The following is a 57,671-nucleotide window of genomic DNA, read 5'->3' as shown; positions in this document are numbered from 1 at the left end:
CGGGCCGCTTCCACCTTGACGAGGTCGGCGGTCGCCCCCTGCAGGGCGCGCTGGAACTCCAGGGTGCGGACCTGGTACGGCGTGCTTTTCTCGGTGAGGTACGAGAGTTTCCCCCTGATGGAGTTCATGCTCAGAAAGCTTGCGACGGAGACCGCCGCAACGGCTACCACCACGATGGTGGCGTTCAACATCAGCTTTGCCTTGATGGTCATCACAATGCTCCTTGCTCGGGGGCGGCTGTCCCGGACGGGATATTTCCCCGTATTCTGTGGGACTTTTCGGCGTAACGCCCCTTTTCTTAAGAGCAAAGCGCGCCTTCTCTAATGGGGAATTAAGGAGGGGGTGGTGCGGATTCCCCTACGGGGAGTGGGTCAACCGGTGGTGCCGAGGCCGGCGGCGATGGCGTGCACCGTTTCCAGGAGCCGGAAAAGGAGCTCTTCCGACATCTCCCGGTTCTGACGCATCCCCTCCTGGCGCCACTGGCGCAGGAGGGCGATCTGGCGCTCGTGCAGCACGCGCAGGGCGTCCGCGCGGCGGGCGAGCGGGACGTGGACCGCGGGGCGGCGCTCCGCCAGGGGGCCGCCGTAGATCTCTTCCAAGACCCGCACGGTGCGCCGGTATTCGGCATGGATGGCGGAGAGGATCGGCTTTCTGAGACCTTCTTCGTGCACGAGCCCCGCGTACGCCTCCATGATGGCAGGGTCGGCGCTGGCGATGCTGGTGGCGGCGTTGCTGATTATGTAGTGCAGCGCGGTCCAGCTCTGGGTCGAACGGACGAACTGCGCGAAGAGGGGGGCGTCCTCGAGCATCAGCTCCTCGAGTGCCGAGCCGATGCCGTACCAGCCGGAGAGGAAGTAGCGCGCCTGGCTCCAGCTGAAGACCCACGGGATGGCGCGCAGGTCGGCCAAAGTGGTGTGGTCGGTGCGCCGGGCCGGCCGGGAGCCGATGCTGCTCGACTCGATGACGTCGATGGGGGTGGCCTGGCGGAAGAAGGTGACAAATCCCTCGCTGGCGAGGAGTTTTTCGTACTCGCACCGGCTGCGGTGCGCCAGACGGTCCATCACCGGTTCCAGCGGGTGCCCGGCACCCGGTTCGCGGCGCTCGGGGATGCTCACCCCGGCGGTGCCGGCGAGCAGAAGCTCCAGGTGGTAGGCGGCGTTCAACGGGTTCGAGTACTTTTGCGAGATCACCTCTCCCTGTTCGGTCAGGCGCAGGTCACCGCCGGCGGACCCTTCCGGGAGACCGCGCAGGAAGCGGCTCGTCGGCCCCGCCCCGCGGCTGATGGTTCCGCCCCGGCCGTGGAAAAAGCGCAGACGCACGTCTAGGCGCCGCCCCACCTCGAGCATCGCCTCCTGGGCCCGGTACAGCCCCCACAGGCTCGCCATGATGCCGCCGTCCTTGTTGCTGTCGCTGTAGCCTATCATCACCTGCTGCACCGGACGCTCGCCATGGAGCTCTGCGAGGGTGCGCCTGGTGACCGGGTGGCCCAGGAACCGCTCCAGGATGGAGGCGCTTCCCTCCAGGTCGTCGATGGTCTCGAAAAGGGGGACTACCGGGAGGCGGCAGACAAACCCCTGCGCCCCCCGGACGGCGAGCCCCGCCTCGCGCGCGAGCAGGTAGACCACGAGGAGATCGGAGACCCCGCGCGTCATGCTGACGATGAGGGAGCCAAGCCCTGCGCCGCCGAAGGAGGCGAGATGGGCGGCGAGCACGCGGTAGCAGCTGAGGACGCTCTCGGCCTCGCGTCCCGGTTTCGTTCCCGGGAGCAGGAAGGGGCGCGACGAGGCGAGCTCGCGGTCCAAAAAGGCGATGCGCTCCTCCTCGCTCCACCGTGAAAAACCGCTCTCCCCGGTCGCGGCGGTCATGAGCTGCTCCAGCGCGGCGTCGTGGAAGGCGCTGTTTTGCCTTACGTCCAGGGAAGCCAGGTGGAAGCCGAACACCTCGACGCTGCGCAAAACCGGCACCACGTCGGCCGCGGCCAGGCGGGCGGCGCCGCGCGCAACCAGGCTGTCCCGCAAAAGGCGCAGGTCGTCCTCGAGTTCGGCGGCCCGGCAATAGCGGGAGCCCTCGGCGCCGCAGAGGACCTCGCCGTCGCCGGTCACCTCCACCGGGAGCCTTGCCCGCATCATGTTCACCATCTGGCGCCACGGCTCTTCGGGGTTGCGCCTGAGCGCCTCCTCCCCCGGCGCACCGGTCCTTGTTCGCAGCTCCTCAAGGCGCCTGGTGAGCTCCGGGGGAGGCGCGAGGAGGCGGCGCGATATGCTGAGCCGACTGCCAAGCGTGGTGAGCTGCCCGTGCACCAGCATGAGCGCGTTCAACCTGAGCTCCCTCAGGGTCGCCTCGGTCACCTCCGCGGTTACCAGCGGGTGCCCGTCCCGGTCCCCTCCCACCCAGGTGCTGAAGGAGACGCGTGGGAGGCGCTCGGTCAAAAGCGATAGTTCTCCCTTGAGCCCCGCCTCGCGCCAGGCCCGGCAGATCCTGCGGTCGAGGATCGGGACCACCTGCGGGAAGATGTCGCGCAGGTGATAGATGATGGCGGCGAGCTCGTTCAGCACCTTCGGCTTTTCCAGGTGCACCTCGCCGGTGCGCCAGAGCCGCTCAAGCATCGCCACGATCTCCTCCCGGATCTCGTCGCGCTCCGCGGGGGTCCAGACCGTGTTCTCCCTCTTCACGAGGAGCAGGTAGAGTTCGCGCAGGTGCCGGAGCACCGACGCCCGCTTCGCCTCGGTCGGGTGGGCGGTGAGCACCGGTTCCACGCGGATCTCCCCGAGCATGGCCGCGATCTCCTCCTCGGGCACCCCGCTTCGCGAGAGCTTCTCCAGGACCCTCCCCCAAAGCCCCGGCTCGGCTACCAGCCCCTGGCTCGTTTCCAGGGCCCGTCTCGTCTGGACCGAGACGTTTTCCTCCGCCATACCGAGCAACTGGAAGGCGACCGACCACGCCCTCACGAACTTGCAGTCCTCGGAGGGGGCAACCGAGCCGTTCTTGGGAAGGCAGGAGGCGAGCCGGGACTCGCCCAGGCCGTGGAACATCTCCGCGAGACACTCCATAAGGTAGTCGAGGTCGCGCTGCAGTTTGTCCTCTCTGCCGGTTGCGTCCTGGGACGTCATGGCACACCCCCTTTGATCCTCGCTCCCGCAGGCACCATGCCGGTGAGATGCGGACCGTGATGAATGATACCCGAGATTGGCCCCCTGCAAACCCCGGGGCGGCTTGTTCATGTGAGAGCGCGTGTGCTACACTTCTTATTAAGAGGGGGAAAGGAGGCGTACCATGAAAACGTTACTGCTCGTGCTTCTGGCGATCGTAGCGATCATCCTGACCGCTTGGCTCGTGCTGATTCCCGCCGGTGTGGTGGCAGGTTCAATCAAGGCCTTCCGCCATGGTGAGCACGGTCACTGGGGCCACTGGAAAGGGTTGCGGCACCACGGCCCGCACTAGGCAAAGCCAAAGCGCATGATCGCTGGAGATAAAAAAAGGCCCTCGGCTCATTACAAGCCAGGGCCTTTTCCTTTTCGTTTTTCGGAAAGCGCGATAAGTGGTTACGGCACGCTTTTGAAGCCGCCTTTGTAGAAGTCCTCATCGCGCCCGTACGAGTAGGAGAAGTCCAGCTCGTCTAGGCACTGCTTGTTTTCCACCGGGATCTCGATGGTGAAGGGTTCCGTGCCGGCGAAGCGTCCGCTGAAGGTCTTGGTCTCTTTGGCCATGACCTTGCCTTTGGCGTCAATGAGCTTCGCGGTGAGCTGGAGCGAGGTGTAGGGGATGTCCTGACGCACGTTTTGAACCGTGCCGTCGATCCTGACCCCTTTGTCGGTTTCCTGCGCCTTCCATGCGATGGCAACTTCATGGTTGCTGAACTGGTGGGAGGCATAGGCGGGGTTCGCGTCCTGTTTCGAGCGAGTGGACGCACAGGCGGTGATCATGGAAAGCATCGTCACTGTCAAAGCCAATCTTTTCAGCATAAGTCACCTCCGTCTTATTGATGGGGCGCTTCTCAAAGAGCCCTTTGAAACTCTTTGAGTGTAACGCGAATATAACGGTGAGCAACTCTGGTATTTTGGGCGTTGTAGTTATGGTAACTCCCATGTCGCGCGCAACAAAAAGGCGGGGCGCCTTGCGACGCCCCGCCTCTTACTTGATCCGTTTAAGGCTACTTCTTGTGTTCCGCCTCACGGGTCATCGCCGCGGCCTCGGTCCTGATCTCCACCAGGTCCTTCTGCAGCTCGGCCAGGCCGTACCAGGTGACGTAGTCGGGGTTCATGTGGAACGCCCCCTGGAAGGCACGCATGCGGTGCTCCAGGAACATCACGTAGAGGGTCTGCTCGATCGGCGTCCTCGTGTCGTAGAAGGTGAGGAGGTCCGGATAGGCGGGCTGCCCCTTCTGCGGCTTGATGACCCCCTTCTCGTAGAGACCGGCGACGATGGTGATCGCCTCGGCCATCAGCTTGTCGGCTTCCTTGATCATCTGGTCGGCGTTGCCGAGCTGGGTCTTCGCGTAGGTGGCACTGTGGCACTTGCTGCAGATACCGACCATCTTGTCGCGGGACGCCTGCCACTCCTCCTTGGAGAGACGGGCGACCTTACCGGCTTTCACGAGGTCGAGACGCGCGGTCGGTTTGCCGGCCGGGTCGAGCACACCGAGACCTTTCAAGATGGTGACGCGGTAGCCCATCCACTCGGCGTCCTCCTCGGGGAGGCGCAGCGCCAGGAAGCCCCAGGAGGTCATCACGTTGTGGTCGCCGTCGCTCATGTGGCAGGTCTGGCAGGTGGGCGCGCGGCCGGTGTCACCTTCCATCTGGTAGATGGAGCCGTGTTTGGAGTTGGACCACATCTCCCATTGCGGGTGGTCGAAGCCCATGTGGCAGGTACGGCAGGCTTCCGGCTTCTTCGCCTCGGCCTTGCTGAATTTGTGACGGGTATGGCAGGAGTTGCAGGGGGAGCCGTACTGCCCTTCGGCGCGCGATTTCTCGTCGCGGATACCGACCTTGTGGCAGCCGCCGCACCCCTTCATCCCCTGGATGTAGGCGTGGGGCTGGAGCTTGTTGGTCGGCATGGCGTCCATGGCCACCCAGGCGGCGGCATGTTTGCCGGAAGCGTACTGGTCGTGCTGCTTGGTGTGGCACTCCTTGCAGGTCTTCTCGGTCGGCATGCTCACCTTGGCGACGTCGGCGGCGCTCTGGTGCGCCTTGCCGTGACAGCTGGAGCAGTCCACGCTGCCGCTCTTGCCCATTTCCCCTTCCAGGAAATCCTTTACGATGTTGGGCGTCACCTTCTCGTGACAGGTGATGCAGTTGCTCTTCCCGGCGAAGGCCGCCCCGGCGAGCATGAGTACCAGCGCCAGCGCCCCTCCCAGCTTCTTACAGCAATCGATCATGAAATACCTCCCCTTTATGGATAAAAAAACAGGGGACATGTAAACCACATGAAAACGGTCTTTTCCTTGACGCAGGTCAAAAAAGGGCGAACGGGAGGGGGGCTAGCGCGCGGGAAAGGCGAGCCTGAAGGCGATGAGCCACATGGTGCAGCCGACCATGATGTCGAGCATCCGCCAGGCCTGCGGCTTGCGGAAAAAGGGGGCGATGAGGCGTGCGCCGTAGCCGATGCCGTAGAACCAGGTGAGGGAGGCGGCCATGGCCCCGAGAGCGAAGGCGAGACGTGAGAGCCCCGGGTACTGCCCGGCGAGGCTTCCCAAAAGAAGCACCGTGTCCAGGAAGGCGTGCGGGTTCAAAAGGCTGAAGGAGACGGTCATGAGCACCACCTGCCTGAGCGGCACTTCGGAAGCTGTGCCGTCTTCCGACTCCAGCGTGCCGGGCTTGAAGGCGGCGGCGAAGGCGCGCAGGCCGTAGGCGAAGAGAAACAGGACCCCTCCCCAGAGCGTCAGCTTCATGAAAAGCGGGGAGGCGGCAACCACGGTGCTGAAGCCTCCCGCACCGAGCGAGATGAGCAGGGAATCGCAGAGAAAGCAGATGGTGCAGACGGTGAAGACGTACTGCCGCTTGAGCCCCTGGCGCAGCACGAAGGCGTTCTGGCTCCCGATGGCGATGATGAGGCCGGCACCGAGGCCGAAGCCGCTCAGTAGAGGGGAAAGGAGCTGGGTCATGGCGCGGGGAGATCCCTTGTCAGCGTTTGACGACGAAGAGGAGGCCGCGTTCGCAGCGCTCGTCGGGCCTGCTGCTCTTCGTGAAGTGGTAATGGGGGAGGTCCAGTTCCCGCACCCGCTGCGTGATGAGCGCCATGTTCGGGTAGTCGACGGTGTTGTTGGTGTCGTGGAAGAAGAGGATGCCGCCCGGGCGCACCACGCGCAGGTGCTCGTCCACCCAGGTGCCGCTGTTCACGTGGTCGGCGTCCGAAATGAGGAAATCGTAGGCGTTGTCGGGGGAGTTCGCGAGGAAGGTGCGCTCTTCCATCGGGGCGACCACGTTCACCCCGGCCATGCGCAGGTTGCCCGCAACGTCCTCCATGTCGCCGCCGCGCGCGTCACCCCAGTTGTCGACGCAGGTGAGCTTCCCTTTCCCGTTGTAGCGCAGCGCGTGAACGAGGCTCACGGTGAGATAGCCGGTGCCGATGCCGAGTTCGAGCACGTCGTCCGGCTTTTGCGCCAGGAGCGTGCCGATGATGAACATGTTGTGGCTGCGGTCTATGGCGACCTCTCCCGCGCCGGACTCCATCGTGTTGAGCAGTGCGAAGTAATCGTTCAGGGGCTGCATTTGAGTCCTCCGTGGCACCGGGGTTTGACAAGCGATGCCGGCAACTTAGAGCCGACGGCTTCATTTTGCAAGGGAAAAAGCGGCTCGGGAAAAAACGAAGGCCCGGGGGAGACTCCGGGCCTTGCCTTGATGGGGACTATTTGTCGTGGCAGGTGATGCAGAGCGCGCTGTTCTTGTCGCTCTTGATCAGGTGCCCCTTGGCGGGGTTCAAGGGATCATGACAGGTGAGGCACCCCACGGCGCCGTTCACCATGATCATGTTGCGTTCCTGGGGCGAGATCGGTTTGTACCCCTGCTTGCTCACGTAGCTTTGATAGATCATCCCGATGGGGTGCTCCCCGTCGAAGGAGTGCACATGCATCGTCTTGTTGGACGCGTTGTTGCGCAGGTTCACCCGGACGTCCGGCCCTGCCGCGCCGTCGTGGCAGCCGATGCATTCCCTCGACAGCGGGTCGATCTCCGGCGGTGCGTCGGCCGGTGCCGGACCCGCGTTAGCTATGAGAAGCGCCGCCGCTGCTGCGATCAGTGCGCTTTTTCTATTGCTCCATGGCATGTTTGCCCCCTTGTCAGGCCGGTTCATAAAATGCGTGCTGTCCGATCTCTTCGGCGGCACTCCGGCGGGACTTTAGGGGAAGAAGCCTTTTCCGGCCTACCTCGTTCTGGAACCCCATGAGAAGCTCACCAGGGCGAAGGAGCGCTCTCCCGAGGTCTCGACTTCGTCCGCGTCGGCAGTCTCCTCCCGGTCGTCGATCCTGCTGTTCATCTTCGCCTTTTCCACCTTGGCCAAGTACGCCTTTTGCGCCTCGACCGACTTTTGCAGCATCAGGGAGTAAGGGCAGATCCCCTTGGTGGATGCGGTTGCCGCTGGGGTCTCGTCGGCATGGGCTGCCGTGTTGAGCCCCTCCAGTGCAACGGCGGCGATGGTGAGTGCCAGTATGGTGAAAAGCTTTGCTTGAAATCTGGTCAGGGTTCTCATGGCTTCCTCCTGTGCGGTGCGTGTTAACCGCACAGTTACAAGGAGGATGCCATCCTGCCGTAAAAAGATCAGACTAATAACCCTTCTAATTACTGGTGTTTAGCTTGAATCTTGAAAATCCATTTCGTACCGGGTGTTCAGCCTCTGCACAATCGCGACGGAAGGGGTGTTCAGGTTCTGATATCAATCCCGTTCCACGGCGAGCGCCGCGATGAACCACTCGTCCTCCAAATCGAATAGCAGCGTCATCACCTCCGGCTTCTTGGCCACGTGGATCACGTACTGCTTTCCAGAGACGATGGAAGGGGTGGAAAGCCGTATGGCGAGGGACTCCTCGGAAAGGTAGCGCTTGAAGGCGCCGGCGAGGACGTTGGCCACCTCGCCCAGGGCGTCCTCCACCTCCTCGTCGCTGGGTTCATCGATGTCGAGCATCTGGCAGGCCATGCGATGCGCCAGCCGTGTCGAGACGTGCAGGCTCACCAGGCCGTTGTATGCACCGGCAAGGCCGACCAGGCCGCTGATGCAGTCGGCGAAGTTGGAGGCGGGATCGACCGAGAGAGGCAGGTGCAGCAGGTGGTCCATGCCGAGGAGGGTCGAGAAGATCTTTCTCGTTTCCTGGACGAGCGATTTTTCCAGAGCCGGTCCGGCGCAGCCGATTCTTGCAAGCAAATGATCCGAGAACATGTCTTTTTCTCCATCCCAAGTGGAAGTACGGCTGCACCCGTTGTCCCGCACGAAGACAGAAAAGGGCGTGCCCGATGTATCGACAAGGGGTAGAGCAGGGAGCGTGCCATCAGCCGAAGGTGCGGTGGGCCGGGAGTTTGGCGGGGGGGAGCCGGTGAAATGGGTGTCCCGGTTGGGGACGGTGTGGGTACTTCGGGGACACCGATGAACGGCGGATGCGGCGGAAATCAGGGGGAGCCGGAGTCAGGACGTGGTGTGGTCTCCGGCCGAATTTGCTCTAGTCATGTGGACGGTTGTGTGGTGAACAGCGCGGTCGCCCGGGGCGCGCGGCACCATCTTCGCTGTGGCGGCCGGATGCAGCCGCCTACCTCGGCCTTCTGGGACCCGGCGCAAAGCCGCGTCCGAGCGTGGCATCAAGCTCGTCGATCCAACCCGCCTTCGCGCTTGGAAAGGCGTCGGCGTAAGGTACGTACGGCTTGATGTCCAGGACCGGGGTCCCGTCGAGAAGGTCCACGCCGCGCAGGTGCAGTGTCTTCCCTTCGATCCCGACCAGTTTCACCGCCGACAGGCCGATGGAGTTGGGGCGGTGCGGCGACCGTGTGGCGAGGACGCCGCGTTTCGGACCGCCCCGCGGCGGTTTGACGCTGCTGCGCCACCCTTCGCTCAAATGAAAGGCGAAGATGAGCCAGAGCCTTTCGAAACCTTTCAGGTCCTGTATCGCCTTCTCGTCCAGCCATTCCTCGAGTTCAAGTGTGGCCGACGCAGGTTCTCCGGTCTGTGTTCCCGACACCACGGTACCCTGATGCGGCGCATCGATGCGACGTGCATAGGGGGATCTAAGCGTGCCGATGGGGCGGTAGGTGAAATGGGTGTTCTGGATCATGCCCTTCTTCTATCTTGTCCTTCTTTTGTCGGGCGGGGATGTTAGAACACGCCTGATGAAAACGCAACAAAAAGCGCGGGAAATATAGCCGCGCGCGGTGGCTTGACACAAATAAAGAGGCCCCCGGACAACCGGGGGCCTCGAAACTTCGGTCAGGCCTGTGAATCTGTTTCAGGTGAGGTCGAGATCGTCTCTACTGCACCGGAATGGAACCGGTCATCACCGTGTCGGCGATCTGCACGCCGTACTGGTCGACGAGGTACGCGGTGTAGGAAATGTCGTTGATGGTTACCGACACGATGCTGTAACCGGCGGGTACGAGGGCGGGGTCTACCAGGTCAGCATTGGGGACCACGGAAAGGGTGGCGCCCCAGTTGTAGCCGGTGATTTTCCCCTTCGGGTTGAGGCGTCCCTTCTCGATGGTCGGCTCGGTGATGGCGGTCATGCCGGCGCTGCCGTTGAAGGTGTAGGTCTTGGTCGAGGGGGGGGTGGTCACGGTCGAGGTCTCATAGGTGCCGGTCCAGATGGCGCCGTTGGTCGCTTTCGGATTGCCGTTCTTGTCCCAGCAGGCGTCCTTCGTGGTGACGTCGGCGGTCTCCCTGGTGACGAGGGTGCATTTGCCGGGGACGAAAATGGTTACGGTGGAGGTTTCACCCGCTACGGTCTCGGTCTTCTCGGCGACGAAGGAGTAGTCGTAGGTGATGTCTACGACGACGTTTTTCTTGCTCTGGATGGCGCCATGGTTAACCGTTCCGTTAACGGAGGCGGCATCGTTTGTGTAGCCGTACCCGGTTACCTTGAAATCCCCGGTGACATCGGCAAAAGCCGCCACACAGCTCATCGCGAAACACGCTGCCGCCACCATGGCCGTCAATACTGTCTTTTTCATTTCTTTCTCCTTTTCGATGATTGAATTAACTGCCTATCTCATTGCACAAGGTGTCGTTTATGATCGCTAATGCCGGTTGTCGGCAGCGCTGAAGCGCCGTCATCTATGCGGCCATCTCTATCGAGTGCCTGTTGATGACTGCGGCGGCCCCCGTCCATGATGCTCCGGGTTCGATTCTTACCACCTGCGCCTCGCACTGCACACGAACCGGCTGCTGGGTCCCCAGGTACCTCAGCACCATGAAGAATTCGATCTGCTCTCCAAGCGCCACGGGCTGGTCCGTCGTGAAGAAGACGCCATCGGCGCTGTAATCGCGGGTGGTACCGACGCCGTTCTTGAATTCGATGGGTATTTCACCGTAGAAGCGGCTCGATTTTCTGTTGTCGCGACTGTACATGCTCATAGTATGACGACGCAGGTTGTAAGAGTGTGTAGGATGCTGGAGCAAGATGGTGTAAGAATACATTGGTGGAAGGAATTTATTAATATGTGGCAGGGTATATTTTCTCTATAACCTTGGGATTACACGTCTATACTTTTGGGTATACCTGCTGCAGCCCTGCCCCATGCGAGCTTAAGAGAGAGACGCGCTGCGGCATACTTTAGGTGCCCGCTCCTCCACTTGATGGCGAAGGCAGGGCTGTAGGAACTGGGGTGGCTTGTTCTGGAGACGATATGAACAAGACTTAGGGACAGACATCATATATTCGGTAAAGGGCGGATTCGAAATCACCTATGAGTAGGCGGATGCCGGTGTGTTATACCTAATCAGGAACACGAGGTGTTTCGATGAAACGACTTGCCGCATGCTGCTGTCTCTTCCTTAACCTGTTACTGACGGCGCACGTTGCCTGTGCAGCTTCACAGGGTACGTATACCTTCGCCGTTGTTCCCTATTACAGTCCCGAGAAGATCTGGACGCTTTTCACACCGGTGGTGAATTACCTCAGCAAGACCACCGGTGACAAATGGCAGCTCCAGCTCTACCCGAATCACGCCGAATTTCTCAACGACATCTGCAACGGAAAGATCTCTGCTGCCTTCACCGGTCCGGTTCCGCTCGCCCGTGCCTATGAGGCGTGCGGCGCCAGACCCTTGCTGGTCGCCCTCGCTCCAAACGGCAAGCCGGTTTACCACTCCGTCTTCGTCTCGAGCGATCAAGCGATCCGGAACCTGCGCGACCTGAAAGGGAAGCGGGTAGGCTTTTTCAAGGGCTCCACGGCTGCACACGTGGTTCCGGTGAGGATGCTCAAGGATGCCGGGGTCTACATGGCGGACATCTCGCCCGTGTTTCTTGGCAGCCAGGACAAGCTCGTATCCGCGATGCTGACCGGCGACATAGCCGCGGCCGGGATAAAGGAGAGCCTGTACGAGAAGGTCTCCCGTGAAAAGTTGCATGTCCTCTCCCGTTCCGAGGCCCTTCCAAATTTCGCCGTCTGCGCCCTCCCCACTTTCCCTGCAAAGGCCCGAGACCGGCTCGTTTCATCCTTACTGAAACTCAAACCCTTGACCAATGCACGGGACAAGGTGTTTGTCAGCCACTGGGACGACGAAGTGAAGCACGGTTTCGTCACCCCTGACCGGGACTTCCTCGTCGGCGTCTTCCGAATCCGTGACATGTTCAAGGACGCAGGTAATGGCATTCGATAGAAAAAGCCTAGGCTTCAAGCTCATAGCTCCCAGCCTCGTTGTTATCGCCGTTGTCTTCTTCGCTCTGCTTTTCCTCATCAAGTCAATCACCGTCCGGGTCCACGACGACTACGTCCGCTTTACCCTGGCCTCTGCCAACGGCGAAGTGCGCAAGGTCCTCACCACCGCCGCTAACGACCTCACCGCCGCCCTGCTTACCGGAAACGAAGAAGTCACCGAGGCGAAACAGAAAAGCGTAATGGAGACACTGAGGCTGCTCTGGTCTGGAACCAGCCACGGCGGTGTCGTCATCGACTCGAGCGGAGTCGTGCTTTGCACCACGCTCCCCCTCCCGGTTACCCGGGCGGTGGCAGCCCAGGCTGCGGAAGGGTACCGTGCCATAAAGGTCGGTGGCGATGAAGTGGCGGCCTTCGGTCAGCGCTTCCCCATGTGGGGATGGAACGTGGTGACGGTGAGCAAGGCCCGTAACACTTGGCTGCAGGACGGCAAGGTTGCCATGCTGGCGCCGCTGGTAGCCACCGGGTGCCTGGTCATGGTTTTCGGCATATTCCTGGTGCTCAGAAAGAACCTGCAGCGCCCGGTGGAGAGCATGGTTGCGGCGGTAAGTTCATCCAGAAAGGTGGAGCCGACCGGCGTCACGGAATTCGACATCGTCGGGAACGTTGTCAACGACGCCTTCCAGCGCCTTACGGAACAGACGGAGACCTTGCTACAGGAGCTGGCGGAGCGGACGAGGATACAGGAAGAGCTTAGGGGCAAGGACGAACGGATACACAATCTGCTCGACTGCACGGAGGAAGGGATCTTCGGGGTGGACGCGGAGGGCGTCTGCACCTTCTGCAACCGTTCCTGCCTGCAACTGCTCGGCTACCAGCAGGAGGAAGATCTGCTGGGTAAGCGGATCCACGACCTCATCCATCCTCCGGGGGGGGACGGTGACGAGGTCGCCAGCGAGGACTGTCCGGTGTGCAACACGTTTCGAACCGGGGCCGGCGCCCATCTCCCGGCCGAGGTGCTCTGGCGCGCGGACGGGACGGCGCTGGAGACCGAATTGTGGGCGCACCCGGTCGTGGACGACGGGAGGATTTGCGGCGCGGTGGTCACCTTCATCGACGTGACGCAGCGCAAGCTGCTCGAGGACCAACTGATCCAGGCGCAGAAGATGGAGTCGATCGGCAGGCTCGCAGGAGGTATCGCCCACGACTTCAACAACCTCTTGACCCCCATCATGGGGTACTGCGAGCTGCTGCGGCTCGACCTGCCGGAAAACACGCTGGTTCAGGAGCGTTGCGGGAACATGCTGAAAGCCGCCGGAGGGGCGAAGGAACTGGTGCAGCAACTGCTTAGTTTCAGCAGGAAACAGGTCCTCGAGATGAAGGTGATCGACCTGAACCAGGCGGTTGCCGACTTCCGGAGCATCTTGCGTCGCACCATCCGCGAGAGCATCGATCTCAATATGTCGCTTGCGGAAGGACGCTATCCGGTAAGGGCGGACAAAAACCAGATCGAGCAGGTGGTGATGAACCTCGTGGTGAATGCGCAGGACGCGATCAGGGAGCATGGCGTGGTCACCATCGAGACGGCGCCGGTGCTTCTGGATGACGAGTACGCCCGCCTGCACAAGGACGTCATCCCCGGGCGGTACCTCATGCTAGCCGTGGCCGACGACGGTTGCGGCATGGACCAGGAAACGCGGCAGCGCGTCTTCGAGCCTTTCTTCACTACCAAGGGGATCGGCAAGGGGACCGGGCTTGGCCTTGCCACCGTCTACGGCATCGTGCGACAGCACGGCGGCAACATCTGGGTGTACAGCGAACCGAGCAAGGGGACCGTCTTCAAGTGTTACTTCCCGCTCGCGGAGGGGGCGGCGGTTGCCGAGCGCGCCGATGCCGGCGGCAAGGTCGCCCTGGAGGGAGCAAGGCGGACCATCCTTCTCGTCGAGGACAACGAGATGGTGCGCCTGCTTGTGGCCGAGCTTCTGGCGCAGGCGGGGTTCGAGATGCTGATAGCCGGAGATCCGAAGGAAGCGCTGAAACTTTCCGAGGGTCGCCGCGTGGATCTGCTCGTTACCGACGTGGTGCTCCCGCACATGTCCGGCCCGCAGCTGCACAGAAAGCTCCTCCAGCACGATGCCGGACTGAAGGTACTGTACATGTCCGGTTACACGAGCAACGCCATCGTGCACCAGGGAGTGCTGGACGAAGGCACGCACTACATCGCGAAGCCCTTCGCGCTGAACGATTTCGCCCGCAAGGTCGCCGAGGTGCTTGCCGCCTCAAGGTGAGGCCTGTGCGGGGTCGGCAACTTCACTCTCCTCCCGTGCGGTCTCGCGGCCCACGTCCGGGATGCCTGGAGCGCCTGGAGAAGAAAGATGGCGCTGATCCAGAGTAGCTGGTCTGCAAAGTCGCAGAGGTGCCTGTCTCGAGTCGAGGAAAAGGCGTTCTGTCTTAAGGTGAAGCCTCGTTCAGCCGATAGGGAATGATGTGGCCGGCAAACGGCCTGTCGCGTGCGGCGCGGAGGAGCAGCTTGTCGGATGCCTCGCGGCTTCCGGAGGGCTTCATATGCCCGCCCGGTGCGGCACGACTTTGCAGCGAGGTGCGGGATGTTGTTAAAGGATCTTTTCAAGCTGGCGATTCCGCCTGGCGCCACCGTTTTCGACATCGGCGCCTTTCAGGGGGAACTCTCGCTTTTCTTTGCGGCTTTGACGGGACAAGCAGGGCGCGTGTACTCATTCGAGCCTCACCCCGAGCACTTCCTTGCGCTGTCGATGCGCGCCTGCGAAGAGGCCTGCGCCAACGTATTCCCTTATTGCCGGGCCATTTCGGCCATCGCCGGTCATCAGGTGCTTTACCTTGCGCCGGAGGAGACTGCGCAATCCTCCAGTATCCTACCCGAGCTGGGAACCGAGGCCCGGCTCGGAGCGGGAGTGCGCCGCTGCTTGGTGGAGACCGACACGGTGGATGATTTTTCGCGCTCGATCGGCCGAGTTCCCGACTTCATCAAAATCGACACCGAGGGTGCCGAGCGCCTAGTGCTTGAGGGGGCGCGCCGCGTCATCGAGTCGTCCTTTCCTACCATCGTTTTCGAGGGGGTCTTCGGATACGATACAGGACTAGGAGCCTTCTCCTTTGGTGAAGCGGTGCCGTCCCATGTAGCATGGCTCGAATCGATCGGGTATCGCATCTGTGTTGTCGACATCGACTACCTCATCAGTGCCTGGGTCCCGGAAGGATCCCGAGCTTACGCAACGAACTACGGGCTCTTGTCGCTTACCTCCGCAGAGTTCTCTCAGTTACCACTCATCGGCTGCAACCTCGTCGCTTTCCACAGCTCGCGGAGAGACGTGTTTGAGCGGTTGGACGCGGCCGTGTCCGATCGCCTGCTTGACCTCATGACGCGCCTCGGTATCTCGCTTGGTGCCTCTTCCGGCCTTGGCTGATCAATAATCGGTTTGACAAGGCGTTACGGCAGCTGATATAGGTTCCGCATGTATTATCCCTTCTCCAGCATATTACCCCCTCCCGCAGCCATTCTCGCCTAGCAAGGCAGTCTGGCGGCTACCCCTTCAGTTCGCACCCCGCGTTCGCACTACAGTTGCGCCTTTCTGCCTTGATCTCTGAGTGTTCCTTTTTCCTCTGAGCTTCAAGGAGACTTCATATGCAGTCACCGCACACTTCCCGCGCAGCGTCGCGCCGCGGGCTTTTACTGATCATGCTCGCCGCGGTACTTTGGGGTACCGTCGGCATTTCCACCAAGACCATTTATCAAATCACCGCCACCAATCCGCTTTCCATCGGTTTCTTTCGTCTTGCGTTCTCTCTCCCCGTCTTGTTCTCGGTCTGCTGGGCAAGGCTCGGAAGAAAGATGTTCCAGGTTTCCCGCACCGATCTCGGGCTGATGATGCTCGTCGGTTTGCTGACCGCTTTGTACCAGGCATGCTACTTCGGAGCCATCGCCCGTACCGGGGTCGCGGTGGCAACGGTGATAACGCTCTGCACGGCGCCGGTCATGGTCGCCGTCGCTTCCGCCGCGTTGACGAAGAAGGGGCCTTCGAGGATGACGCTTTTGGCCCTGTTAGGCGCCCTTACGGGAACCGGCCTGCTGGTTCTGTCCCAGGAACAGTCAAAGCTTTCCGGAGCGGACGCAAGCGGCATTGCGCTGGCCTTTGTCTCGGCCTTCAGCTACGGGATGATGACCATCGCCTCGCAACGGCTCGCAGCGCGATACGACCCGTTTCAGTCTCTTGCGATCAGTTTCGCCATCGGGGCTGCCATACTGTTCGGTGTCGCACGTTCCCAAGGCATGGTCGTGACCTATCCTCCCCTTGCCTGGACGGTACTTGTCTACCTAGGCGCGGTACCGACGGCACTCGCCTATGTGCTCTTCTTGAAAGGGATGCGTTCCACCTCGGCGACTGCGGCGAGTATCAGCACGCTTCTTGAGCCGCTGGTCGCGACTCTGCTGGCCTGGTTCCTCTTCGGGGAGCGCTTCTCTCCGATGGGATTTCTGGGTGTTGCCCTGTTGATAGCGTCTTTGCTGTTGCTGTATCTGCAGGGGGCGCTGAGGGTGCGAAAAAAAGAGGGCTGCTAACCTGGGGGGCGCTTTTCCGGGCAACGGGCGGAAAGAGCTGAAAACAATGAGGCCCCTGGCTTTCGCCAGGGGCCGAAACAACTGCTCGAGTGTAGCTCGCCTTTATTTGGGTTCTTCCGGGAATTCCGGGGGAACGTGAAGTGCAGTTGCCTACGAAGCGCTGCATGCGCCCTGACGTTCCCCCCTTTGCGAAGGGGGGCAGGGGGGATTTGCCTTTTTTCCCGGCTTAAGGCACGCGCGTTTCCGCTAAATTCCCTGAGGACCTTCTATTTTGCCGTTATGACGAGGGCGGCGCTGGTCACTTCTTCCTTCACCGGCTTGGTCTGGAAACGGTCCGTGCAATAGAGCAGTTTCGCCTTCACGGTGTACTCGCCCGGCGCCAGAGCCGGGTCCCAGTGAAGCGTCCGTTCCTCACCGGCGCGAATGGAAGCCTCGTGCGGTCCCATGACGTCGGTGGTCTGCCCGTCCGTGGTCGGGGCGAACATCCATTCCTTCCGGCTCGTGCTTACTCCCTTTTTATCCGACACCTCAACCTGAAGGTAGACTGCGCGCGACGGTTCGCCGGTCGGCACGGAGTGTCCCGCGCCGATGTTCACGACCGCGAAGTCGAGCGACTGCTTGTTTTCATACGGCTGAACGATGGTGACACTCAGGGAGCTCAGATGACGCTGCCTTGAATGCGAGCCCGTCCAGGTGTGCCGCCCGACGCTGCGGGGGGGGACGTCGAAGTCCTCGGCAGTCTTGCGAAGCGTCCGGGGCATGTGGCAGTCCTGGCACTGGTCTTTTCCAAGGCCCGGCTTGTAGTAATCCTCCTGCCATTCGAGGAAGGTCTGGAACATCTTCCCCGGGACCCGTTTGTCGGGTGACTGGTAGCCGTGGCAGTGGCCGCACATGATGGAACTCTGCAGTGCCGGTTCGACTACCGTTTTATGCGGCGCGCCGCTCGTACTGTGTGACGCACGGACGTTGCCGTCGGGGGTCAGATGGCAGCTTGCACAGGTGAGTCCGCCATTGGTCGCCGCGGCGGTTTTGGGCTTTACTTTGCCGTCCGCACCTTTGTCGGTGATGTTGAAGGCGTCGGGGAAGTGGCAGCTGTCGCAGTGAAAGTCCTTCTTGTCCTGGCCGCGCGACTCGGAAAGTGCGGTCGCATGAGCCGTCGCCGAGGAGCTGACTTTTGCGGGCATGGCGATGTTGCCGTGTTTCGTCTGTGCATGGGCACTACGGTTATCGCTACCGGTGCCGAGGGTGTATTCCCGGTAGATGGCGCTATGGCATGCACCGCACGTTTCAGAGGGAGTTGCCGTCCCGAGCGGAAAGGTAAGGTCTTCCGCAAAAGCGACAGGGCTGACAGAAATGAGCACGGTAAACGAGGACAAAGCCGCCAAGGTTAATTTCAATCGATCAAGCACTGGATTCTCCTTTTCTTCATTTGGAACAAAACATTCTGCAGACTCTTCCCGTTGAACGCATCACTTTATGGCTTCCGCGACTGGGACTCAAGCGGGAGCCATGCCACTCTTCTTGCTACACGGCCGGCCGGTTGATCGCTAGATTAAGCCGGGACTCGCTCCTCGTACAGGTGCAGTTTTAAATCTGTTTGCAGGGGCAGATTGTGGCCTCGGGTGAGGACGTGTTACCAGTTTCGGAAGCCCTAAAATAGAAAATAATTTTAAAGAAATTCATATGCTGACCGACTTGGAGAACTGTTGTCTCGACTGTTGCTATCCGGACTGGATTGTGGAGCTATTTGACAATAGGAGGTTTTTATGAAACCCGGCTTATGGTTCACCGTTGTTCTGGCTGCAGCACTCTCTTTGCTCGCGGGATGCAACGGCAGCAGCAGCGTCGGTGATGCCCAATTTCTTCCCAATATGAACCAGTACATTACGCCGCTCGCTCCATCGGGTTCCCGATTCGAACCGCTGAACCCGGGCTTGGCGGATAAGCCGGAGTGGCTGGCAGGACAAGCGGTGACGGCGGTTAAAAGTCCCGACGGCAAAACCCTTCTGGTGCTGACCAGCGGCTACAATCGCGTCTATACTGCCACCCCGAGTACTCCCTACCCTTGGTACACGCCGGACTCCAACGAGTACGTGTTCATCTACGACATCTCAACCGGTACGCCGGTGAAAAAGCAGGTGGTGCAGATTCCCAACAGCTACAACGGGATCGCCTTCGACCCGTCGGGCAAGGCCTTCTATGTGAGCGGCGGGGTGAGCGACAACGTGCATGTCTTTACCCGGATCGCGGACGGGGCCTGGGGAGAGGTGAACACACCGCTTGCCCTGGGACACAACAATACCGGGAACGGCCTTCCCTGGAACGCAAACTTCGGCAACGGCTCGATAAACCTCCAGATCGGAGTGAAACCTTGCGCCGCCGGGGTGGCCATTTCCGGCGACGGCAAGACACTCGTGGTCGCGAACTACTACAACGACTCCATAACCGTTTTCAGGGGAGGGCTGAACAACTGGGCGCCGGCAGCGGAACTGGATCTGCGTCCGGGCAAAAGCGGCGGGGCAACTGGCGTCCCGGGCGGCGAGTACCCGTTCTGGGTGACAGTGAAGGGGAGCGAGTCGGACGGGACCGCGACGGCCTACGTGTCGAGCATCCGTGACAGGGAAATCGTCGTCGTCAGGTTGAACGGCGCGCCGGCCGTGACGGGGCGGATCAAGGTCGTTGGCCAGCCCAACAAAATGACGCTGAACAAGGACCAGTCACTGCTTTACGTGGTCGAAGACCAGTCGGACACGGTAGACGTGATCCGCACCGCCGACAACGCGATTGTCGGCACCATACCGGTCATCGCACCGGCGTCGGTACTGCCCGCTTCGCTGGCGGACCTCAGGGGCGCAAACCCCAACAGCGTGACCTTGTCGCCTGACGAGAAAAGGCTCTTCGTGACGAACGGCAACCTGAATAGCGTTGCGGTGGTGGACCTGAGCGACACCCGTGCAAGCGGTGAGGTGGTCGGGCTCATTCCCACCGGGTGGTATCCCAACTCGGTCAGTACCAGTGCGGACGGCAATTGGCTGTACGTGATCAACGGGAAATCTGCGACGGGGCCGAATCCTGATTTCCGCTACAGTTACGGACCTCCTTCCCGCCCGAACGGTTTTCTTACGAACCACTACAACCCGCAGTTGACCAAGGCCGGGCTGCAGAGCTTCCCGCTTCCCGCCGCTGCCCAATTGCCGCCTTTGACGGCGCAGGTGATCTCCAACAACCGCTTCTCCTATGCGGATGGCGCGAAGGATCGGGAGGTCATGGGTGTTCTGCAGGCCAACGTGAAGCACGTCATCTTCATCATCAAGGAGAACAGGACCTACGACCAGATCCTGGGCGACCTGGAGGTGGGTAACGGCGATCCCGCACTGGCGGAGTTCGGCGAGCGCTACACGCCGAACCAGCATGCGGTGGCTCGGACCTTCGTAACGCTCGACAACTTCTACGATACTGCCGAGGTGAGTAACGACGGCTGGGCGTGGACCACGTCGGGGCGTGCGCCGGACGTGGTCGAGCGCCAGTATGCCGTCGCATACGCGGGTAGAGGGCTCAGTCTGGATACGGAGGGGACCAACCGAAGCGTGAACGTGGCTTACCCGACCCTTGCCGAACGCAGGGCGGCCAACCCGCTCACCCCGGACGATGACGACCTGCTCCCGGGACAGACCGACGTGGCCGCGCCGGACGGACCCGGCAACGAAGTGAACAAGGGATACCTCTGGGACGCGGCACTGCGCAAGGGACTATCGGTCAGAAACTACGGTTTCTTCCTGGACACGACGCGCTACAACGTTCCCATGGTCGCAGGCGGCATCGCCCTGTTGAAGGACCCTGCCTCCGTCGGCGTCCAAGTGGCGTACCCATCCAGTGCGGCGCTTGCCCCGTGCACCGACATCTACTTCCGCGGCTTCGACAATTCGTTCCCTGACTATTACCGGTTCAAGGAATGGGAGCGGGAATTCGACGCCTACGAGGCGGACGGCAACCTCCCGGCGCTGAGCCTCGTCCGGCTCATGCACGACCACACCGGCAACTTCAACACGGCGATCGACGGGGTGAACACCCCCGAGATACAGCAGGCCGACAACGACTATGCCGTCGGGCTCCTTCTGGAGAAGATCTCGAAAAGCCCGAGGTACAAGGACAACACGCTCATCTTCGTCATCGAGGACGACTCACAGGACGGCGGGGACCACGTCGATTCCCACCGCAGCATCGCGTTTGTGGCGGGTGCCTACGTGAAACGTGGTGCGCTCGTCTCCTCACACTACAACACGGTAAATTTCCTGCGCACCATAGAGGAGGTCCTGGGGCTCCGGCCGATGAACCTGAACGACGCACTTGCCCGGCCGATGACCGACATCTTCACCACGACCCCGGCTCCATGGAGCTTTACCGCCAAGCCCGCCCCGATCCTCTACGGCACCACCTTGCCGCCTTTCGCAGGTCTTACACCGCTTAGCAAGACGGCAAAGGTGCCGAAACCGACGCACGACGCCAAATACTGGGCAAAGGTGACTAAGGGAATGGATTTCTCCTCGGAAGACAAGTTCAACTTCGCCCGGTACAACCGCATCCTCTGGAAGGGGTTGATGGGAGAGCGCCCCTATCCTTCGAAGCCCACGGGAAAAGACCTGCGGCACCACCGCAAGGAACTGCTGTCCCGCTACACCGTGGCGCTCAACTAGCACGGGGTGGGAATGCGCGCCGGTCGCAACGCCGGCCGGAGGTACGGCTTTACAATTCAATCATCCTGGAGGATGGCATGGCAGAAAATGGGGGCAATAGTTCGGCGAGGTACGGCATCAGCAGACGGGACTTCGTGAAATACTCGGCGGGGACCGTCGCGTGCCTGTACCTCGGTACATTAACCGCGGCCTGCGGCAGCTCGACCCGCAACAGCGATTTCCCGGTAGTCGTCTTCTCCGACGTGCACTTCAACCCGCTCTATGACGGAACGCTTTTCCAGGCCCTCGTCGCGGCGGATGCGGGCGGATGGGATGCGGTCTTCAAGACATCGACAATCACATCCCCATCGGCCTGGGGCAAGGATTCCAACCATCCCTTGCTCGAGGTCGCCTTGGAAAGCCTGAAGGCGGCGCTCGGGGCGAGCCCTTACGTGATTTTCACAGGGGACATTCTCGGGCACGGTCTGCCGCAGATGTTTTATTACCATCTGAACGGGACCACGAATCCCCGCGATGCGTCGGACACTGCGGCGATGCAGGCCTTTACCGATAAGGCGGTCACCTTTTTCATGGAAAAGGTGCGCGCGGCCGTCGGAAAACTCCCGGTCTTTTTCGCGCTGGGCAACGGCGACTCCTATACCGGATACGGGCCGGACGCCACCTTTCTTTCCAATACGAAGGAACTCTTCCACACGACGTTTCTTACCGGCATAGGCGACCGTCAGGCATTCGAGCGGACCTTCACATCCGGCGGATATTACTCCGTTGAACCGCCCGGAACGGACCTGATGGTGATCGGGATGAACACCATCATTTTTTCTCCGCTGGTAGCGCCGACTCCCGGCGCGAATGACGGTGCGGTGGCGGAGCAACTGGACTGGCTCGACTCAAGGCTTGCCGCCGCTACGGTTGCGGGCAAAAAAGTATGGCTGCTGATGCACGCTCCTCCCGGCGCCGATCTCGGTACGACGGCGCAGCCTGCCAATCTGGACGCCGACGGCCATATTTCCACCGCCACCATGATGTGGGTGCCTCAGTATCAGACAAGGTTTCTGCAGATACTCGCCAACTACCCCGGAGTGATCTCGCTCACCCTTGCCGGGCATACCCACATGGATGAATATCGGGTGCTCCCCTCTTCGGACACGGTGGAGATAACGCCGGCCATAGCGCCGTATTTCGGGAACAACCCGGCATTCAAGGTCTTCACCATTTCCGGTCGCAGCCTTAAACCGATCGATTACAGTTCGTTCAACTACGACCTTGCCACCGCTTCTTTGACCTTCTCGCGCTATTACACCTTCTCCGGTGCGTACTCTCTGACCGGCGATCTGGACGCTTCTCTGGCAAGACTCACTCCGGCCTTGGTGACTAACAGTGCCGACCAGGCGCTTTACCGGGGGCACTACTACTCGGGCCACAATGCGCCCGCTTCAGTGAGTGATACGCTCATCAACCCGATCACTGATAAAAATTGGCCCATCTACTGGAGCGGCATTGAGCACATGGGACAGCAGGAGCTTATCTCGAGCGTAAATGCCTACTGATCATGCAGGTGAGTGCCCATGCCCGGCACCACGCGCCACGCTCACCCAATGCCATGATCGTGGATAATGGTTCCGGGTAATGGGCACTTCCTCCCGCCATGTTTGACACACGAAGAGAGGCTGTTACATTCTTCACTTGTGGCAATTCGAAAATCCCTCCTCCGAATCTTCCAATAGTAAAGCCTCGTGCAGAGTCATGAAGTGTTGAACCGGTTGTCGTCAAAACCTAGTAATGGAGGTTTCCATGAACGTGCGCGATAAAAACTTGGTTCTCTCGCCCCGGTGGCTGGTGACTGCAGTGGTCACTTTCCTGCTCGGATTTTCCGTGATGGGCTACCTCGCCTACCGCAACGCCTACGAGGGGCCGCCGGTCCCGCGGGAGGTGCGGGTGACGGACGGCACGGTGCTTTACACAGGCGACGACGTCATTGCCGGACAGCAGATCTTCCAGAAGCTGGGGCTCATGCAGTACGGGACCATTTTCGGCCACGGCGCTTACCTCGGCCCGGACTTTACCGCCCAATACCTGCACTTAAGCGGCGAAAAGCAGACGGGGTACTATGCGGGTCAAGGACTTTCCGCCGCGGATGCGGCAGCCAAGGTGAGCACCGAACTCAGGGAAAACAGCTACGTGCCGGAGAGCGGTCAGCTCACCTTTTCCCCCGCCCGGGCACGCGCGCACGCGGAGCTCATCGACTACTACCGCGGCTGGTTCGGACCGCTTGAGACGCAGCAGGGGTTGAAACGGCCATATCTCAGCGACCCTGAGGAGATCAGGAAACTCACCGCCTATTTCTCCTGGGCCGCCTGGACAAGCACCGCACAGCGCCCCGGCACCGAACACTCCTACACCAACAACTGGCCGCCGGATAATCTTGCGGGCAACCGCCCCACCTCGGGGGCACTGCTTTGGAGCGTACTGAGCCTGATCGCCCTGCTCTGCGGCACCGGCGCCACACTCTTCGTCTTTGGTCGCTACGAGTTCCTGGGGTGGCATGCGGCGGACGAATATTCGGCGAAGATGGAGGCACCGGAAAAGGTGCAGCTCACCCCGTCGCAACGCACGGTGGCCTGGTACTTCCTGGTGGTTTCCGGGCTATTCCTCCTGCAGGGGCTTCTGGGCGGGGTGAACGCCCACTACCACGTTGAGCCAGCGGGGTTCTACGGCTGGTCGCTCGGTGACATCCTGCCGTACAACCTTTCCCGCATGTGGCACGTGCAGCTCGCACTCTTCTTCGTGGCCTCGAGCTTTCTAGCGATGGGGATCTTTTTGACCCCCATGATCGCGGGAAAAGAGCCGCCGCATCAGGAGAAACTGGCGCTCGTCCTTCTGGGGGCGCTAGTGGTCGTGGTGGTGGGGAGCCTCACCGGGGAAGCGATGAGCTTGAAAGGAATCCTTTCCACCGGCGGCCCCTGGTTCTACGTGGGATCCCAGGGATGGGAGTACCTCGATCTCGGTCGGTTGTGGCAGATACTGCTGACGGTCGGGATGCTGATCTGGCTGGTGATACTGGTGCGCGGCATGAGGGAGAGGCTGCGTGGGGAACACCCGGGCAACATGCCGTGGCTTTTCGTCTACAGCGCCGTCTCCATTCCCCTTTTCTATGCGGCCGGCATGCTGTACGGCAAGACGACCCACTTCAACCAGATCGAGTTCTGGCGCTTCTGGGTGGTGCACCTGTGGGTGGAGGACTTCCTGGAGCTCTTTACCACCATTATGGTGGCCTACGTCTTCATGCTCATGGGGGTGGTGCGCGTGCGGGTAGCGACCACCATCATCTATCTGGACATCATCCTCTATTCCATAGGCGGGGTGCTCGGCACCATGCATCATCTCTACTTCAGCGGGCAGCCCGAAGTGCACATGGCGTTCGGCGCGTTCTTCTCCGCCATGGAGGTCATACCCCTGCTGCTTTTGACCTACGAGGCGTGGAAGTTCATGGGGCTTGGTGCTCCGGCCGGCAGTTCCATGCTCAGTACCGCGGCTGACATGTTCCCGCACAAGTGGGCCGTGATGTTCCTGATCGCGGTCGGCTTCTGGAACTTCCTGGGCGCGGGTGTCTTCGGCTTCCTGATCAACCTCCCCATCGTGAGCTACTACGAGATCGGCACCCAGTGGACCGCAAACCACGGCCACGGCGCCATGATGGGGGTGTACGGCATGCTCTCCCTCGGCTTTTTCATGTTCGTGGCACGCTACTTCGTTCCACTTGACCGCGCGAGCAACCGCGCCATGGCCATCGCCTTCTGGTGCACCAACCTCGGGCTCGCCTGTATGCTCTTTCTGAACCTATTCCCGGTGGGGCTGCTCCAGTTGAGAAAGATCCTCGCCACCTCCTACTGGGAGGGGCGGCAGCCGGAATTCTTCACCGATCCCATGGTGCGCCTGTTCGAGTGGATGCGCCTGCCGGGTGACACCCTTTTCATCATAGGGATCCTGCCGGTGGTCTATCTTGCCGTGCGCATGTTCATGAATAGGAACCGGCCGCGCGTCCTGTAGTTGTTACTTCGAACCAGAAGCTAAAAGAGAAAAGGCCTTGCCTGTGGTGAGGCCTTTTTTCGTCGCGCTCTGTTGGAAGCCGGTTCTTCGGCCCGGAATGTCTTGGAGGATTAACACCTGTTGCGTATAATCCGCATCATTTGAGTGTTGGCGTTAAAGGAGAAGACTCTTGGCGGAAAGCAAGGTAACGATATGGATCGACGCGGATGCGTGTCCTCGTGTGATAAAGGAAATTGTCTTCAGAGCTTCGGAGCGCCTACAGATGCCGGTCTACCTGGTGGCCAATCAAAGTCTCTCCAAGCATGAAACCAAGCTGGTGAGATCAGTCGTGGTCGGCAAAGGGTTCGACGTTGCCGACGACTATATCGCGGAACACGTGGGTCCCGACGACGTGGTCATCACCGCGGACATACCGTTGGCTGCGAGGGTTGTCGCCAAGGGTGCCGTCGCCATTGATCCACGGGGCGAGCTGCTCACCGAGGAGAACGTAGGCGAGCGTCTCGCCATGAGGGACTTCATGATGGAGTTGAGGGATGGGGGGCTCGTACAGGGAGGACCGGCCCAGTTCAGCCTCACCGATCGTCAGCGTTTCGCCTCATCGCTCGATCGTCTGCTGACCCAGATGCACAAGGGAAAGCGCCCGGTTTGAGTGAGGGGGCGGCATTTGGGACGGATCTCCACTGTAAAGAAAGGCCCTTGGATTTTCCAAGGGCCTTTCTTGTCCACTTTTGTAAGAGGCGGTTCGCGTTGTTGCTCCGTTTTTTTCGAAAACTCTTCGGAGCGATGCGGAAATTCTTTTCCGAAGAGTTTATCTTCAACCGCCTCGAGTTTTGGCTCCTATTTGCTTCGAAATCGTGTCGGGGTGTGGCGAGAACCGCTCCTGCGGAGACTTTCTGCCCCACCTCGAGTCGTGCTGGGAAAACTGTGTATCATCTTGAAAAATTAAGAGCGCGGGATACCCTTTATCATTAGTCTTCCAAAGACTCAGCCACAAAAAAATGGACCGAAAGTGAAGCACACTAATCAGGTCAATGAGTGAGCGAGGCCCAGAGTTAAGCAAACCCTGGCCGCCCTTACACGGGACGGCCAGGGGAAAATACCAAAAAATAACTTCATCCTGAAAGGCCAACCCCTTCGCGAGGAGGGGACGGAAAGCGGCGGATCTTCGTTCGAAGATGGCCGAGCTGCCAAGGGAAATTTCCCCCTAGCACGCTCGGCCTTTTTTTGTGCCGGCACGGAGGGCAATGGACAACGCAGGGGCTGCCGGCATGGCAGCGCGTCAGGATGCCATACAGGAAAGGCGCACTACGAGGCGGATCACCCGAGCCCCCGGGAGAACCAGGCGAAATGACCGAAAACAGAAAAGGAGAAACGGTTATGAAGGCAAAATTACTGCTCCTCGCAATCTCGTATGCGGTGTTGTCGCTGTTACCATGTGCGTCCGCCCAACAAGCCGGGCACGACTCCCGTGCGCTGGCGAGCTTTCGAAACGCGCTCGATCAAGACGGATTCGACGTCCGGACAGGCCAGAGCATGTCCCTCGACATGTGGCAGCAGTACTGTAACGGAGTGACCTCCAGCGCCAAATACAACAACAAGGGCGCGCCGTATCTGACAGCAGCGGTTCCGCATCTTCCTGGCGATACCACGGTGATTCCGTATGCTTTCCAACTCCGTCCCGATGAGGCGATGGTCCTGATCGGCGTAACGCCTCCTCCCGAGACCTACTTCTCCTACCAGCCTTTCCTTACCAATAAGTTTTACGCCCAGCCCGTGCCTGCCGAGCTCCTTACCGCGCCGATCCAGGGATGCGGGGGAGATCCGCACTGTCTGGACGTGGGGTCCAGCCTGGGGGATACCGTGAACGTCGCTACCATCAAGACGCTGGGCCCCGGGCCGTACAACGCGCCGATGGTGCTGATTTTCACTCCCGATAAGGGCACCGATGCGCGCGTTCGCTCGGCGCTTCTGAAGGCCGGCTACCCTGCGTCAATCCTCAATACCATCGTCATCCCCGTCTCGTTGGCGAACCTGGGAATCGGACCAGGGCACGACGTACTCATGCTTCTTGGGCGAAACGCGATGTGGCTGAACGGCGCGGCCGGCGAAGCCGCGGGGCTTGCTTATCTCGCCAGTTTGAACACGGCAAATTCGCCGATATCCGTCTTCCGAGTGACCCCGAAGACATTCTCGGCGGCAGACCTCGATCCATTCCCTGCCCCGGAGCTGCGCGTCCGCGGAACCGGAAAAACGGAAATGAGCCTGATGGGGAAACTTGACGAGATCCGCGAAAGCGTGATCGGCAAATACACCGAAATGGGTTACGTCGTGGCCGCCGAATACACGTCGGCGCCGGGCAGCTACGACGGTTACGATTTCATCCAGCAGATGAAGCGCGCCTTTCTCGATTGCCGCGACACGATCTACGTCGGTGCCGGCGCCGAATCGTTTCCCGACCGCTACGATATCAGGTTGACCGACGACGAATTCATGGTCGTGTACGGTGTCAACCACACCGCCACCGGCAAAGCCTCGTACATGAACCTGAATGCCTATGCGAAGCCGTCGCAGCTGGCGATAGGCAGCGTCTTCGATACCGACTTTGTGCACAGCGCTGATGCGTATCTTGACGCAGGCGATCCGGCAGCTTCTTCGATGTTCGCCTACAAGGTCTCATGGCAGTGCGGCGGCGAGGATTTCTGCCTGCAAATGTCTAGCGGCGATTGCTCGAGATTACAGCTCGACGGTCCCGAGCACGCGGCCGACCGGGCAAACACGCCGTTGGCCTTCGGCACCCGTTCCTATCTCGAGCCGGGGACGAGCATCGGCCCGGCCTTCACCGAAGTCGTCTATCACCGGATGATCAAGTTTTCGCGGCCGTGAATTTCGCCGCTTCAACACCCGCAGCGCAGCATCGGCGGGTCCACGATACAGACACGGTAGCACTTGGGGCTGGAGATCAGCCGCGCTTCTCAAGGGCAGGGGCGTCCCAAAATGGCTGCGGGCGCCTCTGCGGCAAAGGAGGATACCGATGAGCGCATCGAAATTGTTTTGGCTATGTATTTTCACGCTGCTCATTACCGTCTCCGGCAGCCAAGGCGCTGCGACGGACCCGCTCAGCAAGGCGAACCGGTTGCCGGCATCCCTTGAGATGACGGTGCAGGGTTTCCAGGGCGCGGTCTTGCAGGAGGGGTATGAGGTGGCGCGGGGGTACTGGAGGCTGTGGGGAGCCGATGACTGCAAGTTGCCGCTGCAGTCGGTCGGCTTCTGCTACGGCAATAATCCGACCGCTCCGTACGTGCTCGCGGTCGTCCCCCCGTGGAAGGACGAATTCGTCGACCGGAGCCTGCAGCATGCGCTCGTTCAAGGGCAAAGGGGTATGGCCGCAAACTACCGGCTGGGTGAAAGGGAAGCTTTGGTGATTATTGCCCAGATGCCCCCGCCGGCTCGCTACTTCGGCATGGGGACGAACGTCTTTACCCGGCAGACCGAGCTCAACAAGAGTGACCCGGTCTATGCGAAGCTGGATACACCCTCAACACTGGATCTGCTGTACATCATCTTCGGTGCGTCGCCAGATCCCACCCGCATGATGATGATCGCGAGCTTCGGCGACACCATCAACAACGTCATGATCGACAACCAGAGTGCCGGGGTCTGGGGAGAGCCCCGTTATTTCGTGATCACGGCCGATGAGCAGATGGCCACGGCGATGACCGGGGCGCTCGAGAAAGCGGGGGTCGACAAGAGCTTGGTTTTCACGGAGCCGGCAGGCTTCGTTGACCCGGACAACGCGGCCAAACCGCAATTGCTTCGTTTGGGATATGGCCCGGAGGCGGACGATTTCATCACGTACATTCGCTATTCGATGCCGAACGACACTGTTCTGGGTGAGAAGTGGCGCGAAGAGCTGCCACTGACGATACTCCGGGTCCGGGCCCCGAACGGCGGCCAGGCTCAGAAGCCTTACAAGATTCAGCAATACGAGACGAAGAGCTGGAACTTCGACGAGTCGGCCTTGCAGGGCGATCTCAATAGCCTCGTGGCGGCGGTCAAGAGCTACTGGCGCCAGGACGGCGCCGGTCAGCGGCCGGACGCGCCGGCAGCCCAGTTCAAGAGCCTTACCGGCTGGGTCGACCTCGTCGGCCAGCACTGTTTGGGGTATGACGGTCCTCCCCCCACGGACCCGGCGGAAAACATCACGCTGCCGCGCGGTCCGATGAACTGCCTGGGCGACAACATGGATGACGAGCCCCAGATCAGCGCCGGAACCTACCGGCTCGATGAGGGGCAGGTGATCGCAGTGGTCGGGACGCTGGGCACCAAAACCGGCAATGCCACCTACACGAGCCTTGCGGTCAACTGGTTCCCGCAGCTCGTCGGCGTCCTGAACAGTGACGACCCGGTTCTCGAAGAGAGTGCGGAGAGGTTTAAGGGCGCACTGTCAGATCCGCAGCTGTACAAAAAATTCTACGTGTACTATTACGCGCGGGACTGCAGCGGACTCTATCCTTTCTGTGAGGAAGTCCCGAGGCAGCTCGTTCCTGCCGGGGACACCATCAAAATCTTGCAGCGGAACTACATGACCCCCGGTTCAACGCGCGGACCGGACCCGTTGAAGGTTCTCGCCCCGTTTTCCATCCAGTTCGATGGCACAAAGGGGATGCGTCCGGCGCTTTGAGGGGCGCTCAGAAAAACAGGAGAACCGACATGAAGGCGAAAATAATGCTGTTCACAATACTGCTTACAGGATTGGTGGCTGCAAATCCCGCCTTTGCTCAGGGAGATGGGAAACTCCATGTGACGGACAAAAGAGTCGTCGTGTTCCAGAAGCAATTGGAGCAGCAAGGATTTAAAGTGACCCACTGGGAAGATGCCTTCGGACCCGTTAACCTCGCTTGTTGGGTATGCAACGGACTCACCGACACGGCGTTCGGCAACAATGCCGCGGCGCCGTACCAGGTGATAAGCGAGCCGTATGAGGGGGTGCGGGTAGGGCGGGAAATGCAGCTTGAGCCTTATGATGCGGTGATATTTATCGGAAAGACGCCTCCGCCCGTTGCTTACTTCAGCTATACGGGCTTTGTGTACAGTCGTTACAACGGAGATGGCAAAGATAGAAAGCAAATTTTCTCAAGTATCGGCGATACCATAAACCACTCCCGAATCAACACGATTGATAAGAAACATCCTTTCGACAAGGACGTAATCATCGTCATGACCGCGGACCAGGGCACCAACGCGAGCGTTCTGAATGCGGCGATGCGAGCGGGGTTTCCGCAATCGATCATGAACACCATGGTGGTTCCCTCGTCCGTCGTGAAGTTGGGTAAGGATGAAAAGGCCGACACTCTCATTTTCGTCGAAAGGATGTATCTGCCTGCCAACCAGGACGACCTCAACAACTACATGGATACCTCAAGCCAGTGGGCCAGCGTGTTGTACGTGACCTATCCGGAGAAGCCCGCAAAGCTGGACCCTTACCCCACACCGCAAATGCTGGTGCGGGGGACAGGGAAAACGGAAACCGATCTTATGCCTGCCCTTGACCGTCTGGAGTCGGAAATCGTTACGGCTAACCCCGGTTATCAGGCGGAGAAACTCCAAAGCGGTATTTGGCTGCTTGAATGGCTGGACGGTTTCCAAAGAGGGACGAACCTCATAGGCGAGTGCAGGGACACCGTGTACTTGAAAACGGCCGACTTCAAGCTTGGCAGTAACCCTGAAGATTTCCTGGTGGTATTCGGGGTGAATCATGAAGCTACCGGAAAGGCGACCTACTCCAATTTCACCCTGTACCATGCAGCCATGGAATTGGGCCTTGCAGGGAAAAACAGCCGAGAAATCATCGGAACTGTTGATCGTTACGACCTCGGCAAATATCAGGCGATGTCCAAACAACTCTATGCCTTCAAAGTGGCACGCGATTGTGGTGGTCTTCCTGCGACGGACTGCTTGGAGGTCAAGCAGATTCCGGTAGGAAACTGCCCGTTTGGGGATTGTTGCCCAAGGGGTAGCCTGGATGATGATCTGTTCCTGGGTTTTCGTGCCTATGTCGAACCTGAGACGGGTGTCGGGCCGTACTGGTTCGAAATTTTGTGGGACCGTGCGATCCACTTCAAGAAATAGCCAAGGACATTGGTCCATGCAGATCCCCTCGGCCGGTCAGCCGATGTTTTCGCCGCCGGGTGCCGCACTCTTGATCGGCCGAGGGGAGATGACCACGGAGGAATAGCGAGATGAAAAGAAAGGGTGCTAAGAAACATCTCATGGCATTGGGATTGTTGTGCTGCCTGTTCCTCATGATGCCCACCGTGGCGTTTTCTTGGAACCAGGCGACCCATGCCTACATTGTCGACCAGCTGGGTAGCCACGCGGGGCATGACGACCTGAAAGAGATGTGGGGGAGCGTCGCGCCGGACATGTACAACTTCGTGTTCGACCCGGACTTGTGCCCCGGTTGGATAGGGGATCAGACCCAGGGAACTTACGCCGACACCTTCCTGAAGGTCTGGGACGCAGCGGAGACAAACACCGAAGAGGCCCTTGCTTTCGGGTTCGTCAGTCACAACCAGCAATGGGGGGGCGATCACGTCGCCCATACCTCCTGCCAGACATGCGGGGAGAACGACGGGTACATCATCGTGAAGGCGAGGCTACTGCTGAACGCTCCGGTAAACCCGGCCGACCCGGAGCAGACGTTCGGCGAGGCATTCGCCGGTCTCGGCATGGACCCCGACATGGCGCTCCTGACCGCCCACGTGATCGTGGAAGAAGCGATAGACATAAGGATCGAGAAGGAAATGGCCCCTCTGCTCGGCCGGCGCTTGGCCGCAGCGGCCCGGAGCGACACGAAGGGGTTCCAGCCCCTGTTCGTGAAGGCCTTTGTAGCGGATTATGCGGCGTACTGCTTCGGCGGCGACTCCTTGGCCGCAGCTGCTGCGTTGACCGCTGCCGAGAAAGGGCACCGAAAGGACATGATCTTCCTGGGACAGGCCATCTCCCAGCCCGAACCCGTTGCGGTGCAACTGCTCGCCGTGCAGCTTACCGGGGTGCTCTCCGAGCTCGGGTTCTCCGCCCCCGTCGACATCCTCAAAGCGGCGATGTTCAGCGCCATGGGGATCTGCGACGACTACAAGGCAGAGATCGAGGCTGCCGTCCTGTACGTGGGCAAGAGCCTGAAGGATCACGGGATTACCCTATCTTTACCCCAAGGGGGGCGACAGAAGAAATAAGGAGTCGGGAAGAGGCGGGCCTTAAACCAGGGACACCCATGAGGTGGATGAAAAGCATAGGAAGCCTGGTACGCGGCTAAAGGGGAGATCGAAATGAAAACAATCAGAGGCGGCAAAATGGAGAAGCAGGCACTTAACATGCGCTCCTTGAAGATCATGTTGGCAAGGACTGCCGTTATTCTCCTTGGACTCGGTGCATTTTCATCCGGACCTGCAATGGCCGAAATCTTGTTCATGGAGGAGCAATTAACCTCAGACCCTGCATCCCAGGAGAATCCTGATATCTCCGGTGACCTCATAGTGTATCAGGACAATAGAAACGGCAATTGGGACATCTACCTGATGAAATACGGTTATCCGGAAAATCGCATAACCACGAATACGGGTAATCAAACCAGTCCGAGAATTTCCGGCAATAAAATCGTTTACCAGGATGACAGGAACGGCAACTGGGACATCTACCTGTATGACCTGACAACAAAAACGGAGACCCAGATAACCACGAGTGCGGCTAGTCAGGAATTTCCTGCAATAGACGGTACCAAAATAGTGTGGCAGGACAATAGGAACGGCAACTGGGACATCTACCTCTATGATCTCGTGGCGAACACTGAAACACGGGTGACAACATCAGGGGCGAATACATCTCCGGCGATCTCCGGCAACCGCATAGCCTACATCAAGGATGGCAACGTGTACTATGTTGACCTCGCCGGTGGAAGCGAAACCAAGATATGGCAATACTCCTGCGATCCCGATCTTGGATGTCAAAAGGGGAGTCGAAATCCGCAGCTTCCAGCAATCAGCGGCAGTCATATCGTCTGGGATGTGTTGAATAGTTATCGGTGGTCTCCTCCTAACGACTTCATGTGGGGCAATGACCGTGATGTTTACATGAAAGATGTGGCAACCGGTGCCACCTGGAATACGACAGCCCCAGTGTACTGGACCGACCATGTGCCTCATCAATCGCCGCATATCTCCGAGCTCTACAGCGGGGTTTATTACATCGTTTATCAAGGGTGGACATATGACACTTACCACTGGAACATTTACCTCTACAACACGCTCTATCCCGCTGAGTTCAGAGTGACAAATGTTGTCGGAGATCAACAGTTTCCAAGAAGTTCCGGCGGGCGCATCGTTTACATGGACTCCAGGAACGGCAACTGGGACATTTACATGACAACGGTCGGCTACGGTGCAGGTAATCCGCCGCCGCCCACACCTGCTGCTGCAATACAACAGATTCAGATTATCCAGAGCATCGTCGCGGATCCGGTCCGGGTGGCGACAAGCGACATGGATGGGGCCAACACCAAGGTAGAGGAGAACAGGAGAAAAGCCCTCCTGAACAAGTTTGATGCGGTCATCGCAAGCATCAAGGCGGCGGAAGAGTCCACGAAGCCGGCGCGCAGGACGGCTGAATATCAAAGCGCCTTGGATCAACTCAACTCGATACTGGACAAAACAGACGGATGCGCTCTCAGAGGCACACCCGACACGCAAGGATCGGGTTTTACACCGGACTGGATCATTACCTGTCCATCGCAGGCGCTGATAGACCCGCTGATCGGTAACTCGATAGCAACTCTGGAAGCGCTCATCAAGTAGGTAGGGTCTTCGAGCGCGGCAGCGGATGTCAAAAGACGGACCTGAAAACGGAGGTCGGAAAGGAGGAACCATCATGAAAGTCGGAGGGTACATCCTTCTGCTATGGACCGCTGTCCTTGGTGTCTCCACAACGGCAGCCGCCGGGGAATTCACCCCCGGCAAGTCATACCTGGCGCCGGGGAGAGCGCCCGCGCTCACGACCTACGCGCTGGACGCGAGCGCTTCGGGCGCGATCCGGACCATCAACAACATCGTCAACCTCACGGTGGTGTCGAGGGACGCGAACGACCTGAAGGCGGAGTACCGGGCCGGATTCATCCAGGGGAAGTTGCAGGGGGCGATGATCGTGTCGGCCCGGGACAACTGCTGGGACAACGCCTACCTGATCAACCCTGACCACACGTTTCCGACGCAGCACGGTCCCGCGCAGGCGGAATTGGACAAGGCTGGCGATCTATTGAACGCCAACTACGCCGCCTTCTTGCGGTACCTCGAAGACCCGGCGACCGAGGCGGAGACGGCCCACCGGCTGAAGAGGCTTCTCTTCCGGATGCTCGGCATTTACCACGGCGCCACTGTCGAGGAGCCGGCCGGCCTCGACTTTTCCGGCAACTGGCTCCCCGACGGCAACTACTTTCAGGCGTCGGAGCTTCTCCTAGGCTATGAGACCGCCGGCCCCACCTTCATGGACGTCTACTTCGTGAACGCCTTCTGCGACCTGATGGACGTGATCTCTTTCCTCGATCTCCCCCCAGGTGGGACGAGAACGGGCGCTTTCCCCGACCGATGTTCCGCCTTCCTGAAACGCGCGGGGGGCGAGACCATCCTCACCCACAACACCTGGTCGGGGTTCCTTTCCCAGTCGATGGCGCAGACCCTCGTCGTCAACAACGACATGATCACCTTCAACGCGGCGACCCCCGGCCTGATCGGCTCGACCACCGATTTCGGCTATAACAACAAGGGGCTCATGTTCAACGAGACAACCCATCGGATGTCCCACAGCCAGGTCAAGCCCTTGGGGCTCTGGATCTTCTGGCGGGCGGCCCTTGCGGAGCAGTTTTCGGATTCCATCACCGCGTTCTTCGACGCCATCTCCCTCGACAACACCGGCAGCTACCTGAACGGTTACATGCTGGCGGACGCCAACACCGGCGCGACCGGGCTGGTGGAGATGTCCTACCGCTGCTTCGTGTACTACCGCTCGACCGGCGGCCCCTACGAGGTCACGAGCCGCTCGACGGACGGCGGCGCTTGCTCGACCGATTACGACGCGGAGATGGTCACCCCCGACTACCTGATGGGGATCAACTACCCCGCCTCGCTGCAGGTGCGGGAGGATCTCCAATCCACCGACAATCGCCCCGAGCGGCGTTTGCAGTTCAACAAATGGTTGCCCGGGGTGACGAATCTGCAGACGGCACGAAACGTCATCACCTATACCGATCCGAACAACCCCCTCTCCGTTTTCGGGCGCTGGGATCTGGGGTATGGGGTGACCGACTATCCCAAGCAGATTCCTGACGGGGCGCTCGACGCCAAGGTGGGATCGACGGAAATGGTGCGTTCTTTTATGGCGTTGGCCGGCGTCCTCGATGCTTCAGCCACGAGCACCGGTTTTTGGATGCTCTACGGTACCCCCCACGTGCAGGGGAAGCCGTTCATCTGGAGCGAATCGCCGTGGGCCTGGCAACCCTTGCGTGATGTGCCCGACAGCCTGGACGGTAAGTTCACGCTGATGCCGCTTTATCTGAAGTGAGGTGCCCGGGATGCTGTGCAGATGATCGAGAAAAGGGACAGGATGGTTGGCCCGGCATTGGCCGGAAAAGGAGGCAGCTATGAAAATCACCTTGACGCGCTGTTGCTCTTTCCTGGTTCTTCTGATGATGATTGTCAGCGGATTTTCTGCAGCTTACGCGCAGGATGTGCTGAGAAACGGAAGCGAAAAACAAAATACACCCGTTGCAACCGCTTCGGAAAAACGTCCCATCAAAACCATCGGCATCATAGGAGGAGTCAGTTGGGCGTCATCGATAGAATACTATCGCATCATGAACGAACAGGTCCGCGACCGCTTGGGTGGGGTGAGTTCCGCGCAGTTACTGATGTACTCCATCGAGTTCGGTGAATTTTCCAAGCAGGAAAAACTAGCCGATAAAGGCGACTGGACCCTGATGACGAAAACCATCGTCGATGCCGCTCAGAGGCTGAAACGAGGCGGCGCGGATTTCATCGTCATCGCCTCCAACACGCTTAACTCGCTTGCGGGCACCGTCGAACAGCAAGTCGGACTGCCCGTGCTCCATATCGCCGACGCAACGGGGAAAGCGGTCGCCAAAAAAGGGGTGCGTACCGTCGCCCTACTCGGCACAACGTACACGATGGAACAGCCCTTTTATCGAGATCGTCTCGCGAAGTACGGGATCAAGGTCGTCATACCCAGCAAGAAAGAGCGGGATTACATCAACGCCGTGATTTTTGACGAGCTGTGCGCCAATAAGGTGCAACGGGAATCCAGGGAGGGATTCAAGAAAATCATCGATCGCCTCCGGAAGGAAGAAGGTGCGGAAGGGGTCGTTTTAGGCTGCACGGAGATTCCGTTGCTCATCAAACAGGAGGATGTCTCCATACCGGTTTTCGACACGACGCAAATACATTCGGAGGCCGCGGTCGAATATTCGCTGAATGGTGAATAGCAGATCGTCAGATGTCGCAGGAAAACGCTGTGAAATCAACGCAGAACTCCGAAAAAGAGGAGAGAAAACACATCCAGTGACCAAAGGAAGGAGTAACGGGTATGAAAGGGAAAATATTCTTATCCTTGATTGTGGCAGCTTTGTTGCTGCCGGCGCCCTGTGCATTGTCGAAAGAGGCACCGGAGCGCGCCCTGGTTACCTTCGAAGAAACGCTCAAACAAAATGGCTTTGCGGTGACCCCCGGCGTTGCGACGGTCTTTAACCCGCTGGGGGAATTTTGCGCCGGCAACCTCCCGGACGCCATTTTGGCGAACTCCGGTCTCTATCTCATACCAAGCGTCCCGAAAGAGGCAGCGAAACCGGGCGAGGGGCCGGTGCTGACGCAAAAATTCAAAATCAGGCCTGACGAAGCGATTGTGCTGGTCGGAAAGACCCCGCCACCGGCAAAATACTTCGCCTTCTACGCGCATATCTACAGCAGGTTCTACCCCGACAAGGATGGCGGACTGAAAAAAACGGACATCTTCGGCACCGTGGGAGACGCTGTCAATAACGCCACCATCAAAACCGCCGGACCTACCCCTTTCAACACTCCTTTTGTGCTGATTCTGACCCCGGACCAGGGTACCGATGCCGCCATTCGTGCGGCGCTCAGGCGCGCCGGCTACCCGGAGGCGATCTTCAATACCCTCGTGCTCCCCGCCTCGATGCTGAAGCTCGGGCACGGCGACACCGCCGATGACTTCCAGATCACGCTGCGCACGGCGAGGTTTGAAGATCCGGCGGCCGGCAAGCGTTACATCGAGGGCTCGCCGGTGAACCTCCATCTCTTCCGGGTGACGCCAGGCGCGTCGGCAACCGCCAAACCCTTCCCGATGCCCCCGCTGCGTGTCCGCGGAACGGGAGAAAGCGAGATGTACCTGATGAACAAGCTGGCGGAGCTCCGCGCGGGCGTCATCGCCGCCAATCCCGGCATGTATGCAACCGAGTTTCTCTCCGCGGTAGCCTGCTACGAGGATTATGACAACCTGCAACGCAAAACATGGGCGGATGGCGGCACCCGGGATGGATTTGTTCTGGATGCTGGTTGGATGATGCCGCAATCCAATCTCAATGACGTTCTCACGCTGGCCGACGACGAGTATCTCGTGATTTATGGCGCCAATCACGTAGCCACCCGGAAAACGACGTACATGAACGTCAATTTTTACGCGACCGGATACATGGAAGGTGACGGCCCGCATCAGAAATGGAATGCGTTTTTAGGCGGATTTTTCGACGACGATCTGCCGGTAGGCTCGGCCGACAGCTACCTCCCCGCCGGGGATCCCGATGCGCATCTGATGTACGTGTACAAGGCATCGCGCAACTGCGGCAACGAAGCCGGTTGCGTGCCGTTGTCCGCCCCCTGTGCGCGCGTGAAACTCGATGAAAACACGATCCTGGGGGTGTACTTCCGCATGTACCTTGAACCTGCGACCAAGGTGGGAGCCGCCACGCAGGAGATGCTTTACGACCGCATCATCAAGTTTTCGCCGCGTCCGTAAAGCGACTGAGCATTCACAACGGACCGGAGCCGGGCCGGTTTCGCCTTCCGGCCGGCAAGGGAGGAAACGATGAAAGTATCTACCTGGATCGCTATGTTGGGCTGCTTCATAGCCCTCGCGTTTCTGATGCATCCCGGTGACGCACGCGCCGCGGAGTTCAATGCTCGAGGATGTGGGTGGCCGCTCGTATTCTCGCCCGAAGGCTCCGGCAACGTGCAGGGCCCCGACGGTGCTGCCCGTTACTGGATCATGCCCTTCGACACGCGGTACGAAAAGATGACCATCAAGGGCACCTATCCCAAAATCCGTTATTTTGCCATCACTGCTTACGAGACTCTCGGTTACGACGCTGAACACAACACCAACCAGGGATTTCATCTCGTAGAGCAGCATCTGTACGATGCCCAGATCGCCCCCGATCCGGGCAGCAGCAACCCGTTCGTCCCGCCGGGCGGTCGCAGCGGCACCTATACGGTCGTGATCTCGCGCTCCGACTCCAGCTCGGCGAATACCATCAAGGTTTCCTCGGACCTTGTTTGGGTGGTCCTGCGCATGTACGTACCGAACGCAGATCCGTCCTTAACCGGCAAAGCCCTGATGGGCGGGGTGCCCCTTCCCACCATAACGCTGACGGACGGAACCGGGGCCGGCAAGCAGCTGGACACCTGCCCGACAGTCAACAAGTGGGGCGAGATCAGTGCCCTGGCCCAACTGCTCTTCCCGCTGAACTTCGACCCGAAGGTCATTGAAGGCACGCCGGCCACCGATCGGCTCTGGTTTGCTTCACCGGCCAACCCGCCGTCGATCCTGTGGCCCAATCCGGACGGCAAATACATGATGATGTGGCCGGGGGACGATTACCAACCGGGGCGGATCATCGTCATACGCGGCAAGGCACCTGGGGTTCCCGACACGTTCAATGGTGCACCGATCTGGGAGCCGTCACGGGGCTTCCGGAGCGTCGACATGCGCTACTGGGCCCTGTGCGAGCAGGACTTCGCCGTGCCGCTTTCGCTCATTGGTTGCGCAACCGATCTGACGACACGTCTCGAAGGGGGCTATTACACGATCGTCATATCGGACGATCGGCAGCGCCCCGATTGGTTGAGTCCCAACATAAACTGGCTGCCGTATGGTGACGAGCGGTATCCCAAGTTCCTGGTTTTGCGCCACACGCTGGTATCGGACTATTTCCCCTATGCGGTCAAGGAGGCATGGGCTAACTGCGCGTTCGATTTGGATTTCAAGAGCCTTCCTGATCGAAGCGTTCTGGATGAAAAGGGGCCATGCTCCCAGGACGCGATGGGCGATTACTACCCGGTCGCTGTCTGGTGCGATAAAGCGACCTTTATGCACGGCGGCTGGCAAGCCTGCATGAAGGAGCGATAACGGCGAGTCTCGCAGGAGGTGGAACAATGAAAAGGATTGAACGTGCAGTGCTCAAACCGCTCGCGTTCCTGGCGATGGCTGGTTTCATTTGCGCCGACGCCTACGCTCAGAACGTACCGCAACGCAACGAGCCTCAGGCCTTTGTCGTGTGTACCGGATGGCACGCCCTCTGTACGGCATCCCCCGACTGCATAATGAACGGCGACAAGGCTTACTGCGACTGCATGAGGGTGAACGAACCCCATATCGTTGAAACATCGAATATCCAAGATGTCGCGGTGAAACACCTGACACTCGCACAATGCACCACGAGGCATCGTTGCGATACAGACGAGGCCCCTGTCTGCAAAGCCATCAGGGACGGACTGTACGAGGTGGACAACGTTAGATATGACTGGGTCTCTACTTTTTCCTATCGCGGGTGGTGCGATATTTTGAAGGTGAAGCCGGTCGGTTGCGATCAAAGCGTGCCCGGCTACAGCGGGGATTTGAATTGGGCTGTTTGCGACGGCGCGCCCTGCACGGAAATCCAGGGTCCGTCCGACCCGCAGAGGCCGTTGAGCTGCAGGTGCCAGGTGGAGGATACGGCGTTTCTGGGGACCACCGGCAGCTGTACCGGTAACAATGGAGGGATCATGTCAAGCTCTCCGATCGGGTCGTGGGACTTCGAAAACAACCAGTACCGGATACCTTTGCCAGGCTATCAGTACGTGCAGGGCGCATGTGCGCCGTTGAAATCCGATGCGTATTGAGGGAACGAAACCGCGAGTAGGAGAGAGAACGATGAAACACGGATGGCCTTAGCCCGCAGCCCCTCTATTACATCTTGTTCTTGACATATAGTGTCATCAAGATGTATTCAATGGAAAATTTTTCATGTAATGGATGCCAGGAGGAACTTTTGCGCAGCTGTCTTCTTTTTATGGTCACATGGTTGGTGCTTTGCACCACGGGGTGCTCCGTATTCAGGTCCGAAACGCAGACGTTGAACATCACGTGCAATGAAAAGGGTACGGTCCTCAGGGTAAACGGGAACAGGCACGACTGTCCCGCCACCATCGAGGTGCTGCGCAACAAGACCATCGAGGTCGAGGCGGAGAAAAAAGGGTTTGAAACCTACACACGGCTGATCGACCACCATTTGAACGCCACCGGCAAGCTGGACGTCGTGGGCGCAGCCGTGTTCCTGGTCCCCGCGATCGGCATCATGGGGGCAGGCGCCTGGGACCTGGATCAGACGGAACTTCACGTCCAGCTTTTTCCGGAGCACAGCGAGCATCGATAAATATCGGGTAAGATACGGTCAGCTGGATCGGCCTGCGGCGATGCACGGAGTGCCATGTGCCATTGAGATGGCACAAGGTGCCGGTGAATGGCGGCGGCGTGATGGTACGGAAGTGCGATCTGCAATCAGGATGAGCGGCAACGAAAAAGGCCCTTGGATTTCTCCAAGGGCCTTTTCAATTAATGGTCGGCATGCGGGTGGGAGGTCGCGGGTCGGGTGTTGACATTTCGTCGCCGGGACCTACTGTTTGGGCAGCGCCATGGTCTGGTTCGGTGCAGTTCGGTGCAGTTCGGTGCCATCACTACCCGATCAAAGGAGGTAAACAATGAGGACGTGGACGAAGATCCTGCTGGTCGCCGCTATGGGCTTGTCGGCTGGGTGTGGAGATTCTACCCTGTCCGAGTCACAGCCTACTCAAACTGCCGTTCAGAAGGAAGCACAAACAACGACGGTCTACCGAGTAGACCTGGATGCGCGGCCCGGTGGCGACGGGAAATCCTGGGATACCGCATTCGACTCCCTTCAGGCCGCTTTCGCGCAGAACCTGTCGCCAGATTCGGAATACGAGGTGTGGATCAGGCACGGCACCTACCACCTCCCGGCAGAGCTCCATGTCAGCGGCTCGCCGCGCATCTACGGCGGTTTCGACGGCAATGAGGTGGAACTGTCGCAAAGGGACTGGGAAAAGCACAAGACGGTCATTGACGGCGACAACCTGTTCCGGGGAATCGTGAAAGAACAATCAGCCGGCAGGCTGATCGTCGACGGAGTGGCATTAACTCGCTGTCTGGATGGCGCAATCGTCACGACTTCCATCTCCGGAAGACTCAACGTGAGCAACTGCAAGCTTACCGACAACAGGGGCGGAGCGGTATCGATACATGAGGGGTTTTTTCTGATCAAGAATTGTGAATTCACGGGGAACGTCTCCTCCAAGGACGGCGCCGCCATCAGAGGCACCAGCACAAGGGGAAGCATCGAGGGGTGCTCATTCACCGGAAATATCTCCGCAGGGTCCGGAGGTGCCGTAAACTGCTTCTATCTCGACCGAGTCCTCGACTGCGCCTTTATCGGTAACAGCGCCGATCTCGATGGCGGCGCGATCTGTATGGACAGGGGGATCAACCAGGGATTCATCAACTGTCTCTTCACCGAGAATGAGGCGCAGCACGGCGGCGCGGTATATTGCGCCGAGATGTACCCGTCGGGCTTCTTCACCAATTGCACCTTCGTCCACAACCGGGCCAGGGTCGGCGGTGGGGCCGTACACTGCAACTCCCTCGCTGAGGAGAGCGGGGTGACCCTTCGAATTGCAAACTGCATCATCTGGGGGAACCTTCCGGATCAGATAGGAGCGCTGCGCTCCGATAGCGTCGAGGTCACATATTCCGACATCATGGGGGGCTTTGCCGGCGCCGGCAACATCGACGCCGATCCGATGTTCAAGGGGGGTGACAAGTTTTTTCTACGGCAGCACTCTCCCTGCATCAATGCAGGGACCCTCAATGCAACCGATCTTCCAGCCACTGATTTTGAAGGGAACCCGAGAGTCGTCGACGGGATTCCGGATATGGGGTACGTCGAAGCCGAGCTGAATCCGGCTGCCTCTCACCCCACGAAATGAGGCACTGAGTAAAGGAATCTTTTCCGTGGACCGGAAAAGATCGGAGAGATGAAGAAAAAAGGCCCTTGGCTGATGCCAAGGGCCTTTTCTAAATGATGGTCGGAATGAGAGGATTCGAACCTCCGACCCCCTGCTCCCGAATAATCAAATATAGCCTTTTCAGGACGTTTCGATTAGTTTCAATTCATGCCATTAGCAGGGTCTATCTGGTTGACTAATATAGGTTTTTTGGCTATAAACTGTGCAGGGGCGTTCGCTTTTTTTCAACGCATTTCACCCCCTAGAGGTTGCACGAGAGGTTGCACGAGAGGTTGCACGGCGGCCATGCAACCTCTCCCGGAGACAAAAATGGATTTCACGGACAGGTATGTTGCGAGTCTGAAACCGAGGTCGAAGCAGTATGTGGAAAGGGAGCGTCGGGGCTTCGCGATCAGGGTGCTGCCAACGGGCCAAAAGACCTTTCTCTTCATCTACACCTTTGATGGCCAGAGGCGGCAACTGAACCTGGGGACCTATCCTGCGCAAACGCTCGCCGAGGCGCGCGCGGCCCACGCCGCGGCGTACGCCATGCTGCACGACCCAGGCAACCCACGCGATCCGCTGGGCGAGAGAGCCCAAAGGCTGGACAGGGAGAGACAGGAGCGGGACGAGATCAGAAAGCGCCCGACCATAGCGCGGCTGGTCGAGGAGTATGTTGAGAATTTCGCCAAGGAGAAAAAGAAGACCTGGGCGGAGGATAAGAGAATCCTCGAAAAGGACGTGCTGCCGGTGTGGGGAGACCGTAAGGCAAGGGATATCGAGCGTCGGGATGTCCTGCTTCTCGTCGAAGGTATGAAGAGGCGCGGCCCCGCCATCACTCTCAATACCTTCAAAATCATCCGCCGCATGTTCAGGTACGCCGTGAAGCAGGAGATAGTCGGCCAGTCACCCTGCATCGGTTTTGAGAAGGATGATGAGTTGCCGGTTGTCGCCAGCCGCGAGCGTAACCTCGATGCCGAAGAGATCCGGATCTTCTGGGAGGGCGTGAACAACGCTTCCATGAGCGACGCAACGCGCCGTGCCTTGAAACTCATTTTGGTGACCTGCCAGCGTCCAGGCGAGGTGGTGGCGATGCACCGCTCCCAGATCAAGGGGCGCTGGTGGGAGTTCATGCCGAAAAGCACCAAGGTGACCCGCGAGAGGCCGAGGCCTCAGAGGGTCTATCTCACCGACCTGGCCCTCAGATTGATCGGCAACGAGGATGGGTATATCTTCCCCTCGCCGACGACCGGAGGCCACATCACCGAAAGGTCGCTGGCCTACGCCATACGGCGCAACATCAAGGGGTACACCCGGCGCAAGCCATCTTCAAACCCCAAGGCTGGGGACGTCCCCAAAATGGTGAAGGTGAAGGAGGAACGCAAGATCGACATGGACCACTTCACCCCCCATGACTTGCGCCGTACCGGCGCCACGATGATCGCACGTATCGGATACCCAGATGAGACTGTCGATGCAGTACTGGCCCATCTCAAAAAGGGCATCATCAAGGTGTACAACCGATACGCCTATGACCACGAGAAACAGGCAGCCTTAGAGTCCTGGGAGCGAGAGCTGTTGGCCATCGTTACAGGGGCGGCCATTGATGGTGCTTATCTGGCAACAGCAAGCAAAGTCATCAGGCTACGCAGGAACCTGGATGCATAGCCCCGTTCCGGTGTCTCGCAGTTGTTGCAAAAAGTGCAACAACTGCCACCAGCTAAAAAGCATGGTAAGCAGTCCGAGACCTCACGCCGGAAGGTGATTTCCTTCAGGCGTCCTCATGACTGACCATCGGGTGGGAGGATTTTACTTGCTTATGGAGGGAAATGTGATACATACTACTGCCAACAAAACCCCCCAAGCCTATCCGGCAGCTCGCTGCCGTGAAGCTCAAACCGGGGGGTTACTTTTTTTCAGGGGGGCGCCATGAGTACCCCTTTTAAAAAACCCGCCACCACCTACGGTGAGCAGGTCGCCCTGCTAAGGCAGCGCGGCATGATCATCAATGACCCCGCATCAGCCGAATTCTACCTCCAGCACATCAACTACTACCGCCTGAGTGCCTATTGGCTCCCTTTCGAGGCGGACCACGCCACTCACAGGTTCAAGGCCGAAACCGATTTCGGCCGGGTCCTGAACCATTACATTTTCGACCGTGAGTTGCGGCTCCTCGTGCTGGATGCCATCGAACGCATCGAGGTCTCGGTGCGGAGCCAATGGGCATATCAACTGGCGCACCGGCACGGTCCCCACGCGCATCTGGACCGGTCTCTCGCCTTCAAACAAGCTCACTGGAAAAGCAACCTGGACAAACTGACCAATGAAGTGGACCGCTCTGAAGAAACTTTCATCCGCCACCTGCTTTCCACCTACAGTGAGCCGCTGCCGCCGGTATGGGCGGTCTGCGAGGTGATGTCGATAGGCCTTTTGTCCCGGTGGTACAACAGCCTTAAACCGATGCCGACGAGACGCGCGATCGCATCGGTGTACGGACTTGATGAAAAGGTTCTGCAGTCGTGGCTTCACCACCTGTCCCTGGTCCGGAATCTGTCCGCGCACCATGCGCGGCTGTGGAACAGGGACTTTTCCATCATCCCTCTGCCCCCGAAAGGGAAACCGCCCCGGCTTGGCGCCGAGTTTCTTCATGGCTCCAGGAAGATTTACAACACCCTCCTGATAATCCTGCACTTCATGGACATCGTGGCGCCTCACCACCATTGGCGCAGCAGACTCAAGGCGCTTATCGTTCAGCATCACATCGAGACTCGAATGATGGATTTCCCATTGGGGTGGGAGGAGCGCTTTCCTTGGCGGGAAAAGCCTTGAGCTTCCTTCATCTGCAGCGTTTTCATGGTGTCGGACCGAGATTTTTCGCGATTTCAGACTAACTTCTATGTATCGGGCAATATTTTGCGAAATTCTGCCGTATTATTTGAAAATTTTTATTGATCGGCGTCTGTTTATTGGAAAATCAGGGTGAAATTGCGACGTGGTCGAAATTCGTATTGAGAAAATCGTCGTTCAGAGCAGGGCAGGATAGGTGAAGGTGGCCACCCGGCAAGCCGGTTGCCCCCCTTAACCGTCCCCTTATTCGCGCTGCGCGCTCAACGGGTATCCTGCTCTGCGAGGCCAGACGGCTGCCGATACGAAAAGTGCGCCATCAGTTCCTGTGTTTCCCGAATAAGAAGCTGCCATCAAAGACCTGGGCGCCGTCACCGGTCTTTCTGTTGCAGCCGACCTGCGGAGTGTGGAATTGGGGTGCCGGATTCGCTACGTCCTTGTAAATAGGCGAGTTGAAGAAATGGCAGCACGCATCAACGGAGATCTCGGCCGATTGGGAGGCCACTTGAAGCTTCGGCTGCACGACGACCGGCGCACGGCGCAGTACGGCAAGTCACTGATCCGTGTCCTCCTTTCAAAAATACAAACGACCATGGACCAGATGCACGAGGTAATGCAGACCTTGAAGCGGTGAGTCCGGTATTTTAGCGGCTAAAGAAGGCGTCTCTGTAAAAGGCCAACATGATTCGCCAGAAGTGCTTACCCCGGTTGGTCCATCACTTCCTTTGTTATGGTTAGAGCTCCCCCATCCATAGTTTCCTATTGCCAAGCCGCTGTCCGCCCCCTGTGGGGCGAATTTGGAAGCCGGATTCACGTTTTCGAAACTGTCGAGAGTGAGGGCGGGCTTTCCGGTGGCGACGGAGAGTTCCCGGGCAGCCTTCCCTGTGTAGGAGCGGTTGACGGAGAGATGCTCCCTCCCCTCGGGGCGTAGCACCTCCTCGTTGAAGCACTCGACGATCTCGAGTGTAGAGGTCTTGGCGGTTCCCGGGTCCTGATGGTGAGGGCGACGCCGCTTTAACAAAGATCGTCGACATTCCAACGCCAACAGTAGGAGTAATTTCTTATTGTTATTCATTAACCTTGCATGGTATGGTGCGCCTACCAGGGGTAAGGTATGAAATCGCGCCTGAACCTCAAGCCGGGCCAGAGGGGAACCAAACATCTGGTGGAAAGGTACGGGAAAGCGCTGCTCTATGTTCAATATCGCTACGACGCGGAGCGCGGCGAGGCTGAAGACGGTGGAGATCGTCGTGGAGGAAAAGCCTTGGCGTCCCCGATTTACGCTTGTATTGTTTCACACAAAGGATACCAGAGATGCTCGCTACCACACATACTACTCCTATAGAAATTTTTTTCAGTTATTCACATAGAGACGAAAGAATGCGCAGTCGGCTAGAGGCACACCTGAGTTCACTTAAGCGGGAACGCCTTATTTTGGGGTGGCACGACCGGAAAATTAAGCCAGGTACTGAGTGGAAAGGCCAGATTGATTCTCATTTGGATTCTTCTAGGATAATTTTACTCCTCATAAGCGCAGACTTCCTAGCCTCGGATTACTGCTACGACGTCGAAATGGATCGCGCAATGGCTCGGCACGATGCAGGAGAAGCCCGTGTAATTCCAATTATTCTAAGGCCGTGCGACTGGCCATGGTCTCGATTCGGCAAGCTTCAAGCTCTTCCTAGGGACGGTAAGCCGGTGTCCGACTGGTCTACACATGACCAAGCATTCAACGAAGTTGCTCGTGGCATACGCAGGGTAGTAGAGGAGCTAGCAAAGGCATCAGAAAGTGCCGCACCTTCATTATTAAAGAGTGAAACGATTCTCAATCCTGTGACCGCGACTGGCGACAATGTTGTTACAGAACAAATTCAAATACCTGTAAGAATCAAGGAAAAGTTACAACGAATGCGTATGCTTAATGCTATTTTCAAAACAGACGAAGATGCAGAGGAAGATTTATTTGCCGAGTACAGAGATATGCTTGAAGAAATGGTGGAAGTATTTTTGCCCTTGGTGAATTTGTTGGTTAAGGGCTGGGCTTTTGACAGTGAATTTGAACATTGAGGATATTGAAGACATTCACCGCTACTCTAGCCTAACCGGCGAACCTACGGCAGTTTTCGATAATGGAAACATATGGATCGACACTGAGCACGGCGGTGGCGGCTTAAAACCAACTAAAGATACTGAAGAGGTTGACGCAACATGAGGTTTCCAACCAGGAAATATGACCGGCCAAGCCGTCAACTCCGGCCCCGTTAGGCATATTGGAGCAATCGATGAATACTCAACTCTCAGCATCTCGGAAGATACTCGTCTGGCTGTTCATAGTTGTTGTGGTGATCGGGCTCGCATTAACTCTCTTCCTTGTATTTGGGCAGGGGAACAAGGTAAGGGAGATAGCCTTCCCTTGGCTTTCTGTCAAGCTCGATCCTCCGGCCATCTCGCCCGACTCAACCAAGTCCGTGTCTACCCAGGTGCCGGGTCTACCCGCAGACCCATCGCGTTCTGCGAAGACCGTTGATACCCAGCAGTTCAGCGTTCCATCGGAAGCCTTAGTATTTTATGTCATTCTTCAGGAGCGCGGCAAGGAGGAGAACGATCACTCGTCAAGGACCATCGCTGTTGCCAAACGGGATATATTTCTTCAAGAACTCCCCAGATATATAGAACAGGCACGAAAGGAAAATAAGATGCTAGTAGTGACGGCGGCCACTTTTGGTGAGCCACAGTGGGTCCATGCAAAAATCAAGTGTCGAGACACGTTTCTCAATCCTGCCCGGTATCGAGATCCTGGATCACCAATCACCCACACCGGCGTTGAAATTCCTCTTGACTGACATGTGCCTAACCCTTCGTTGGCCCTTAACATGATTGGATACCATTAAAATGAAAATCAATTTGTATTTCGAAGAGAGGCCAGATTCAGGAGAAATTGGGGCCATGGTAGCCCATTGGGTTACCGCAATTGCTGATAGGTTGAACGTGAACACCGACCGAATAACCATCATAGGTGTAGCTACCAAAGAAAACTACGTTGCGGCGGTAGGTCATTTATTCCCTGGCAAGGGTTTTACCTCAAACCATGCCCATGTCGGTGTCGGAATGTCACATACAAGTTTTGATGGTTCGGAGCCCCAGCATAGCATCTTATTTCATTCATACGTCTTTAATATGGTACTTGGAGGAATAGATGATTCGGGCAGCGAAAATTTTGAGGACTGGTCCCCTGACTTTCAACTTGGACCATTCATCATTGCACATGAATTAGGACATTGTCGTGATAATGAACTGCACCATTGGCCCTCAGTAGAACCCTTAAGCTTCCCAAACGGTTTTGATCTTGGAGTGGTCCACGACTACTATTCAAACATTTTAATATCCGAGATCGGAGCTTGCCTGCACGCAGATCGGTATTACAGCAAAGACTTTCTGCGTCACATCTTCGAAAGCGATTCCAGTGCCTTTCAGAGTCATAAAACCAATTTCGAAACAGAAAAATCTCAGGGTGGAGACGACCAAGCTTATCGTGTTGCCTGCATCGGTTCAGCGTTGATATGGCTGTACATTATTCAGTACTCAAAAATCGCAGTTGGCAAGAACGGGACATTGTTTGAATCAGAAAAAATTGACCGCCCGCTTGCCGGGCTAGCTGGCCTGGAACTGCTGCATCCCCGTATTGAACAGGCGGTGACTTCTTTTTGCAGGGCATTCCCTGAAGGGAGTGAAACCTTTAGAGAAGAAATCCACGCAATCTGGGAAAGGGCGTGTGAGAAGCTAGATCTTATGTTTACGAAGGATGCAGAAGGATGGTGCTGTTCTTGGAAGTAACGCCCACCCAAACTGTTGGACCTGCCCAAAACCCCGGCAGGTAAACAACTGGCCCGTTGTGCAGAAGCAGGAAGAGGAGGGGATAGAAAATGAAAATAGTAGTACCAGCACCTTATGTGCCGCCTGAAACGCCATTCGCGAACGACAAACTTAAACGTGAACCGTTTGCCAACGCGTTAACCAATCTCGTACAAAATCTTGATGATCCGGCTGTCATCACGATAGATGCACCATGGGGAGAAGGAAAAACAACCTTTGCTAAGATGTGGCGTGCATCTCTTAAGAGTAAGAATTGCAGGTGTATTTATATAGATGCTTTTGCGAATGATTATCTCGACGACCCATTCGTAGTTCTGGTTGGGGAAATAGCAACTTACATCCAAGAAACATATTCGGCTGAGCATCCCATTTTCTCATCAATTGAGTCCGTGTTGAAAAAGGCCTCCCGTGCTGGAGTGAAGTTGTTAAGCTTTGGTACGAAGATTGGACTCAAGGCGGCGACGCTTGGCATTCTAAAGGATAATGATTTCAAAGATATGGAGGAGATTAAGGAAGCCGTAACGAACGATTCTTTTGATTTCGCCAACAACTTATTTGAGAAAAAACTTCGGGATCATAAAGCTGACGCAGCTACTGTCGAAGATTTCAAAAATACTTTATCGGATTTTGCAAAACAAATAAAAGAAGATACTTCTTACCCGTTGGTTTTAATAATTGATGAACTGGATCGGTGCCGCCCTACTTACGCTGTTGACTTCATAGAAAAAATTAAACATATCTTCTCCGTTGAGAATGTTATCTTCACACTGATTCTGAATAAGAACCAGCTTGCTGCGGCAGTGTCATCCATTTATGGAGAGAAGTTAGAGGCAACTCAATACTTGCAAAAATTCTTCACGATCGAGACTTCGCTTTCAAAAAATGAGGATGATGTTAATGATGATTATAGGGCCTTTTGTAACCACGTTTACAATGCGTTAGGAATTGATGCTGGCAATGATGTGAGTTCACTACAGTCGACGATGATCGGCCTTTCTGAGCTATTCAGCTTGTCCTTTAGGGATATTGAAAAATGTTATTCACACATTGCACTATATTATGGGGCTAAGTCTTTAACCTTCAACATGGCACCGTTGGTTTCATTTCTGGTTATCGTGAAGGTTAGATACCCACAATATTATGGTAATTTTAGGTCAGGGAGTTCCCTGGAGGTGATAGAGGCTGCAGAGGTGTATCAAAAGCTGGTAACCAACATAAAAGTGCTAGAGAAGCATCACATTCAAAAGTTAATTCCTATGTTGCATTTCTGTACATTAACACAGGAAAAGTATAAGGCGATTGATCCTGAGGATCGAGATATAACTAGTTACGAACAATTCTTATGGCACATTAACCTGGAACGTGAAGATGTTATTCCACTTATCTCAAGACGTTTAGATCTGTTTAATATCGTTCAACAAGCCTAACGCAAACATGCCGCTCCGCCGCTGGTGGGTACCTTGAGCCGTAGCGATCATATCGCGATTGCCTCCTTGTCGATCCGTCCCCTGTGCTCTTCCGGTATTTCCGTATCAAGAACGACATCAACCGGAACCTTGATGAGCTTTTTCACCCTAGCCGCGATTTTCACCAACTCCATCAATCCCGTTTCCCCCTTTATCGGCGACACCAGAAGATCTAGGTCGCTCTTGCTGGTATCCTCCCCGCGTGCGGTCGAGCCGAAAATCCTGACGTTGGTAACGTGATGCGCCAGGGCGATGGCCTTGATCTCCTCCCGGTAAATGGCTAGCTGTTCGCTCGGTCGGGGTCGGGGGCGGCGCTTTTGCCTTATGGGAGGCAACACCAACCTCTGCCGGTTCAACTCACTCTCACCCGTGGCGTTGAGTGCGGCCTGCCGGATCAGGTGACGGACGAAAGACGACAACGTCATCTCGGTTCCTGTCCGGTGGCTGTACTCTGCGGCAAGCTGCTCGGCCAGTTCCTTCTCTTCCGGATCTAGGACGATGCTCAGACGTGCGGTTTTCATTTTGTCCCTCTCTATGGCTTTTCTCGCATTACCCTTCTGCAGGCCGGTCTTTTCCTTCCGAGGCAATGATATGCCTTATGGGATGGGATTTTCAACGTCCCGATATTGAATCCCGCCGGAATCGAGACCTTCTTCTGGACAAGATCCAGGGGGGGAGGACTGCAGGGCAGGTTGGGGGGGGTAACGGGTTCAGCGTATCACCCCGGGAGACCGAAGGCTGGGCTAGGGGGTGGGACGCTGGATGCCATCTCGTCCGGATTGACGAAAGGTGATTTAAAAAAATATGCTGCAGGCAAAAAAAATAATTTGGAGAGAGGGGTGGGGGCAGAGGTTGCACGAGAGGTTGCACGGCGAAAAAGGCAAAATAAAAGGAGTTACGAAAATCTCGTAACTCCTTGTTATTATTGGTCGGAATGAGAGGATTCGAACCTCCGACCCCCTGCTCCCGAAGCAGGTGCGCTACCAGGCTGCGCTACATTCCGATTGTGAAACTCTGACGGGTCAATCAGGAGGAGAGATATAACAGCTTTCCCGCCTCTATGTCAAGCACTTTGAAAGGGGCAGAAGTGATAATGCACTTTTTTCTATCTCTGACTCTGCCAATCCCTTGGAACCGCGTCGTTGTTACTTCACTTTCACCCGGTATTGCAGGGTGAAGCTCCCGCCGGATCTGATGTTGCCGGTCATCGGGATGCGCCAGCCGGTGACGTTGCCGTCGTACCCGAGCGGTGCGCCGCCTGAGCCGGTCGCCGGGACGTAGGTCCAGCTCGCGCCCTTGTCGCTCGAATATTGAGGTGCCCCGAGGGAGACCCCGGACGCGGGGGCACTGTCGGTGAAGCCGAATGGGGTGCCGCCGCCCAGGTAGAGTGAGGTGTAGGGACCGAGGTCATCGGTCAGGACGACGTTGCTCCCGGGGCCGGCACCGCTGTTGACCAGTTGAATGGTGTAGATGACATCCTCTCCGGAATTGACGGTGGCGAGGTTGGCGGTCTTGAGGATGGAGATGAGCGGCATCATCGAAAGGCTCACCGCGGCCGAGGCACTGGTTCCGGTGAGGGAGACTGGACCGGTGGCGAGAGGTGCGGCGGTGGTGTTGGTCACCGTTCCCGTACCGGATGCCGTTACGTTCATGGTGACTTGGCAGCTGGCCCCGGGTGCGAGCGATGCCGCGGAGAAACGGACCCCGGCGTTGTTCGCGGCGATCTGGCCGCCGGAGGTGTTGGTTACGCTGCCGCAGCCGGCGGGGATGAAGCTTGTGCTCGTGTCGCGCAGCACCATTCCTGCGGGGAAGCTGTCGGTGACGCTGACGCCGGTCAGGGGGGCTGCGTTGGCTGCCGGGTTGGTCAGAACGAGCGTGAGGCCGACCGGTGCCCCGGGGGAGACATTGGCGGAGCCGAAGGATTTCGCCGTCGCCGGAGGGGTGAAGACGTTGAGCGTGGCGCTGGTGCTGCTCGTGTCGAGCCCGCCCCCTTGGCCGCTGAACCTCGTGCTGTTGTTCAAGTAGGAGGCCGCCGCATCTCCCCGGACCGTCGCGCTGAAACTGCAGGTCGAGGTGCCCTGGGTCATCGATCCGGAGGCGAGGGCGACGGACGAGGCGGTGTAGGAGGGCGTACCGCTGCAACCGGTGCCGGATATGCCGGTGACACCGGTTACCGTCAGCCCTGCGGGGAAGGCATCCGTGAAGGCAAGGGTGGATTGGGCCGGTTTCGAGGTCGGCTCGTTCACGACGTTGAAGGTCAGCGTGCTGCTGCCGCCTATCGCGATGTTGCCGCTCGTATAACTTTTCGTGAGGGTCGGGCGCGGCGTGTTGGTGAAGGTGCAGGTAAGTTCATCCCCGGCCTTCGGCGCGAAGGTGTAGCTGGCGGCGAACAGCTGGTTCGGAAGGTTTGCTGCGGGGGTGGCACCCGTGCCGGTGTACGCGTTGCTGCAGGTGAGGGTCGCCGCGTATTTTGAAGCTGCGGTGGTTCCCGCCGACTTCACGTCGTTCAGGGTGAGTGCGGTATCCGGGGAAGAGTTGAATACGGTGCTGACGCTGCTCAGGGTGCCTGAGGTGGTGGCCGAGGCGGTGCCGGAAAGGGTGCCGCCGCCGGTTGCGCTTACCGTGAACTGGTCCCCGGTGCTGATGCGACCGGCAACGCTTTTCACCAAGGTGATGCGCGGACGCTTCGTGTTGGTGACGGTGCAGGCCGCGCCACTGTTCGTGGTATTGAGCGTGGCGCTGATGCTACGGTCCGCCGGGCTCGTGCTGAGGGCCGGGCTCCCGGCGACCGGTGCGCAGCTGATCGCGGCGGTGTTGTCCCAGTCGTTGCCGGCGGCGGTCTCGGTGATGGTGAGGGTCTGGTCGGTCGTAAGGGCGCTGATGAACACGCGCGCCGTCTCGTTGTCCCGCAGGGTGAAGCTGACGCTGTTGCTTGCGGTAGCGATGGTCGCCGGAGTGTAGGTACCTCCCGTGGCGGAGGTTCCCGACAGGGTGGCTCCGGTGAGAACGACCACTTTCGAGCCTGCCGGGCCCGTGGCGGTGAAGGTGAAGGGTTGGGTGCTGCCGTCGGGCAGGGTCTGCTTGGTCACGTCGACAAAAGCGCCGCTATAAACCGAGACGTTACCTGCTACGGTGGCGATCCCGGCGTTGCACTTGGAAGGGGAACCATTGCTGACGTCGCCGGGGCCTGTGCAGACGTTGCCGGGGTTTTGCCAGTAGGTGACGACGTATGGGATCTTCAGGGCGCCGGTGCTGTCACCGGTGCAGAGGACCTTTATCTCGTCGACGGTCGTGATGAAGTTCGCCCCACCCTTGAAGTCGCCGCAGCCGTCCCCGTCCAGGTTGAGCCACGGGCTCGGGCTGGTCGGGAAGGTGGCTACGGAACAGATGTTGCCCGGAGTCGTGTCGCGGGGATCGTTCCCCTGCTGTCCGACGAAGAAGCCGATATCGTAGCGGTCGGTGTTGGTGCCGGAGAGTCCGAGTTCCACCTTGAAGCGGAAGTCGCTCCCCAGGGTGCAGAAAGGCGGGGTGTTGGCCTGTGCCGTGAACACGGGGGCTATGGTGAATTCCCCGGCCGTGCAGTTAAGGCCGCCGGTGCGGTAGCCGACGCAGGTCTGGTCCTGCCACGCACTGGTGGTGAGAGCCTGGCCGAGGGAGGGCGCGGCCATGACGCAGAAAAGAGCGGCAAGGGAGGCGCGACGCCATGATCGGAACCCGGGACGGTTTTTATGTTTGTTGAAACCTTTGGGCATCTACTTCTCCTACAAGTGAAGCCGCGAGGGAGACCCTCACCCGGTCTGCGGCCGCCCTCGCGCGCTTCCGCGCCACAGCGCTTGTGTGCGGGGCAAAAGGACCAGGGGTTAGCGACTTTCTGCTGGTGTTACTCGCCGCGGTTCAGCGCGGCCAGCCCTTCCTTCACGCTGTTCTGGTCGAACTTGAAGCGGAACTGGACGAAGGGGCCCTGTGCGGTGTAGTTCGCGGCCGAGAAATCGGCATCGCGGAAACCGAGCAGGTTGTAGCCCAGGCTGAGCCAGGCATTCTGCATGACGTTACAGCCGACCGAGGCGCCCAGGCTGTAATTCGCCTGGTGTGCCTGCCAACTGTGCAGCACCGAGCTGCGTAGCCCGATGTCCCAGGTGTCGCTCAGGTCGTGGCGTCCCTCGATGCCGATGAGATCGGTGTAGCCGCTGAAATCGTCATCGTCCAGCTGTTCCAAAACGTACTTAGCGCCGTACTGCAGCGAAAGCTGGTTGCGCTTGTCCGGGCGGAAGTTGGCGTTCAGGTTGTTGATTATCCTTTTGCCCTGGGTCGAGCTCCCGCTGCTCTTGGTGTCCTTGAAGGTCAGGTCGAGGCGGTCGAGCACGATCCAGCGGGTGACCGGCGGCCGGTACGCCATCCCCAGTCGCAGGTCGGCATCGGTGGTACGGGAGCCGTCGATGCCTCTGGTCTGCAGCACCTGCAGCCTTCCGGTCCAACCCCAGTAGAGCCCCTGCTCGTTGGTAAGTCCGGAGATGAGTCCCCATTTGTCTTCGCTCTCTCCGTCGCGGTACTCGATCCGGTTGGACCACAGGAGTCTCTTCTCCTGGTAGGTGGCGCCGAGCGATACGGCGCTGAAGTCCTCGCCGCCCGAGGCGGAGGGGACCTTCGCGTCGAACTGGTAGCCGGTACTCCTGCGGATAGTCTGGTTGCGGTCGAGGCCGCCGTCGACGGACCAGAAGCTGTTTACCTGCCATTTCTGGGCGAGTCCTACGGTCGCGAAGGTTCTCTGGTCGTTCTCCTTGCGGTCGCTGCCGACCGAGCTCGAGAGGGTTCCGCCGGTCCAGGGGGTGGATTTCATCCCGACCCTGGTGGTGTTGGTGTCCGCGGCATCGCCGCTGGTGAGTTCCTGCTGGGCGAAGAGCAGCAGCGACGGTATGACCTGGAAGTCGGCGCCTAACACGGTGCGGGTCGGGTAGTCGGCGTTGTTGTTCTTGCTGAGCAGTGCCTGCTCATGCTCGGCACGCAGGGTCAGGCGCTGGTTCAAGGTCTTCCAGCTTCCCCCCACGGTACCAAGCACCGAGGTGTCGTTGTTGCCGCCTGCCAGGGTGTCGTTGGCGTAGCGCAATCCGGCTTTCCCGGTGAACTCCTTATCGGCGTAACCTGCCTGCGCCTCGACAAAATCCCTGACGCTGTCGCCGACCAGGTTGTACTGGCGGTAGAACTGGCTTTCCAGGGTGAACCTCTCGCTCAGCCGGTAGCTCCCCTCGGCGCCGAACTTGCGGGTGCCGGACTCGGTCCCCTTCTGCTGTCCCAGGCCGAACCCTTCCTGCTGTTCGCGGTAGTACGCCTTTCCCTCGAGCTTCTGGTCGAGGTGGGTGATCTCGGCCAGGTAAGCGTTGCCGCTGTCCTTCTCCAGCGGGGTGTCGCGCCTGGATGTGGCGATCTCGGCGCGCGCCTTGGTACCCGGCCCGACGTTCATGCTGGCGTCGGCGCCGTAGAGCGTGCTGTCCCCGCTTATGTGCCCCTCGCGGATGTAGCTCCCCCCGATGCGCAGGTTGCCGTCCATGAGCTTCACGCCGGCCCGCCCGCCGTAGGTGAGTGCCTCGCCGCCGGCATCGCTCACCTCGTAGTCGACGACGATGTAGACCGGATTCAACTGATCGTCCTTGCTGAAGACCGGGCTCTTGAAGAAGATGGTTCCCGCTTCGTAATCGATGCTGTAATCGATGAAGCGGCTAAGCGTGCGGCTTTCGATCACGCGTTCGCTGTGGAAGCGGTCGCGGGACTCGATGGTGATCTGTTCGGAGTTGATCACCAAGCCTTTGCGGCTCAGGCGATAAAGGCCGGAGGTGCCATCGCCGCGCAACTCGTCCTTGACGAAGGACTGGCCGGTCTCGCTGCCGAAGGCGGTCACCTCGAATTCCTTGGAGCGGTATTCGGTCTTCACGCCGTTCAGCCTGCGGCTGTAGCGGGAAAGTTCGGTGACCGAGAGGCCGGTGTCGAAGTCGCCAAAGACTGCGCTGAACTGGTCGCGCTCCACCTTCAGGAACAGTTTCCTCTGGCTGGAGGCGTCGTAAGCCTGGGCCGTCGCGTCACCGTAGAGCGTGTAGAAGGCGTTCGGGTCGATGTTCTGGAACAGCGAGTTCCCGTTCGGGCCGGTGCTCTTCTTGGCGCTGTCGTAGGACATGGTGAGGAGCCACTCCCCCTTGACGCTTCCCTTGGCGTAGAAGGCGAGGCGCTCGTCGTCGTAGAGGTGCTCGTCTGCCCCTGCATCCTTGAGGTTCTGCATATGGCCGGTCACGGTGTTGTAGCCGACGGTTCCTTCGGCGAGGCCGACCAGGATCCAGTCGCGCATCTTAGGCTTCACGTAGGTCTCTACATCCAGGGTCGCCTTGTTGTAGGAGAGCTGGGTGCGATACGCGCCGCTTGCGGTAACCGGCTGGAACTTGATCCACCCTTGGGCATCCACCGAGGCGAGGCCGCTGCCTGCGCTGACCGCGATGGTGCCGGGCTCGATGTAGGGGCGCAGCTCCCCCCCCTTCAGTGCGAGCTGGGCGTTTGCCGGGACCGGCTTGCCGTCCTGGTCCATGAGCTCGATGCGCACCATGACCGGGGTCCTGCCGTCAGCGACGTTACCGTCCGCCGAGACGAGGCGCAGAGCGGCAATCTCGCCTGTCCTGATCACTTTCACGCTCTGGTCGAAGCGAACAGTGCCGAAGGTGTCCGTCCCCTTGAGCCGGAGGATGTGCTCCCCCTTGTCACCAAAGTCCAAGCCGATGAAGGTGTAGAGGCTCTTGTCGCTCTCCCTGTCTTTCAGCTTGAAGCCGATTTTCTCTGCGGGGATGGTCTGGCCGTCCAGGATGAGCACAGGGGTGAGGGCCGAGTTGAGCACGACCTGAACCGCGTTGATCTGGGAGGCGAGCACGGTGCCGTCGGCGAGGGACAGGATCCCTTCCTTGTCGGTTACGTGCAGGTCGTTCG

Annotated in this window: 44 protein-coding genes, 1 tRNA gene and 1 riboswitch (2 of these 46 only partly in view); of the genes, 28 read left to right on the top strand and 17 right to left on the bottom strand. The window is 58.7% G+C overall.

What is annotated here, in order from left to right; translation table 11 throughout:
• Together E8L22_RS04265 and E8L22_RS04260 are read right to left on the bottom strand one after the other, a co-directional pair.
• Nucleotides 1-212: the start of a methyl-accepting chemotaxis protein gene (locus E8L22_RS04265; protein WP_136523998.1), read on the bottom strand. Its footprint begins 2,209 nt before the window's first position; only the first 212 of its 2,421 coding nucleotides appear in the window; its start codon is at nucleotides 210-212; its stop codon lies off the left edge, out of view.
• 159 nt (nucleotides 213-371) lie between these two features.
• Nucleotides 372-3,110 carry a phosphoenolpyruvate carboxylase gene (locus E8L22_RS04260; protein ID WP_136523997.1) on the bottom strand — a complete coding sequence of 913 codons (2,739 nt, stop codon included), beginning with the start codon at nucleotides 3,108-3,110 and terminating at the stop codon, nucleotides 372-374.
• Between the two features lie 163 nt (nucleotides 3,111-3,273).
• Here E8L22_RS04260 and E8L22_RS21475 point away from each other — a divergent pair, with 163 nt between their 5' ends.
• Nucleotides 3,274-3,441 (top strand): hypothetical protein, encoded by a 168-nt coding sequence (locus E8L22_RS21475; RefSeq protein ID WP_198419378.1) that lies wholly within the window; start codon nucleotides 3,274-3,276, stop codon nucleotides 3,439-3,441.
• 101 nt (nucleotides 3,442-3,542) lie between these two features.
• On the opposite strand, the gene E8L22_RS04255 is transcribed toward E8L22_RS21475, so the two are convergent.
• From E8L22_RS04255 to E8L22_RS04210, 10 genes are all read right to left on the bottom strand, one after another.
• Complete coding sequence (locus E8L22_RS04255) at nucleotides 3,543-3,962, bottom strand: hypothetical protein (RefSeq protein WP_136523996.1); 420 nt, start codon at nucleotides 3,960-3,962, stop codon at nucleotides 3,543-3,545.
• A gap of 188 nt (nucleotides 3,963-4,150) precedes the next feature.
• Nucleotides 4,151-5,374 (bottom strand): multiheme c-type cytochrome, encoded by a 1,224-nt coding sequence (locus E8L22_RS04250; protein ID WP_136523995.1) that lies wholly within the window; start codon nucleotides 5,372-5,374, stop codon nucleotides 4,151-4,153.
• Between the two features lie 102 nt (nucleotides 5,375-5,476).
• Complete coding sequence (locus tag E8L22_RS04245) at nucleotides 5,477-6,100, bottom strand: LysE/ArgO family amino acid transporter (protein WP_136523994.1); 624 nt, start codon at nucleotides 6,098-6,100, stop codon at nucleotides 5,477-5,479.
• A 19-nt stretch (nucleotides 6,101-6,119) separates the two neighbouring features.
• Nucleotides 6,120-6,707, bottom strand: a complete 588-nt coding sequence (locus tag E8L22_RS04240; RefSeq protein ID WP_136523993.1) for a class I SAM-dependent methyltransferase — start codon at nucleotides 6,705-6,707, stop codon at nucleotides 6,120-6,122.
• A 136-nt stretch (nucleotides 6,708-6,843) separates the two neighbouring features.
• Nucleotides 6,844-7,260, bottom strand: coding sequence for a cytochrome c3 family protein (locus E8L22_RS04235; protein WP_162604775.1), 417 nt, complete (start codon nucleotides 7,258-7,260; stop codon nucleotides 6,844-6,846).
• Nucleotides 7,261-7,356: 96 nt separating this feature from the next.
• Nucleotides 7,357-7,683, bottom strand: coding sequence for a hypothetical protein (locus E8L22_RS04230; protein WP_136523991.1), 327 nt, complete (start codon nucleotides 7,681-7,683; stop codon nucleotides 7,357-7,359).
• Nucleotides 7,684-7,866: 183 nt separating this feature from the next.
• On the bottom strand, nucleotides 7,867-8,367 hold the full coding sequence (locus E8L22_RS04225; RefSeq protein ID WP_136523990.1) for a chemotaxis protein CheX: 501 nt from the start codon (nucleotides 8,365-8,367) through the stop codon (nucleotides 7,867-7,869).
• 364 nt (nucleotides 8,368-8,731) lie between these two features.
• The gene (gene tsaA, locus E8L22_RS04220; RefSeq protein WP_136523989.1) at nucleotides 8,732-9,250 is read right to left on the bottom strand and encodes a tRNA (N6-threonylcarbamoyladenosine(37)-N6)-methyltransferase TrmO; all 519 of its coding nucleotides are present in this window, start codon (nucleotides 9,248-9,250) and stop codon (nucleotides 8,732-8,734) included.
• A gap of 193 nt (nucleotides 9,251-9,443) precedes the next feature.
• Nucleotides 9,444-10,139, bottom strand: coding sequence for a hypothetical protein (locus E8L22_RS04215; RefSeq protein ID WP_136523988.1), 696 nt, complete (start codon nucleotides 10,137-10,139; stop codon nucleotides 9,444-9,446).
• Nucleotides 10,140-10,242: 103 nt separating this feature from the next.
• The gene (locus E8L22_RS04210) at nucleotides 10,243-10,542 is read right to left on the bottom strand and encodes a PilZ domain-containing protein (protein ID WP_162604774.1); all 300 of its coding nucleotides are present in this window, start codon (nucleotides 10,540-10,542) and stop codon (nucleotides 10,243-10,245) included.
• Between the two features lie 386 nt (nucleotides 10,543-10,928).
• Between E8L22_RS04210 and E8L22_RS04205 the strand changes: the two genes are divergently transcribed.
• The 4 genes from E8L22_RS04205 to E8L22_RS04190 all read left to right on the top strand — a co-directional run bounded on the left by E8L22_RS04205 (nucleotide 10,929) and on the right by E8L22_RS04190 (nucleotide 16,379).
• Nucleotides 10,929-11,789 carry a PhnD/SsuA/transferrin family substrate-binding protein gene (locus E8L22_RS04205; RefSeq protein ID WP_136523986.1) on the top strand — a complete coding sequence of 287 codons (861 nt, stop codon included), beginning with the start codon at nucleotides 10,929-10,931 and terminating at the stop codon, nucleotides 11,787-11,789.
• Nucleotides 11,776-14,073: an ATP-binding protein gene (locus E8L22_RS04200; protein WP_136523985.1), complete on the top strand. Its 2,298-nt coding sequence runs from the start codon at nucleotides 11,776-11,778 to the stop codon at nucleotides 14,071-14,073. The genes E8L22_RS04205 and E8L22_RS04200 overlap by 14 nt, the downstream gene beginning before the upstream one ends.
• A gap of 318 nt (nucleotides 14,074-14,391) precedes the next feature.
• A complete protein-coding gene (locus E8L22_RS04195; protein ID WP_162604773.1) occupies nucleotides 14,392-15,228 on the top strand; it encodes an FkbM family methyltransferase in 837 nt (278 codons plus the stop codon).
• A 218-nt stretch (nucleotides 15,229-15,446) separates the two neighbouring features.
• Complete coding sequence (locus E8L22_RS04190) at nucleotides 15,447-16,379, top strand: DMT family transporter (protein ID WP_136523983.1); 933 nt, start codon at nucleotides 15,447-15,449, stop codon at nucleotides 16,377-16,379.
• A 266-nt stretch (nucleotides 16,380-16,645) separates the two neighbouring features.
• On the opposite strand, the gene E8L22_RS04185 is transcribed toward E8L22_RS04190, so the two are convergent.
• Entirely contained in the window at nucleotides 16,646-17,563 is a 918-nt protein-coding gene (locus E8L22_RS04185; RefSeq protein ID WP_136523982.1) for a hypothetical protein, read from the bottom strand.
• Nucleotides 17,564-18,145: 582 nt separating this feature from the next.
• Here E8L22_RS04185 and E8L22_RS04180 point away from each other — a divergent pair.
• From E8L22_RS04180 to E8L22_RS04070, 23 genes are all read left to right on the top strand, one after another.
• Nucleotides 18,146-21,073 carry a beta-propeller fold lactonase family protein gene (locus E8L22_RS04180; RefSeq protein WP_136523981.1) on the top strand — a complete coding sequence of 976 codons (2,928 nt, stop codon included), beginning with the start codon at nucleotides 18,146-18,148 and terminating at the stop codon, nucleotides 21,071-21,073.
• Between the two features lie 77 nt (nucleotides 21,074-21,150).
• The gene (locus E8L22_RS04175; protein ID WP_136523980.1) at nucleotides 21,151-22,620 is read left to right on the top strand and encodes a metallophosphoesterase; all 1,470 of its coding nucleotides are present in this window, start codon (nucleotides 21,151-21,153) and stop codon (nucleotides 22,618-22,620) included.
• A gap of 244 nt (nucleotides 22,621-22,864) precedes the next feature.
• Nucleotides 22,865-25,120, top strand: coding sequence for a nitric-oxide reductase large subunit (locus E8L22_RS04170; protein WP_136523979.1), 2,256 nt, complete (start codon nucleotides 22,865-22,867; stop codon nucleotides 25,118-25,120).
• A 169-nt stretch (nucleotides 25,121-25,289) separates the two neighbouring features.
• Entirely contained in the window at nucleotides 25,290-25,769 is a 480-nt protein-coding gene (locus tag E8L22_RS04165; protein WP_136523978.1) for a YaiI/YqxD family protein, read from the top strand.
• Between the two features lie 465 nt (nucleotides 25,770-26,234).
• Nucleotides 26,235-26,312, top strand: a riboswitch (cyclic di-GMP riboswitch).
• 155 nt (nucleotides 26,313-26,467) lie between these two features.
• Nucleotides 26,468-28,003 carry a hypothetical protein gene (locus E8L22_RS04160; RefSeq protein WP_136523977.1) on the top strand — a complete coding sequence of 512 codons (1,536 nt, stop codon included), beginning with the start codon at nucleotides 26,468-26,470 and terminating at the stop codon, nucleotides 28,001-28,003.
• A gap of 148 nt (nucleotides 28,004-28,151) precedes the next feature.
• Nucleotides 28,152-29,801, top strand: coding sequence for a hypothetical protein (locus E8L22_RS04155; RefSeq protein ID WP_136523976.1), 1,650 nt, complete (start codon nucleotides 28,152-28,154; stop codon nucleotides 29,799-29,801).
• Nucleotides 29,802-29,830: 29 nt separating this feature from the next.
• On the top strand, nucleotides 29,831-31,249 hold the full coding sequence (locus E8L22_RS04150; protein ID WP_136523975.1) for a hypothetical protein: 1,419 nt from the start codon (nucleotides 29,831-29,833) through the stop codon (nucleotides 31,247-31,249).
• Nucleotides 31,250-31,359: 110 nt separating this feature from the next.
• A complete protein-coding gene (locus E8L22_RS04145; protein ID WP_136523974.1) occupies nucleotides 31,360-32,355 on the top strand; it encodes a hypothetical protein in 996 nt (331 codons plus the stop codon).
• 93 nt (nucleotides 32,356-32,448) lie between these two features.
• The gene (locus E8L22_RS04140; RefSeq protein WP_136523973.1) at nucleotides 32,449-33,969 is read left to right on the top strand and encodes a PD40 domain-containing protein; all 1,521 of its coding nucleotides are present in this window, start codon (nucleotides 32,449-32,451) and stop codon (nucleotides 33,967-33,969) included.
• Between the two features lie 73 nt (nucleotides 33,970-34,042).
• Nucleotides 34,043-35,728 (top strand): phospholipase B family protein, encoded by a 1,686-nt coding sequence (locus E8L22_RS04135; protein WP_162604772.1) that lies wholly within the window; start codon nucleotides 34,043-34,045, stop codon nucleotides 35,726-35,728.
• Between the two features lie 79 nt (nucleotides 35,729-35,807).
• Complete coding sequence (locus E8L22_RS04130; protein ID WP_136523971.1) at nucleotides 35,808-36,665, top strand: aspartate/glutamate racemase family protein; 858 nt, start codon at nucleotides 35,808-35,810, stop codon at nucleotides 36,663-36,665.
• A 101-nt stretch (nucleotides 36,666-36,766) separates the two neighbouring features.
• On the top strand, nucleotides 36,767-38,212 hold the full coding sequence (locus tag E8L22_RS04125; protein ID WP_136523970.1) for a hypothetical protein: 1,446 nt from the start codon (nucleotides 36,767-36,769) through the stop codon (nucleotides 38,210-38,212).
• 69 nt (nucleotides 38,213-38,281) lie between these two features.
• Nucleotides 38,282-39,601, top strand: a complete 1,320-nt coding sequence (locus E8L22_RS04120) for a hypothetical protein (RefSeq protein ID WP_136523969.1) — start codon at nucleotides 38,282-38,284, stop codon at nucleotides 39,599-39,601.
• A gap of 26 nt (nucleotides 39,602-39,627) precedes the next feature.
• Nucleotides 39,628-40,353 (top strand): hypothetical protein, encoded by a 726-nt coding sequence (locus E8L22_RS04115; RefSeq protein ID WP_136523968.1) that lies wholly within the window; start codon nucleotides 39,628-39,630, stop codon nucleotides 40,351-40,353.
• Nucleotides 40,354-40,586: 233 nt separating this feature from the next.
• Complete coding sequence (locus E8L22_RS04110; RefSeq protein ID WP_136515432.1) at nucleotides 40,587-40,886, top strand: hypothetical protein; 300 nt, start codon at nucleotides 40,587-40,589, stop codon at nucleotides 40,884-40,886.
• 325 nt (nucleotides 40,887-41,211) lie between these two features.
• A complete protein-coding gene (locus E8L22_RS04105) occupies nucleotides 41,212-42,510 on the top strand; it encodes a right-handed parallel beta-helix repeat-containing protein (RefSeq protein ID WP_136523967.1) in 1,299 nt (432 codons plus the stop codon).
• A 348-nt stretch (nucleotides 42,511-42,858) separates the two neighbouring features.
• Complete coding sequence (locus tag E8L22_RS04100; RefSeq protein ID WP_162604771.1) at nucleotides 42,859-44,196, top strand: tyrosine-type recombinase/integrase; 1,338 nt, start codon at nucleotides 42,859-42,861, stop codon at nucleotides 44,194-44,196.
• 261 nt (nucleotides 44,197-44,457) lie between these two features.
• Nucleotides 44,458-45,357 carry an Abi family protein gene (locus tag E8L22_RS04095; RefSeq protein WP_136523965.1) on the top strand — a complete coding sequence of 300 codons (900 nt, stop codon included), beginning with the start codon at nucleotides 44,458-44,460 and terminating at the stop codon, nucleotides 45,355-45,357.
• Between the two features lie 520 nt (nucleotides 45,358-45,877).
• On the top strand, nucleotides 45,878-46,006 hold the full coding sequence (locus tag E8L22_RS21850) for a hypothetical protein (protein WP_281282914.1): 129 nt from the start codon (nucleotides 45,878-45,880) through the stop codon (nucleotides 46,004-46,006).
• Nucleotides 46,007-46,686: 680 nt separating this feature from the next.
• Entirely contained in the window at nucleotides 46,687-47,439 is a 753-nt protein-coding gene (locus E8L22_RS04085) for a toll/interleukin-1 receptor domain-containing protein (protein WP_136523964.1), read from the top strand.
• A 215-nt stretch (nucleotides 47,440-47,654) separates the two neighbouring features.
• Entirely contained in the window at nucleotides 47,655-48,215 is a 561-nt protein-coding gene (locus E8L22_RS04080) for a hypothetical protein (RefSeq protein WP_136523963.1), read from the top strand.
• Nucleotides 48,216-48,264: 49 nt separating this feature from the next.
• Nucleotides 48,265-49,206, top strand: a complete 942-nt coding sequence (locus tag E8L22_RS04075) for a hypothetical protein (RefSeq protein WP_136523962.1) — start codon at nucleotides 48,265-48,267, stop codon at nucleotides 49,204-49,206.
• Between the two features lie 89 nt (nucleotides 49,207-49,295).
• Nucleotides 49,296-50,672 carry a KAP family P-loop NTPase fold protein gene (locus E8L22_RS04070; RefSeq protein ID WP_136523961.1) on the top strand — a complete coding sequence of 459 codons (1,377 nt, stop codon included), beginning with the start codon at nucleotides 49,296-49,298 and terminating at the stop codon, nucleotides 50,670-50,672.
• A 47-nt stretch (nucleotides 50,673-50,719) separates the two neighbouring features.
• Here E8L22_RS04070 and E8L22_RS04065 read toward each other — a convergent pair whose 3' ends face one another.
• From E8L22_RS04065 to E8L22_RS04050, 4 genes are all read right to left on the bottom strand, one after another.
• On the bottom strand, nucleotides 50,720-51,232 hold the full coding sequence (locus E8L22_RS04065; protein ID WP_136523960.1) for a nucleotidyltransferase domain-containing protein: 513 nt from the start codon (nucleotides 51,230-51,232) through the stop codon (nucleotides 50,720-50,722).
• Nucleotides 51,233-51,637: 405 nt separating this feature from the next.
• Nucleotides 51,638-51,714, bottom strand: a tRNA-Pro gene (locus E8L22_RS04060).
• Between the two features lie 142 nt (nucleotides 51,715-51,856).
• Complete coding sequence (locus E8L22_RS04055; RefSeq protein WP_136523959.1) at nucleotides 51,857-54,463, bottom strand: beta strand repeat-containing protein; 2,607 nt, start codon at nucleotides 54,461-54,463, stop codon at nucleotides 51,857-51,859.
• Between the two features lie 128 nt (nucleotides 54,464-54,591).
• Nucleotides 54,592-57,671, bottom strand: the final stretch of a protein-coding gene (locus E8L22_RS04050; protein ID WP_136523958.1) for an OmpA family protein. Its footprint extends 3,682 nt past the window's final position; the window shows 3,080 of its 6,762 coding nt (coding positions 3,683-6,762); the start codon falls outside the window, past its right edge; the stop codon is at nucleotides 54,592-54,594.

It is taken from the genome of Geomonas ferrireducens (assembly GCF_004917065.1).
GTDB lineage: Bacteria > Desulfobacterota > Desulfuromonadia > Geobacterales > Geobacteraceae > Geomonas > Geomonas ferrireducens.
This window is presented reverse-complemented; position numbering and strand designations above follow the sequence as displayed.

Excerpts from the sequence above, each read along its gene's own strand:
- E8L22_RS04260 (WP_136523997.1), bottom strand. The coding sequence starts at position 3,110 with ATGACGTCCCAGGACGCAACCGGCAGAGAGGACAAACTGCAGCGCGAC.
- E8L22_RS21475 (WP_198419378.1), top strand. The coding sequence starts at position 3,274 with ATGAAAACGTTACTGCTCGTGCTTCTGGCGATCGTAGCGATCATCCTG.
- E8L22_RS04255 (WP_136523996.1), bottom strand. The coding sequence starts at position 3,962 with ATGCTGAAAAGATTGGCTTTGACAGTGACGATGCTTTCCATGATCACC.
- E8L22_RS04250 (WP_136523995.1), bottom strand. The coding sequence starts at position 5,374 with ATGATCGATTGCTGTAAGAAGCTGGGAGGGGCGCTGGCGCTGGTACTC.
- E8L22_RS04245 (WP_136523994.1), bottom strand. The coding sequence starts at position 6,100 with ATGACCCAGCTCCTTTCCCCTCTACTGAGCGGCTTCGGCCTCGGTGCC.
- E8L22_RS04240 (WP_136523993.1), bottom strand. The coding sequence starts at position 6,707 with ATGCAGCCCCTGAACGATTACTTCGCACTGCTCAACACGATGGAGTCC.
- E8L22_RS04235 (WP_162604775.1), bottom strand. The coding sequence starts at position 7,260 with ATGCCATGGAGCAATAGAAAAAGCGCACTGATCGCAGCAGCGGCGGCG.
- E8L22_RS04230 (WP_136523991.1), bottom strand. The coding sequence starts at position 7,683 with ATGAGAACCCTGACCAGATTTCAAGCAAAGCTTTTCACCATACTGGCA.
- E8L22_RS04225 (WP_136523990.1), bottom strand. The coding sequence starts at position 8,367 with ATGTTCTCGGATCATTTGCTTGCAAGAATCGGCTGCGCCGGACCGGCT.
- tsaA (WP_136523989.1), bottom strand. The coding sequence starts at position 9,250 with ATGATCCAGAACACCCATTTCACCTACCGCCCCATCGGCACGCTTAGA.
- E8L22_RS04215 (WP_136523988.1), bottom strand. The coding sequence starts at position 10,139 with ATGAAAAAGACAGTATTGACGGCCATGGTGGCGGCAGCGTGTTTCGCG.
- E8L22_RS04210 (WP_162604774.1), bottom strand. The coding sequence starts at position 10,542 with ATGAGCATGTACAGTCGCGACAACAGAAAATCGAGCCGCTTCTACGGT.
- E8L22_RS04205 (WP_136523986.1), top strand. The coding sequence starts at position 10,929 with ATGAAACGACTTGCCGCATGCTGCTGTCTCTTCCTTAACCTGTTACTG.
- E8L22_RS04200 (WP_136523985.1), top strand. The coding sequence starts at position 11,776 with ATGGCATTCGATAGAAAAAGCCTAGGCTTCAAGCTCATAGCTCCCAGC.
- E8L22_RS04195 (WP_162604773.1), top strand. The coding sequence starts at position 14,392 with ATGTTGTTAAAGGATCTTTTCAAGCTGGCGATTCCGCCTGGCGCCACC.
- E8L22_RS04190 (WP_136523983.1), top strand. The coding sequence starts at position 15,447 with ATGCAGTCACCGCACACTTCCCGCGCAGCGTCGCGCCGCGGGCTTTTA.
- E8L22_RS04185 (WP_136523982.1), bottom strand. The coding sequence starts at position 17,563 with ATGCCCGCAAAAGTCAGCTCCTCGGCGACGGCTCATGCGACCGCACTT.
- E8L22_RS04180 (WP_136523981.1), top strand. The coding sequence starts at position 18,146 with ATGAAACCCGGCTTATGGTTCACCGTTGTTCTGGCTGCAGCACTCTCT.
- E8L22_RS04175 (WP_136523980.1), top strand. The coding sequence starts at position 21,151 with ATGGCAGAAAATGGGGGCAATAGTTCGGCGAGGTACGGCATCAGCAGA.
- E8L22_RS04170 (WP_136523979.1), top strand. The coding sequence starts at position 22,865 with ATGAACGTGCGCGATAAAAACTTGGTTCTCTCGCCCCGGTGGCTGGTG.
- E8L22_RS04160 (WP_136523977.1), top strand. The coding sequence starts at position 26,468 with ATGACCGAAAACAGAAAAGGAGAAACGGTTATGAAGGCAAAATTACTG.
- E8L22_RS04155 (WP_136523976.1), top strand. The coding sequence starts at position 28,152 with ATGAGCGCATCGAAATTGTTTTGGCTATGTATTTTCACGCTGCTCATT.
- E8L22_RS04150 (WP_136523975.1), top strand. The coding sequence starts at position 29,831 with ATGAAGGCGAAAATAATGCTGTTCACAATACTGCTTACAGGATTGGTG.
- E8L22_RS04145 (WP_136523974.1), top strand. The coding sequence starts at position 31,360 with ATGAAAAGAAAGGGTGCTAAGAAACATCTCATGGCATTGGGATTGTTG.
- E8L22_RS04140 (WP_136523973.1), top strand. The coding sequence starts at position 32,449 with ATGAAAACAATCAGAGGCGGCAAAATGGAGAAGCAGGCACTTAACATG.
- E8L22_RS04135 (WP_162604772.1), top strand. The coding sequence starts at position 34,043 with ATGAAAGTCGGAGGGTACATCCTTCTGCTATGGACCGCTGTCCTTGGT.
- E8L22_RS04130 (WP_136523971.1), top strand. The coding sequence starts at position 35,808 with ATGAAAATCACCTTGACGCGCTGTTGCTCTTTCCTGGTTCTTCTGATG.
- E8L22_RS04125 (WP_136523970.1), top strand. The coding sequence starts at position 36,767 with ATGAAAGGGAAAATATTCTTATCCTTGATTGTGGCAGCTTTGTTGCTG.
- E8L22_RS04120 (WP_136523969.1), top strand. The coding sequence starts at position 38,282 with ATGAAAGTATCTACCTGGATCGCTATGTTGGGCTGCTTCATAGCCCTC.
- E8L22_RS04115 (WP_136523968.1), top strand. The coding sequence starts at position 39,628 with ATGAAAAGGATTGAACGTGCAGTGCTCAAACCGCTCGCGTTCCTGGCG.
- E8L22_RS04105 (WP_136523967.1), top strand. The coding sequence starts at position 41,212 with ATGAGGACGTGGACGAAGATCCTGCTGGTCGCCGCTATGGGCTTGTCG.
- E8L22_RS04100 (WP_162604771.1), top strand. The coding sequence starts at position 42,859 with ATGGATTTCACGGACAGGTATGTTGCGAGTCTGAAACCGAGGTCGAAG.
- E8L22_RS04095 (WP_136523965.1), top strand. The coding sequence starts at position 44,458 with ATGAGTACCCCTTTTAAAAAACCCGCCACCACCTACGGTGAGCAGGTC.
- E8L22_RS04085 (WP_136523964.1), top strand. The coding sequence starts at position 46,687 with ATGCTCGCTACCACACATACTACTCCTATAGAAATTTTTTTCAGTTAT.
- E8L22_RS04080 (WP_136523963.1), top strand. The coding sequence starts at position 47,655 with ATGAATACTCAACTCTCAGCATCTCGGAAGATACTCGTCTGGCTGTTC.
- E8L22_RS04075 (WP_136523962.1), top strand. The coding sequence starts at position 48,265 with ATGAAAATCAATTTGTATTTCGAAGAGAGGCCAGATTCAGGAGAAATT.
- E8L22_RS04070 (WP_136523961.1), top strand. The coding sequence starts at position 49,296 with ATGAAAATAGTAGTACCAGCACCTTATGTGCCGCCTGAAACGCCATTC.
- E8L22_RS04065 (WP_136523960.1), bottom strand. The coding sequence starts at position 51,232 with ATGAAAACCGCACGTCTGAGCATCGTCCTAGATCCGGAAGAGAAGGAA.
- E8L22_RS04055 (WP_136523959.1), bottom strand. The coding sequence starts at position 54,463 with ATGCCCAAAGGTTTCAACAAACATAAAAACCGTCCCGGGTTCCGATCA.